This window comes from Nostoc sp. (assembly GCF_036917515.1).
Taxonomy (GTDB): Bacteria; Cyanobacteriota; Cyanobacteriia; order Cyanobacteriales; family Nostocaceae; genus Nostoc.
Map to the genome: position 1 here is coordinate 1 of NZ_JBALDE010000104.1, position 51,130 is coordinate 51,130.

The window sequence follows — 51,130 nt, forward strand, 5'->3', positions numbered from 1 at the left end:
AACGGAGTTCTGAGGTGGATTAACGAGGATCAAAGACTCGTTAACGGAGTTCTGAGGTGGATTAACGAGGATCAAAGACTCGTTAACGGAGTTCTGAGGTGGATTAACGAGGATCAAAGACTCGTTAACGGAGTTCTAAGGTGGATTGACGAGGATCAAAGACTCGTTAACGGAGTTCTAAGGTGGATTGACGAGTATTAAAGACTTGTTAACAGAGTTCTAAGGTGGATTGACGAGTCTTTAATACTTGTTAACGAGTGCTATTTATACTAATTTATTAACTTATACTTACTAACCTCTGCTCCCTCATGCTTTATGCCCAATGCCCCATACCCAATGCCCAATGCCCAATTCCCTATGCCCAATCCTCACTCCCCTTACCATGAAATCAGAATTTTGAGCAATACTGGTACAAGAAGGAATATTTACACAAAATCCCAAAATGACAATTCAACTTAGTGATAAGCCTTTGCTAGAGTGGGCAGGCGATAGTTTGGCAATTGGATTATTTGAAGATGCAGTGGAGTTAACCGGAGAACTAGCTACTTTAGATCAAAAGTTTTCTGGGGTCTTAAAAGAACTGATTGCCGAAGAAGAATTTAAAGGTAAAGCCAATAGCACTATTTTCACGCGCGTGAATGCTGGTAGCCCAGTGCGGAAATTGATTTTGGTAGGTTTAGGCAAACCAGATGCACTAAAACTAGATTCTCTGCGCCGCGCTGCTGCGGCTGTAGCCAGGGTAGGAAAAAAGCAAAAAAGCAAAATTCTGGGATTTAGCTTTCCATTATGGAACAACGATCCAGCTGCGAGTGCCCAAGCGATCGTAGAAGGTGTGGAATTAGCACTTTATCAAGATATTCGTTTTAAATCCGAACCAGAAGAGAATGGTTCACATATAGAAACCGTAGATTTACTAGGTTTCAGTGGACAAGAAGCTGCCATTACCCGCGCCAATCAAATCGTTTCCGGGGTAAATTTAGCACGGCAATTAGTAGCAGCACCAGCTAACGCAGTAACACCGACTACTTTAGCGGAAACTGCTGAAGCGATTGCCAAGGATCATGGTTTACAACTGGAAATTCTGGAACGAGAAGACTGTGAAAAGTTGGGCATGGGTGCATTTTTAGGAGTAGCCCAAGCTTCCGATTTGCCACCGAAATTCATTCACCTAACTTATAAGCCAGAAGGTACACCCAAAAAGAAATTAGCAATTATTGGCAAAGGTGTAACTTTCGACTCCGGCGGACTCAACATTAAAGGTGCTGGTAGCGGCATCGAAACCATGAAGATGGATATGGGGGGTGCAGCTGCTACCTTGGGGGCAGCAAAAGCAGTTGCTCAAATTAAGCCAGATGTTGAAGTTCACTTTATTTCGGCGGCAGCTGAAAACATGATTAGCGGCCACGCCATGCACCCTGGAGACATTCTCACGGCATCAAATGGCAAAACAATTGAAGTGAACAACACCGACGCTGAAGGACGTTTGACCTTAGCAGATGCCTTGGTGTATGCTGACAAATTGGGCTTAGATGCGATCGTTGATTTAGCCACCTTGACTGGTGCCAACATCATTGCCTTGGGTGACGATATTGCTGGTTTGTATACTCCTGATGATGCTGTAGCTTCCCAGCTTGAAAAAGCTGCCCAAACTTCAGGGGAAAAGATTTGGCGGATGCCAATGGAAGAAAAATATTTTGAAGGGTTAAAGTCTGGTATTGCGGACATGAAAAATACAGGGCCGCGTCCAGGTGGTGCAATCACCGCTGCCCTTTTCCTCAAGGAATTCGTCAAACAAACCCCTTGGGCGCACTTAGATATTGCTGGCCCAGTGTGGACAGATAAAGAAAATGGCTACAACAGCTCAGGAGCAACTGGTTACGGCGTTCGGACGTTAGTTGATTGGGTGCTGGAAAGCGGAGAATAGGGAGTAGGGGACAAGGGAGCAGGGGAGAATAATTAATGCCCAATGCCCTACTCCCTACTCCAGAACAATTCGTGCTATCTTGAGCTTGCCAGCAAAAATTGTTGCAATAGTAACAGAATTAATTTGGCGGTCAGAAAATTAAGCTTTTTCGGGCATTGCCATCTGGTAAAATTTGTAAGGTTTCTAGAAGCTGTGAGCAATGGGATCGACTCGTGTACGGATCGCAATTGACGCAATGGGAGGGGATCATGCACCCGGTGAAATCGTTGCTGGCGCATTGCGAGCAAGAGAAGAATTGGGTGTAGATATATTTTTGGTTGGCGATCCCCAACAAATAGAAGCTGCCTTGCCATCAAAAACAAGTTTAGGGCAGGTAGAGATCGTGAATGCTGAGGAAGCGATCGCTATGGATGAGGAGCCTTTAAATGCAGTTAGACGCAAACGCAAGGCTTCTATCAATGTGGCGATGGATTTAGTCAAGCAGCAAAAGGCAGATGCCGTATTTTCTGCGGGTCACTCTGGGGCAGCTATGGCATCAGCTTTGCTCCGCTTAGGACGATTGCCAGGAATCGATCGCCCAGCCATCGGGACAGTTTTTCCGACAATTATTGCTGGTAAGCCAGTGCTAGTACTTGATGTTGGCGCAAATGTAGATTGCCGCCCCAAGTTTTTAGAGCAGTTTGGCGTTATGGGATCGGCTTACAGTAAGTATGTCTTGGGTACAAATGAACCGAAGGTGGGTTTGCTGAATATCGGTGAAGAAGACTCTAAGGGAAATGATGCAGCCGTCCGCGCCCACCAACTGCTACGCGAAAATTCCCAAATTAATTTTATTGGCAATGCTGAAGGGCGTGATGTGCTTTCCGGTCGCTTTGATGTAATTGTCTGCGATGGCTTTGTAGGTAATGTATTGTTAAAATTTGCCGAAGCCGTTGGAGAAGTGATTCTACAAATTCTGCGGGAAGAATTACCCCAAGGATTACACGGTCAAATCGGTTCAGCACTCTTAAAACCCAACTTGAAGCGGATTAAGCAGCGAATGGATCACGCAGAACATGGTGGTGCTTTACTGCTAGGCGTGGCAGGAGTCTGTTTTATCGGTCACGGTAGCTCCCAAGCACCTTCAATTTTTAATGCAATTCGCATGGCAAAAGAAGCTGTTGACAACCAGGTGATACAACGAATTCAGTCCCAATATATCCTAGAGCGCGAGAGCGGTTAGTCATTGGTCATTAGTCACTTGTACTGAGCGTAGTCGTTGGCGCAGCCTCTCGTAGAGAAGTATTGGTTGTTAGTCATTGGTCATTTGTAAAAGGACAACAGACAACAGACAAAAGACAAAGGACAAAGGACAAAAAGCTGATAGCTTGGGAGATTAGGAGTGCAAAACTTAGGCGTAGCAGTTATCGGAAGTGGCTCGGCAGTACCAGCAACTTCCCTACACAACCAGACATTGAGCGAACTAGTTGAAACATCAGATGAGTGGATCGCTACAAGAACGGGGATTCGTCAACGTCGATTAGCTCTGCCATCTGAGTCCTTGAGTGTACTCGCTACTGCCGCCAGCAGTCAGGCGATCGCCGCTTCAGGAATTAAAGCAGAAGACCTAGACCTGATTCTGCTGGCGACTTCCACCCCTGATGATTTATTTGGTAGTGCTTGTCATGTACAGGCGCAATTGGGAGCCACCAACGCAGTAGCCTTTGATTTGACTGCTGCCTGCTCCGGCTTTGTGTTTGGTTTGGTTACAGCAGCCCAATATATTAGAACAGGTATCTACAAAAATATACTTTTGATCGGGGCAGATATCCTGTCTCGCTGGGTAGATTGGGAAGATCGGCGGACTTGTGTGTTGTTTGGTGATGGTGCTGGAGCAGTGGTATTACAGGCTGCCAAAAGCGATCGCTTATTAGGATTTGCACTTAAAAGTGATGGTACTCAAAACCATTGCCTCAACCTTGCTTATACAGGTGCTTCTCAAGAACTGCTGACTGATGTAAATATCACCAAAGGCACTTACCAACCGATTACGATGAACGGCAAAGAAGTCTACCGCTTTGCTGTCCAAAAAGTGCCAGAAATAATTGATAAAGCCTTGTTTCAAGCCAACATCAGCGTCGATCAAATAGATTGGCTGATATTGCATCAAGCCAATCAGCGGATTATCGATGCCGTTGCCCAACGCCTGAATATCCCAGAACATAAAGTTATCAGTAATCTCGCCCAGTATGGCAATACCTCAGCTGCTTCCATCCCCTTAGCTTTAGATGAAGCAGTACAACAAGGTAAAATTAAACCCAATGATATCGTTGCGACATCCGGCTTTGGTGCTGGTCTTACCTGGGGCGCAGCAATCTTTCAATGGGGAAGATGAAGAGTGAGGAGTGAAGAGTTATGAGTTATAAATTTTAACTCCTAACTCCTAATTCCTAACTTCTAACTTCTAACTCCTCACTCCTCACTTTTCTGACTAATGACCAATGACAAAAACTGCATGGGTGTTTCCCGGACAAGGTTCTCAAGCGCTGGGAATGGGAATGGATTTACTCGATATACCATCTGCAAAAGACAAGCTTGCCAAAGCTGAGGAGATTTTGGGTTGGTCTGTAATTGAAATTTGTCGAACTCAAGAAGAGAAGTTATCACAGACGCTGTATACTCAGCCAATTCTTTATGTGGTTGAAAGCATTCTTGCTGACCTGCTTCGAGAACGGGGACACCAGCCAGATTTAGTTGCCGGTCATAGTTTGGGAGAATATACTGCCCTTTATATAGCGGGTGTATTTGAGTGGTCAACTGGTTTATATCTGGTGAAGCGTCGTGCAGAACTTATGGATAGTTCCGTCGATGGCATGATGGCAGCTTTAATGAACTTTGACCGCGAACAGTTAGAAAAAGTCATTTATCAAACTCCTGATGTGGTGATAGCAAATGATAATAGTTCGGCTCAGGTGGTAATTTCAGGCACGACTGAGGCTGTACAAGCGGTGATGACTCAAGTTAAAGCAAAGCGTGCAGTTCCCCTAAAAGTTTCTGGAGCATTTCATTCAGATTTAATAGCACCAGTAGCAGCAAAATTCCAAGACATTCTAGAATCTGTAGAATTTCAGCCTGCTATTGTGCCAGTGCTGTCTAATGTAGAACCAATTCCGTCTATTGATGCCGAGATTTTAAAGCAACGCCTGAATAAACAAATGACTGGTTCTGTAAGATGGCGAGAAATTTGTCTGCAATTACCAGCTAACGGTATCGAGCGAGTAATGGAAATTGGCCCTGGTAAAGTCCTAACTGGCTTGATTAAACGTAATAGCCCTGATTTAATTTTACAAAATATCCAGAGGGCTAGTGATTTACCTATTTAATTATTTTATAAATTAATTTCAATTACAAATTCTGTACCCTTACCCAGAACAGAGTTAAAACTCAATTTACCGTTGTGAGTTTCTTCGACGATTTGACGAGCGATCGCTAATCCTAATCCCGTGCCTTTACCCACACCTTTGGTAGTAAATAAGTGGTCAAAAACCTTTTGCTTCACTGATTCATTCATCCCCTAACCATTATCAGCAATAGCAATTTTCATGCCTTCATTTTCTAAGGAGGTTTTGATTGTAATTCAGTTGAGATTGGACTTAATTTCTTTAAAACTCCGTCCCGTATTTGATTCATCTAGCGCATCGATGGCATTAACCAGAATATTCATAAATACCTGATTCAATTGTCCAGGAAAACATTCAACCTGGGGCAAATATACCATAATCAGTTATCACTTCAATTGCTGGACGTTGTTCGTTTGCTTTGAGACGATGTTTGAGAATTAAAATCGTACTGTCAATACCTTCGTGGATATTAAACTGCACTTTATAATCTTTATCAGCGTGGGAGAATGTTCTTAAACTAGTGCTAATATTGTGAAGGCGATCGCACGCCATCACCATTGAATCAATTATCTTGGGTAAATCTTCTAAGCTATAATCTAAGTCGATTTCTTTGGCATGGTAGATAATTTGATCGCCTGGATTGGGGAGACTTTCTTGATAAAGTTTCAAGTGTTTAACAATATCCATAAGGATGATTAGGGGTGAGTTGAGAGTTTTGGCAATAGTGTACTGATTACGAAACAACAAGAGTTCCTGAAACTAGGATAAGGATTTTTCAGCAGTTTAATCACTACTCTTAATGAGTCAGTTTCTCGATACCCACGATAAACTAGGGTTCTCGAACCATTGTACAGTTCCTCGCTGATTTGATATCCGGGAATGCTCACTTTAGTGCTAACCATACTGCTAAATTTTTAAAACTTACAGATTTAGTGTTCCCGGATATATGCAGTTGTTTATCAACAATAGCAAAAGTTCATAGTGGAATTTCAATAAAAAATTCTGTTCCGAGTGAGGGAACAGAGTTAAAACTCAATTTACCATTGTGGGTTTCTTCAACGATTTGACGAGCGATCGCTAATCCTAATCCCGTACCTTTACCCACATCTTTTGTAGTAAATAAGTGATCAAAAATCTTTTGTTTAACTTCTTCATTGATTCCCTGACCATTATCAGCGATCGCAATTTTTACACATTGGTTTTCTACTGATGTTTTAATTGTAATTCGGTTATGATTATCTTTAATTTTCTCAAAACTCCGTCCTGTATTTGATTCTTCTAGTGCATCAATAGCATTGGCGATAATATTCATAAATACCTGATTTAATTGGCCAGGAAAACATTCTAGCTGAGGTAAATTACCGTAATCAGTTATCACTTCAATTTCTGGACGTTCTTCATTAGGTTTCAGGCGATGTTTAAGAATTAAAATTGTGCTATTGATACCCTCATGGATATTAAAAGGCACTTTGTAATCTTTATCAGCACGGGAGAAAGTGCGGAGACTGGTACTGATGTTGCGGAGGCGATCGCACGCCATCACCATTGAATCAATAATCTTGGGTAAGTCTTCTAAGCTATAATCCAAATCAATATCTTCGGCATGTTTTTTGATTTGATTGTCAGGATTGGGGAGACTTTCTTGATAGAGTTTCAAATGTTCAACAATATCTGCAATAGTGGGTTTAGCTTGTTGAAGACTGGCATAAATAAAGCCCAAAGGATTATTCATTTCATGGGCTACCCCGGCAACTAAGTTACCCAATGCAGACATTTTCTCACTTTGGACAACTTGTAATTGGGCTTGTTGTAAGTCTTCTAATGCTTTCCCAGCTTGTTGATAAAGTTGAGCATTTTCTAGAGATATTGCTGCTTGGGAAGAAAGCAGATTAATAACCCTGAGGCGATCGTTAGTAAACACTCCCGGAGTCAGTTTATTTTCTAAGTAAATAATCCCTACTAAATGCCCTTGATTAATAATCGAGGTACATAATACACTCTGGGGTTTTATTCGGTACATATATTCCCCAATTATACCAGGAATATCTGTTTGCAAGTTATCAATCACAACTGTTTGTTGGGTGTTTTTGACATAATTAATAATTGTTGTGGGAATATCTTGACAAGTATCGAGTGCTTGTGAATGTTGAATAGTTTGTATGTCAATATGAGAATTTAATTCATGATTAATAAAAGTAATTGCCCTAACTTGCCAAGTATCTCCTTGAGGAAGAATGAGTACAGATTTTTTCGCGCCAGAGTTTTCTAGGATAATTTGAGTAAGACTGGTAATGAGTTGATCTATTTCTAAAGAACTGGAGATAGCTTGAGAGGCTTTGAGGACAGAGGTTAAATCTAAAACATCGAAAATACTAGTGCTACCATTACTAAAAGTCTGATTAGATGAGGAAGTGCTACGAAAGCTAATAGTTTCTAAGGGGTTGAAGTTGATTCGTTGGTGTTGCAGAATGGGTTGGAGCAGTTTAGGATAGCGTTTTTCTAAGTCATCAGTTTTGGCTTTTGCTCCCCAGCGAGCATAGCAGTAGTATGCTTCTTGCATATATGCTTGGGCGACTTTTTCTTTACCCCAGTCGAGGTAGAATTTGGCTGCAAGTTCGTTGCTCAGTCCTTCTTCTTGGATGTAGCCGTTTTCTTGAGCCAGAGAAATGGCACGATCGTACAATTCTATTGCTTCAGTTTTTTGTCCTGATATCCGAAAGCTTTCAGCTTCTACCAAGTTGTATTTGTGAGTATAATTCTGTGGTGCACTATCTGCCCATTTTTTGAGTTTTTTGTGAGCTTCTGCTACTCGTTCAAGAATTAATTTTTGCTCAGTTATTGAGTAGTCTTTATATAAAGCTAAATTAGTTAAAGATTCATAAAAATAAAAGGTTGGAATTAGCACTAATCCAGTCACACTAGTTAAATATGTTTCAACAATATCAGAATTTTTTAGTGCTTCTTGATAGTTACCAAAAAGATAACATAAAAGTAGTTTACAAAAATGAAGCTGACAAATAATACTAGTTTGATTGGCAGCTTTATGCAGAGGTAACATTGTGACTTCATCATAAATTTCACCAATTAAAAAACAAGGATTATCTGACATTCCCAACAAATTCAAAACTGATTGATAATAGATGCTATTGAAATTCAAATAGGTGGTTTGCTTAAACTGGTGCATAATTGTGCCATAATTTCCCATAGCTTGGGCTAATTCCTCTAATCCATGACCACTTAAATAGGCATATCTGCCAAAAACATAGGCAGACATCACAGCATATTCAATATCTCCAGTTTCTAAACCACTCGTATAGGCTTGCAAAAGAGGATTTAAAGTTTCTTTAACAGGCGATTTCCAATGTCGAATAAAACAATTTACTGCAAATAGAGTTTTTGACTTTAGTTTGAAAGCATTTAAACGGTCAAGTAATAGTAATGCCATTTCTCCAAATTCATATCCTGTGTCAATTTCTCCTAGAACACTACAAAGTATAAGTCCATAGCTAGCATAAGCATAGGTCGATTCTGGAGCATTACCATAGAGGATTGACAATTGAACTTGTTTAAAGACAATTACTCGAAACAATGCTGGAGCCGCTTGATAAGCAGCTGACATAATACTCGACAAAATTTGCATTGCTGCCAAGATATTCACATTAGTCATTTTTGGCAGTTCTAGTAAATCTATCGCTGGTTTATCTGCCAAAAGACGTTTTGTTTGTTCCAGTTCATACTCGATATCAGTTTGATTAACTTGTTGAGGCAGTTCCACTCTTATTAATTGAAGAATAGTGAGTGCAATTTGCAAAGCGTTCTTGTGTTGTGCCTGCGCCATGTAGGCTTGAATTTTGACATTGTAGATAGGAATTTGTTCGAGGAGGGTTTTTGCTTGTTGTAAAACGACGGTTGCATAGCTTTCCATGTGTTCAAAGTCACCACTCAGATAAAGTATTTCTGTAATTGATTGATATAGTACTAGTGTTAGCTCATACTGACTATCCCAACTTTCATCAGGTAAAAGTTCTAAACCTATTGTTAAATATTCAACTGCTAATGTATAAGCAGTTGCCAATTTTGCTTTTTTAGCTGCATTCAAGTTCAATTTTATAAGTTGTTTTCGTTCAATCGGATCAACAATTAGGATTAATGCAATATTTAAGTGATTAACAATTTCAAAAAGCTTTTCTTCTTTTTCGATATCAGATATGTTTTGAAGTAATAGTTTGCCTATTTGTAGATGGGTAGCTTTTTTTTGCTCTTCAGGGATAAGAGAGTATGCAGCTTCTTGGACGCGATCGTGTAAAAATTTATAGGTAACAATTTCCAAATTTTCTTCAGCAATATCTTGATTTACCTCACCAAGATAAAATTTATACACTTCATTAGTAGGTAAAATTAAACCATCATGCAATGCATACCATAAATTAGCTGCGGTTTCTACTTGCGATTGTTGCGAAACAACTGCCAATGTTTTCAAATCAAACTGATTTCCAATACAAGCCGCTAATTTCAAAATATCTTGAGTTAGTTGTGATAGCTTTTGCAATTGCAATACCATGAATTCAACTACATCATTTGTGACTATTTGCTGATTAATTTGCGTGATATTACATTGCCAGCAACCATCTGTAAAGTTAAATTTAATCAGCCTATCCTGGTATAATGATTTGATAAGTTGAGTACAAAAAAATGGATTACCATGAGTGTTTTTATAGACCATCTGTGAAATTGGTAATGCTAAATTTTCTGGACATCTAAGCGTTGCAGCAATTAATTGATTCACGTCTTCTTGATTCAATGGTGCTAAAGTAATCGTATTAGTTACTGCTATTGTTTGTATCTCACTGACAGTCAACATTAATGGATGTACTGGGTTAACTTCATTATCGCGATAAGCACCAATTAATAAAAAATACTTTGTATCAGCCATTAATAACTGCATTAATTTCAACGATGCCAAATCAGCCCATTGCAAATCATCTAAAAATATTACTAATGGATGATCAACACTAGTAAAAACTTGAGTAAATTTTTGAAATAATAAATTAAATCTATTGTATGATGCAGTTCCTGATAATTCTACTACTGATGTTTGTTTGCCAATAATTCTTTCTAATTCGGGAATTACTTCAATTATTACCTGCCCATTTTCACCTAAAGCTTCTAAAATTTTAGTTTTCCATTGCTGAATTTGAAAAGTACTTTCTGTTAATAATTGCTCCATTAAATTTCGGAATGCTTGTACAAACGCACTGAAGGGAAGATTCCGTTGTAATTGGTCATATTTGCCTTTAATAAAATAACCACGTTGGCGCACAATCGGTTTATGAACTTCGTTAACAACGGCAGTTTTACCAATACCTGAAAAACCAGCTAGCAATATCATTTCAGTTGTATTTTTGCTAACTCTTTCAAATGCTTCGAGTAGGATGGCTATTTCGGCTTCTCGTCCATATAGTTTGTCAGGGATAGTAAAGCGATCGCACACATCTCTTTGAGCAATTTCAAAGTTCTCAATCCTACCAGTTTCTTTTAACTGATGTAAACATTTTTCTAAATCAAATTTCAATCCTAATGCACTCTGATAGCGGTCTTCAGCATTTTTTGCCATTAATTTCATCGTCATATCACAAAGAACTTGGGGAATCTCTTCCCGATTCCCTAAAAGTTGTGGAAGTTTTGCAATATGACTATGTACCAACTCCATCGGATCGCTTGATTGAAACGGTAATTCTCCTGCTAGTAATTCGTAAAAAGTGACACCCAAAGAATAAAAGTCGGTGCGGTAATCAATTCCCCGATTCATTCTGCCAGTTTGTTCTGGAGAAATATAAGCGAGTGTCCCTTCTAACACATTGGGACTGATGAGCGTTTGGGTTTCTCGTGGCAGTAAAGATGCAATACTAAAGTCAATTAATTTAACTTGTTTGGTTTCGGGATTAATTAAAATGTTGGCAGGTTTAATATCTTTATGAATGATGCGCGAGCGGTACAGTATATCTAAAATATTGCATAGTGCGATCGCAATTTCTAAAAATTCTTGCACAGAGGTGATATATCGCTTCTCTACAGAGGTGAAATAATCTTTAAGAGAAATCCCTCCAAAATCTTCCATTACCAACGCATAGCTATTTTGATACGCTTGGATGCTGTAAGTTTGAATTATTAGAGGTGAGTTGAGATTTTTAGCTATAGTGTATTGATTACGAAACGATAAAAGTTCGCTGAAACTCGGATAAGGATTTTTCAGTAATTTAATGACTACAGGTTTTTGATCGGTTTCTCGATAACCCCGATAAACCATCGTTCGAGAACCATTATAGATTTGTTCGTTAACCTTGTATCCAGTAATACTGACTGTAGTGTTAACCATACTGCTAAATCCTCAAGATTTCCAGATTTAGTGTTCCCAGATGAGTGAAGCAATTCATCTCTATAGCTTTTTTGCGTTTGATCTGGGTGTTGCGATCGCTTATGCTAAGTTCAGTTTGATTTGCATTATCTTCTGTGGACAAAAACCGCGAACCGTTGATCAGTCTGGCACTTTACCACGCCTTTAAATGGTCAGTTGTCAGCCCCATGCTTCACGCTTACTTTCGGGGCCAGATTTATGGTGCGGAAAATGTCCCCAACTCAGGACCGCTACTAGTAGTGAGTAATCATGCTAGTTACTTCGACCCGCCAATTGTCTCTAATTGTGTACGTCGTCCAGTGGCGTACATGGCTAAGGAAGAGTTATTTAATATTCCCATCTTGGCGCAAGCGATTAAATTGTATGGTGCTTACCCGGTAAGTCGGGGAAATACTGATCGCAATGCCATCCGTGCCGCTCTACAATATCTCGATAATGGTTGGGCTGTCGGTGTTTTCTTGCAAGGAACTCGTACCCTAGATGGTCGAATTACAGACCCCAAAAGAGGTGCATTGCTGCTGGCGGCGAAAGCAAAAGCCCCAATATTGCCGGTGAGTGTCTGGGGTACTGAGAAGATTTTACACAAAGTAGCGTCCTTACCCCGTGCAGTTCCGATTACAGTGAGAATTGGTAACTTGATTGATGCTCCTAATTCTAGTAATAAAGAGGAATTGGAAAATCTAACACAAAAGTGTGCCACAGTAATAAACAAAATGCATGATTTAGGAAGATGAGTTAGACACGCAACAGATGTATGCTTTAGGAAGGTAGCGATCGCTATTAGGTTGATTTAATCTTAAAATCAATTCACTCTCGGAATCAACTAAAGGACTTCTAACAAATAAATTATCCATCTTCCGGGGTGGATAACTTTATCGTGCTATACAACTAGCTTTTTTATATCTTAATTATGAATTACAAATTACGTAGCTTGCTTCTCGCCTTTGGCGAGTATTACGAATTATTATGAGCGGCTTTGAAGCCAAGAGTTTTTGGGAGCGATTAAATAATCTGGCATTAGTTCGATTTTTGCTTTTAGTTGCTTCTGGCTGGGCAATTGTACAACTTTTAGCTTATTTTGAATCGGTCATTGTCATTTTTACATTTGCGGCAATTTTAGCTTTTTTGCTCAGTTATCCTGTACAAGGGCTGCGGCATTTTTTGCCCCACGGTATAGCTGTTGGTGTCGTTTTCTTGCTCAGTATTGTAATTATAGGCGGTGTGATAATTACTGTGAGCTTAACGGTTTTATCTCAAGGACAACAATTAATTAATAGTATCACTGCATTTTTAAATTCTTTAGTACCTTTAATTGAAGGACTAGAAGGTTTGTTAAAAAACCGTAATTTTCAAATAGATTTAAGTTTTATTGAAGAACAATTGCGGAATCAGGCTATATCAACTCTTGTTAATAGTTTAGCTATTTTACAAGGGTTTATGACGAACTTCGTCACTTTTATTTTGATTGCGGTTGTGGCTTTTTTCATGCTATTAGATGGAGACAAGTTATGGAACTTTATTTTAAAAATAGTTCCAAAACAGCGTCGTAATAGATTTACAAATATAATTAGAAAGTCTTTTTTAGGATTTTTTAGAGGTCAGTTGCTATTAAGCGCATTTTTAACAATTTCAACATTCTTAATATTTGTACTCTTGAAGGTACCTTTTGCTTTGATATTGTCAATAATAATCGGAATTGTTAATATAATTCCTGGCATAGGCGCGACATTAGCAGTAAGCACAGTTACTTTATTTGTATTGTCTCAAAGTATTTGGTTAGCAGTAAAAGTATTAATAGCTTGTATTGTCCTCCAGCAAATACAAGATAACTTGATTGCACCTCGAATTATGCAGGGCGCGCTGAATCTTAATCCTGTAGTAGTGTTTTTTGCTTTACTAGTAGGAGCGAGAGTAGCAGGATTATTAGGTGTTTTTATATCTATTCCCATCGCTGGAGTAATTGTGTCTTTATTTGAAATTGATGAAATGAAATCAGAAGTTTAGTTATTAGTTATTAGTCCTCCCTTACAAAGTTCTAATCGGAGGAAACCTCCGCTCAACGCCAGTTCGTTTAAATCGGGAAACCCTTTCCCTTGCGACTAGCTCGACTTTGCGCTTTGTTATTTGTCAGGAACTGGGAACTAGGGAATAATGTAAAAATAGCCATTTACAAATAATTGGGAAGTAATGTCGGATTTAAGAGCGGAATTAACAGAAATTTTGGATGAGGCAGAGTGGGAGTGGCTAATTCCTCATGTACAACGAGATGCAGTAATTTTGGTGGCCCTTGAGCTAAACTTGGTGGATGTTGGAGTCGCGATCGCTAGTGATAACATTCCATCAGTGGAACAATGGATTGATAAACAATTGATTACCAAACCCACAACAGTACAGGTGGGAGAATGGAATGGCGATCGCACTAAACGATTTAATACTCTCATCGTTCAACCTTACGTTCTAGTTCAAGAAATAGTTGCTGCCTAATTCGTTTCTTTGTTATTTTTGATGACATATTTTCTCAGAAAACATAGTTTAATGTGCCAGTTATTACTTGGCTATTGCCACAGACTAGCTGGCTGATTGAATTGAAGCAAAATTTTTTCCTTTAAAATTTATCCATCTAGGAGCTAGAATTGTTACCATAATTTCAGATTAGATGTTGAAACCTTGATCCAATCTGAAACCTTAGAATTATTAGAATGGCATCGCCTCTGCCAGCATCTTGCTACCTTTGCGGCAACAAAACTGGGGGCGATAGCTGCACGTCATCTGAAAATACCCGATTCTCAGATCCAAAGCGAAGAGTTGTTAGAGCAAACCAAAGAAGTCTACCAACTGGAAACTCGCCTGACCACGGGACTGTCATTTGAAGGAATTCAAGATATTGGTGATTCCTTAGAACGGGCAGAACGTAGTGGAGTTTTGGCAGGAGATGAACTGTTAGCGATCGCCACCACCTTAGCTGGTGCCAGAAATTTGCGCCGTGTGATTGACAATCAGGAAGATTTGCCGATATTGACTGATTTGGTTGCTGATTTGCGGACTTATCCAGAACTAGAACAGGAAATTCACCGCTCTATAGATGAACGGGCCCAGGTAACTGACCGTGCGAGTCAAAAACTGGGCGAAATTCGCACAGACTTGCGGCGATTACGTAGTCAAATTACTCAAAAACTGCAAAATATCTTACAGGCAAAATCTGGAGCAGTTCAAGAACAACTGATTACCCAACGGGGCGATCGCTTTGTTATTCCTGTAAAAGCACCCCAAAAAGATGCCATCCCCGGTATAGTCCACGATACCTCTACCAGCGGGGCCACCTTGTATGTGGAACCGAATTCAGTAGTACCTCTAGGCAACCAACTGCGGCAGATAATTAGAAAAGAGCAAGCCGAAGAAGAAACAATTCGCCGCATTTTGACGGAACAAGTAGCCGCAGTCAAACCAGATTTAGAAAGATTATTAGCGATCGCTACCACTTTGGATCTGGCAACAGCTAGATCGCGATACAGTTATTGGTTAGGAGCGAACCCTCCACGATTTATCCAGCGTGAAGACAGGGAAATCATTACCTTGCGGAACTTACGACATCCTCTGTTAGTATGGCAACAACAGCACGAACAAGGGCAACCAGTAGTTCCTGTAAATTTACTGATTAGTCCGCAAATTCGGGTAGTGACAATTACGGGGCCAAATACTGGCGGTAAAACTGTAACCTTAAAAACATTGGGGTTAACAGCATTAATGGCCAAAGTGGGTTTATTTGTCCCCGCCCGCGAACCAGTAGAAATACCTTGGTTTGATAAAGTGTTGGCAGATATTGGCGATGAACAATCCTTACAGCAGAGTTTATCCACATTCTCTGGACACATCCGCCGGATTAGTCGGATTTTAGAAGCATTGGGAAATGGGGAAGTAGAAGGATATGAGAGAGATTCCAATGCCTCATGCCCTATGCCCAATTCCCTAGTTTTACTTGATGAAGTCGGCGCAGGAACCGATCCAGTGGAAGGTAGCGCCTTAGCGATCGCTTTGTTGCAATATCTCGCCAACCATGCCCAGCTAACTATTGCCACTACTCACTTCGGGGAATTAAAAGCCCTGAAATATGAAGACGATCGGTTTGAAAATGCCTCTGTAGAATTTGATGAAAGTACTCTCTCACCTACTTATCGTCTTTTGTGGGGCATTCCCGGACGTTCTAATGCCCTGACAATTGCCCTGCGCTTGGGATTAAAACCAGAAGTTGTACAACAGGCAAAAACCCAAGTTGGAGAAGCCACAGATGAAGTTAACCAGGTGATTGCTGGTTTAGAAGCGCAGCGCCGCCGCCAAGAGACCAAAGCTGCGGAAGCCCAAGTTTTGTTGCAACAAGCGGAACGTTTATACAAAGAAGTATCCGCAAAAGCCGCAAGTTTGGAGGAAAGGGAAAGCAGTTTACGGGCTTCACAGGAAGTAGCAGTGCAACAAGCGATCGCCCAGGCAAAAGGTGAAATTGCTCAAGTGATCCGCCGTTTGCAGAAAGGTACGCCCACAGCCCAAGAAGCGCAGCAAGCAACCAATGCTTTGAATCAAATTGGCCAGCAATATCAGCCAGTAACGCCAGCAAAACCAAAAGTTGGGTTTATGCCCAAGATAGGCGATCGCATCCGCGTTCCCAAATTGGGACAGATAGCAGAAGTGATCGCCGCCCCTGATGAAGATGGTGAGTTAAGCGTTCGCTTTGGGCTAATGAAGATGACTGTGAAATTGGAGGACGTAGAATCTCTAGATGGTCAAAAAGCCGAACCAGTCGTCAAACCCAAACCAGCCCCAGCAGCAGTAACGCCACCACTGCAAAGTGTTCCAGAAATTCGGACTTCCCAAAACACCATCGATTTACGTGGTAAACGGGTGGCTGATGCCGAATACATTTTAGACAAAGCCATTTCGGAAGCTACAGGCCCAATCTGGATTATTCACGGGTACGGCACTGGTAAGCTAAGACAAGGAGTTCACGCCTTTTTGCAAAAGCATTCCAGAGTGAACAACTACGAACCAGCAGAACAAGCAGACGGCGGCAGTGGTGTTACCGTGGCTCACATAAAATAAGGTGGCTTGAGGGGGTGACAATAAAGCTAAAAAGCCTGTAGTGGTGTAATTTTACTAATTACTTTTTGACCAATATTTGTTTTTTATGCAGGATTAAAGCTACACTTAAAGCCAGTAAAATTCCACTCGCACCTTGATGTTCAGGAACAGAAGTAAAAGGTGAGTTAAATCCATACTTTGCCAAAATTTCTTGCCCTTTTTGTGACAGGATATACTCGGCTAATTTTTTTCCATCAGGATCGGCATTTTTCAGTGTAGTCAATCCATAATCAGCTTTGGTTGCTAAATAGTCAGGTAGTTCTACTATTTGCAGATTGTCACCACCTTCTGTTGCTTGGGCAGTCTTGCCACTGGTATAATAAGCTAAAAATATATCTGCCTGCTTTGTTTCTTGGAGAAAATAGACTAAATTATTTTTGCCATTAGGAACTATAGGAGCATTAGGATTACCACCGACTAATTGCAAAGCTTTATTCTTCAAAATTTGAGAATTACCAGGTGTAACCCGATCGGCCTTGTCAAATATCTCCCACGCATAGTTACCAGATGGATCTGCTATAGGGGTTGAGGTTCCCACCTTGATTTCAGGTTTTAGCAAAAAATCCAACAAATTATCTGATGTGATACCAAGTCCCGATCTGACAACAGCAGTCATGCGGTTGCTAGTAAAGTTCACTACGGGTTCACTTAAACCTTCTTCAAATAATGTCTGAGGGTTCTCAATATCTGCACTGGCAAAAACATCTGCGGATTTTCCAGTTTCAGAGAATTCTTGTTCTATAAATTCTCGTGTTAGACCAGATGGGCCAAAGCGCGTTTCTACTGGAATTCCATATTTTTCGTTAAAAGATTCAGCTACTTCTGTGAGACTATCCCGCAAACTACCAGCACCGTATAACTTAACCGCGAATGCCTGAGTTGGCAGAATCACACTGACAGCACAAGCTATCAGTGAAAAGGCAAAAAAATGCTTTTTCATAGTTGTTATATTATTACGTTGCTATTTCTACTGAGTGAATGATCTACAACCCATGCTTCAGTGTGGATTTTGGTAAATATCTAAAGTATTACCTCTGCCCATTAACTTTATAAATGAGTTCTGATATGTGCGTGGTTTGCGGTTAGAGTTATAGTACCAACTAAGTTGGAATAAATCAATCACCCAACATCTTTAAATGTTGACTTTATCAAATTTTTAAGTTTGTCATCAGTTTTATTCATGGAGGCGTCAATCGTCCTGATGTTGCCCAGCCTATACTGAAATAACAGGCTGCACACAAGTAAAACTAAGTTGGAATAATGTCCAGCAGCGAAAAGTAGCTTGAGCAAACAGGTAAAATATTTGTAAAGTAATTATGTATACATTAAGACAAAGTAATAAATATCAAGAAATTTCAAAATTTAAAACCACAAACAAATTAGGAGGTATTCTACATAATTACTTAGGGGTTGTTAGCGGTTAGCATTTAAAACAATAGTTTATTTATACTCTGATATGCAGCTAACAGCGAAAGTCGGGAAAACCTTAATTAGAATTGATAATTTTTTACTTTGTCGAAAATAAATTTTCATCTAGAGTAAGACAAAGATACTTACTGTTTACCAGATAAAAAAGCTAGCTGAAGCCTCTGGCTCATAGCTTATGGGAAACCAAGCTTAATTCTTAAGAGTCTGGTTTCAAAATGGGTAACAGCAACATCCCTTATCAGCTCGATCACCTATGCTAAAAGTTATGCACTCGGCCGCCAACTCAGCCACTCCAAATTCCCAGTGGGAGGATTTAATCAAGCTTCCAGCCCCAAACACAGTTCAATGGGACAATATCAAAACCCAATTAGATTTGGTGCTGTTGGCGCTAGAAACCTTAACTGGGATTGGTTCAGAGGCAATGCTTTCGGCGGCAACCGATCTGAATTTAGAGTCAAGAGTGCCAGACCGCGTAGCTTTATGGCGATTGCGCCAATCAAATCCTCTACGCAAAGGTCAAGGAGGGCGAAAAAAGCTAGATGTCGAAGAAGCGCGATCGCTTGTTTTGATCATCTGCTACTTAGCCAAACAGCACCAGGAATTGATTCGCCGCGCTGTCGGTCTGTTAGAACAAATGGCAGAAAATAACCGAGAACCTCACCAGGCTGCTTTACTTGGAGACTATATTGATGCTTTTTGCAACACCTACCAAGAGCGGATGGAAGAGGACGAGAAAATCTCAACGGATTTACTAACCAACCTAGCCCTAAAACTGCTTGTAGATTTACTTTTTTACAGCGCTCCTGGTGGGCATCGCCGTCTCTGGCTAGCACTTATAGACCGTTCAACAAAATTTTAAATTTTAGATTTGAAATTCTTCAACCAAAATTTGCTCGTGAAATGCTAGGTCAGGAAACTCTTTTGATGGTCATTAGCTCTTGGCAATGCACTATCAGCAATACTTCCTCCTTACACGCCAGTTTGCATAACCAAAGGAACCTGACAAATTTCTGAGTGCAAAAATCCACCGTTCCAACTTTTCTTTGCAAGCAACTGGCGCAATTTTTGCAAAATCCCAATATAGTTTTCTTTGTAGTTCCCGTCATGCCTCTATCAAATTCTGTTATTCGTTGCTACACACCACCGACTTGCACGCTAGAAGTGTTCGCGCAAAGCTCATCTCTGTCTCGTTGGATGGGGAAAACTGTCCTTAAACATCTCAGTTTTGAGCTACGTTTTGACGATCCCCGACTACCAGAAGAACAAAGAGTTCCAATTCGGGGCGATCGCGAGCAACTCGAAGCTTTATGTGATGCTGTCACCAACTATGTACAGCAATTCCTCCAACAGCCTCCAGAAAGCTTTTGGGTTAGTTTCTCTAGTACCCAAGAGTCAAGCACAGCACTGGATGAGCCAGAATTAAAATCTTCAACAAAAACATTAAATGCCTTTAGTAACCAGATTCCAGGGGCAAATATCCACCTAGAACCAAGCAGCTATTTAACTCATAACCTATTTCTTGGTTCTCTTGCCAACCATTCATCTGGCCCAGTAATTCAACTCAGTTTGCTGCAACTATTCGATTTGGCAAGTGCTTTAGATGAATACTCAACTGATGTCATGGCACTTCCAACTCTCAACAGCACAGGTTCGACTCTAAGGTTCCCTGCTTGGGCACCTGTTGCCGCAGTATTAGTATTAGGGATAGGTTTTTTACCAGTTACTTGGCAGTATGCTAACAATATTAGAGAAAAGCAACAGCAGACAGCCAAAACATCAGATTCAGCAGTAAAGACTGCTCTAGAACCTTCATCCTCATTAAACTTTCCCACGCCTGAACCTGGGCTAACCTCTCCATCAAATAATTTGCTAGGTTCTACTCCTCCACTTTCCACATCCACTTTACCCCAAGCACCTCTAAGTGCCCCTAGTTCTAGTAGTTTCTCTGCACCGCCACCAAATACATTGACAATACCTCAAGGGACGACTGCAACCGTTCCTAATAATCGAGCGATTGCACCATCCAGCAAAATCCCAGGTCAGGAAATTGCCATATTACCAAATCTGGGACAGAATCCAACTGGGTCAAGTCCCCAAGCCGGTGCTAGTGCTATCCCTCAGCTGCGGAATTTGCCACCTAGACTATCTTCTAACACAAGCAGCTTACCAACTAATATTTCACCAGTCCTCCCTCCATCTCTTGACACCATACCCAATAATAATCGTGTCAATACCCCAACCCAACCCTCTCCACTAACCTCACAACAGCTAGACGAAAGAATCCGTTCCTTACAGCAATCTTCTGCTGCACAAAAACCTGCTTCACAACTTCCCTCCTCTAGGACTGCGGAGAATAATCCCTTTATCGATCAATTAGGGAACGCAGGTAAAAACCCCACATCCAGAGAAGTAGCTACTGGCACATTATTTGACACACCTCAAGTAGCAGAAGCTAGAGAATACCTAACAAAGCGTTGGCAACCACCTACTGGACTGGGACAAACATTAGAGTACAGTTTGATAGTTGGTGTTGACGGCACAATTGAACGAATTTTCCCCCTTAATAAGGCAGCAAGAGAATTCGTTGATAACGCTGGAATGCCTGAAGTTGGCAAACCTTTTGTTTCTGCCAATAAAAATGGACAAAATGTCAGAATTCGAGTTGTTCTCAGTCCTGATGGGAAGGTACAGACTTTTCCAGATCAATAAGTAAACTCATCCTTTTAATGCCACTTGTAAAACTGGTACAAATCTTGTGCCAGTTTCTACTGACTACATTGCTTTTAGGCTCACCTTGTTAAAGTCCAGTTATGAAACTGGTCTTACTATTAATATCAGTAAACCTACCAATAAATATAATTACTGTTAACATCAATTCTCCAAAACTAAACTATAGATACAAGTTTGGAAACTGATATTAATAAGTCATATCAAAGGTAGAAAATATGCAAACAATTGGTAGCCAAAAAGACAGTGCAGCTTGGGTTATTCAAACTTGGGCAGCTTTTGTGATTTCTATTTCTATGACCACCTTCGGCATTGTAAACTTACCTGTAAATGGCTGGGTGAAAGGCTTTATGGGTATGGGTATGGCTTTCTCTGTTGGCTCAACTTTTACTTTGGCAAAAACTACTAGAGACTTGCATGAAACTAGAAGATTAACTGCTAGGTTAGACGAGGCAAAAGTAGAAAAATTACTTTCACAACACGATCCTCTAAATTTCAAATGAAGGAAGTTAGCCCTTACAGGAATTCTAAATTCCAAATTATCCCTGCATCAGAAATTAACTACATAATGAAAAACAAAAAGACTGGATATACCAGTCCTTTATTATATTGATTTAACGTTTTTATCTTAATAACGGGATTTTTTGGTTTTTGACTTTTGCTTTTTACGCCGACGTTGGCTAGCAACAACTGCCTCTTCTACAGGATAACCTATTAAAGGAATTACCTGATATTTGCGTTCTTCTTCTAACTTTTTCAGTTCAGTGTAATCTACCCAGTGAATGCAATCAACCGGACAAGTGTCAATTGCTTCTTGGATAATTTCCTCAGCGTCCCCATCTTGACGAACCACGCGCGATCGCCCATAATCTGGTTCAATATAAAAGGTGTTACGCGCAACATGAGCGCAATGCTTGCAACCAATACAGGTGATTTCGTCAACATAAACACCATTTTGGCGAAATACACCACCCAATTCCGGTTCTAAACCAGAACGCTCTGGGGCATCCCGTAAAAAACCCCCTAATTCTGGTTCCAAACCGGAACGGTTCTCTTCTTGTTCTTCCGGCGACGGCAGAAAATCAGCCATTACGCACTCCAGCGTTGTACTACCAAGCGAATTGAACCATCTTCATTTTTTTGTTGTTCAGAGACCTGAAAACCAACACGAGTGGTTTCTTTGACAACTGTTTGATAAGCATAGCGCTGTGTTACCTGGCGCAAAAATCCATCTACAGACAGGTTTTGCTGCCAATATTGTAAGTCAGCCACCAGTTCATATTCTTTGCCATTCCATCTAAAACCGATGTCATAGCCATTTTCCTGCTCAATACTAATTTCCGCAGGATGGGTTTGACCGCGATAGCCACGGACTTCGCGTGGGCCGGGTTTCCAGTCTACGCCCAATTCAGTTAAAGCATCTTTCAAAGAATCAAGGTTACGGATTTGAGTCTTAATTTGGCTAAAGTGTGACATGGTGGTTATGAATTAATAACACTAAACTACTGTGAAAACTTACCAATCGCTGTAAGTGGTGTGTGTATTCGCCATATTAGATTGCTGCACCTTAGCGGCGAAATATTCTGAGGTTGGCTCATGATTAAGTACTTGCCCCAGCTGCGCCTCAATTGCTGCTGTAACCTCAGCGCAAGAAGCCCCCACAATGCCAGTGACTTTCTCTTGTACCCGACCGTCTGGATAAATTATGAACTCTAATGTCTCCATTCTTTTGGCCAACCAGGATAAGTACGCTTAAATTCTACTGCCTTAGCAGAAGGCTACAAATATAGCCGTAGGAACATTTTTATTTAGATACGAACTTGCCATTTGTTAACTAATGTTCCATCTTTCAACATATATATCTCAGAATCTTTACAAAACTTATTAATATTATAAGCATACACATCAGTATTTAGTTAGTTTCTCTTAGCCTCATTGATTAGTCAAGGTAACTACTGAAGCTTGCTAAGTAAGCTGCAAAAGTCCTAAAAATAAGCATTAGAGGTAGTATGACCAGCAAAATAATCCACAAAAACCTAAAATTTCTTGAAAAACTTTATTTTATCCATTCCATTTAGCTTATTATATTAGGATTTTACAGAGCGTAGTGTCAGCCCTACAGCAAGCTCGTGGGGTATACTTACGTAGCCTATTACTGACTTTAGCTAGCATTGGGTATAGAGAGATTTTTAAACTGCGTTCGCCCAAAGCGTTGGCGTAGCCATTGCCATTTTCTGCCATTGGTGAGATTGACTAACATCGACCTAGATAGTTAAAACATGTACAAGTTTGCCCCAGCTTGGGAGAAAGAGCAAATAGTCTTTGGTGCTGCGCGGCCTGGATACACTGACAAGAATGTTCAGGATTGGATAGAATTCATGAAGCGTCAAGATATCATGCGTATTTGCTGTCTTCTTGATGAACAACAGCTAGCTTCTTACTCCGATCTTCTAAACATATACAAACAGGAATTTGGGAATCAGCTAGTTTGTTGGACACCAATTGCAGATTTCCATTTATCTGATTTAGAAACCCTCACACAGAAAATACTTACTTTCTTAATAGAAGCTGATAAACACAATGAGAAAGTTGTTGTACATTGTTCTGGTGGAATTGGACGTACTGGACATGTGTTAGCGGCATGGCTAGTTAGTGTCCGAGGATTATCAAATCAAGCTGCAATAAATGCTGTCAAGAGAACAGGTAGAAATCCTTATGAAGCCGCGATCGCTGCTGTGTTTAGAGGTAGAAATCCTTTGACAATTGTAAAAGAACTTGACGTACTTCTGAATGATTGCCGTCTTGCAGTGAATAAAACATTTTGATGCTATCATCCTATTTAATCAGTCTATTTGCAAGGTAAATTTTATGGCAATGGTTCTAGATAAAGTAGTTCCTTTTGGGAGGTCACTAAATGAATATATAAAAATATTTAATTTAACAAATGCGGACTTAAATAAAAAAATCATTGGGATTGGGGATGGGCCAGCAAGCTTTAATGCAGAAATGACGCGTCATGGTAAAAGTGTTGTTTCTATTGATCCACTGTACCAATTTTCCAGTGATGAAATATTGAAAAGATTTAATGAAGTGGTAGATAACATCATTCATCAAGTCAAGGCTACATCAAATGATTGGGTATGGAGCTATCACAAATCTCCGGATGATTTGCGGCACAATCGAGTCAAAGTTATTCGAGAATTTTTGTCTGATTATGAGACTGGCAAAAAGAGCAACAGATACAGAGTCGGTAAATTACCAAAATTGGCTTACGATAATCAAGAGTTTGATATAGCTCTTTGTTCGCATTTATTATTTTTATATTCAGATCATCTCGATTACGATTTTCACTTAAATTCAGTAGGTGAAATGTTGCGTATTGCTAAAGAAGTTAGAATATTTCCCCTTATCACTTTAATGTGGAAACATTCACAACATTTAGATGAAATAGTTAAATATTACACTTTAAAGGGTTACAACATAGATATTCAAAAGGTTGAATACGAACTACAGCCTGGTGGAAACCAGATGTTGAAGATAACTAGAGATATTATATAAAAGTAGTGCCAGCAATAATTACATCACCTAATGGCTCAAAATGTAACACTATAATTTGCTCTGGGTGTAAACCGACAGATTCATAAGTGCGTCCATTACGATCGCTAAATTCAACTTCAAATGCAGCGCCACCAGCTAGTAATTCTACTACTGTGCCAACTTACCACGGTACAGGTTGTATTCAAGCAGATTAACTGTCACTGCTACTACATCCAGCAACTTGATTGTACTTTTATTCATCTTGTATCACTTCCAAATACTTATAGAGGATTAAATCACTCAGGATTGCTATAGAGCCTTCCATATTCTCAAAAATCTCATGCAAACAAAAGATTGTATAGTAAGCAATCTCATTGCCTCAAATTATAAATTTTACGGATTTATTTCTTTATATGTTTTCAAAATCCGAGCAGCAAGTTGTTTAAATTGTTCTTCAGTACCTATATTAATAGGAAACAACTTGAGACGGAGACGTTCTATTATATCAGGCGCATTCCCTATCAAAGCTAATTTGATATAAGAAAGACGTATTAATGCTACTTCACAAGTAATAAAGCCAAAGTTATTTCTACCGCTTTCATTAATCCATAACACTGTAAATTTTATGATTTGGTCTCTATATTGTTCTAAATCTCTTTTAATTTCTCCAATAGTAGAATAACCTGAATACAATAGGTACTCGATTGTATCCGATTCAACCTTTTGGTTTTCCAAGAGAGGTAATTTTATTTTGTTAGATATAGCTTGACTTATTTGTTTAACTAAAGGTTCTCTTTGTATAAACTCTTTAATTGACTCTATATCAATTATTACATTGTTCAAATTATTTTGATTCATACTATCTTCTACCTGAATTTTATACTCCTCAATTGCATTGCGAAGATGTTTAAATTCCTCATCAGCCACTTCGAGAAGTGCAGCAAGACGGGAAAATCTCCGCTGAATTGGTTGGGGAGGTGAATTTTTGCTTTTGTATCCAAGGTCATGCTCTATCTCAGCCCAAGTATGCTGAAGAATTGAACGAATTTGTATTTCAAAACGGAAATCTGAAACTAAGGTATTTTCAGGTAACTGACCTCGAATTTCAGACAAAGAAGCTACATAATGAAGTGAAAGATAGCCAAATCTATTGGGTTCTAGAGCTTTTCTTTTATCATTAGAATTTTGCTCATCTATCTTAAATTCAGATTCAATAATTTTTGCAACTTCATCAACAGTATCATAATAAAGGGTGATGACTCGAAAACCAACAATATCAGTTATATCTCTTAAATAAGAGTACTTGTTTTTACGCTCTATTTTCTTGCTAAGGCTATCCTTTGATTTTATTCTTGAACTTATAGTATGAATATTTGCTTTATTTGGTTCTAAAAAATCCTTTAAAAGTTCTTTTATCTTTATTTCAAGTTTATCGAGTATTATCAGGCTATTATCATACTCATTGAGAATGTTGTTTTGCACGTTATTAGTCATGGTTATCCCGTTTAGTGTAGCGTTATATCTCTGAACAGCATACTTTCAGAAAATATTAGGACTTACGCAAAACTACATGCTGTAGGGGCAATTTATGAATTGCCCTTACCTGAGAATCAGGGTTTCGGCTATTGTTTGCGTAATTACTGAATCTGTTGGTAAGGAAAATTTCCTTTCTTAATGTAAGTGTCAAGATAGTTACCGTGAGAATCCGCACTCATCAATCCAGTGTACAAGGACTCCGATATACCAGAGTACTGATAAACAGAACCTTTCAGGAACTTAACCTCCAAAATTTGTTGTTTTGTGTCGTAACCGATAGAAGCAATGTTTGATGATGAAACAGAAGTTCTTTGCATTATTTTTTATCCTGGCTATATTAACTTTGTTTATAAAGATACTAGCAATATTACCTTACAGGTATTAGTAATATCACTGATCTAGTAGCCACTTACTCTGATTCAAACTTCCGCCAAAAGTCTATTGACTTCAAACAAATATATTGAGAAACTAATAGTTAGTTTAACTAATTAACAGTGCATCAAACTTGTGACAATACTGACGGGAAAAATAAATCGATCGCAACCTCCTAGCGAACCAAAACTGTTGATTTTGGAAACTCAGGGACTCACACGCCGTTTTGGGAAGTTAACCGCAGTTAATAACCTGAGCATATCTGTGGAACAGGGCGAAGTATTTGGATTGCTTGGCCCCAATGGTGCAGGGAAAAGTACAGTTATTAAAATGTTGACAACCTTACTGCCTATCAGTGCAGGGAAAGCAACCTTAGCTGGCTATGATGTGACTCGTCAACCTAATCCTGTAAGACGGGCTATCGGCTATGTCCCCCAGGCGCTGTCTGCTGATGGTAGTCTCACGGGTTACGAAAATCTTTTAATCTTCGCCAAGCTTTATGGAATACCTGCCAAAGGACGCGATCGCCGCATCTATGAAATTCTAGAATACATGGGTTTGCAAGATGCCGCCAAGCGCTTGGTACGAAACTACTCTGGTGGGATGATTCGCAAGCTGGAAATTGGCATATCAGTTTTACATCAACCCCAAATTCTGTTTCTTGATGAGCCGACTGTCGGACTAGATCCCATCGCTCGAACTCAAGTATGGCAGCTTGTACTACAACTCTGTGCTGATTACGGCACAACTATATTTTTAACAACCCACTTTTTAGAAGAAGCAGATAGCTTATGTAATCGAGTGGCGATTATGCAGCACGGTGAGGTCGTTACTACAGGTATACCAAGCGACTTAAAAGCCTCACTAGGTAAGCTTGACGCAACTTTGGATGATGTCTTTATTCACTATACAGGCAACCAGTTAACATCAGGAATCAACTACCGTGACACAGCAAGAACCAGACGTACTGCTCAACGGTTGGGTTAAAGCACCACCCAGCGTCCGAGTAAATTTAATCTCTGCAATTAAAGAGCTAGTTACAAAAACCCTGGCGATCGCTGAGTTGGAAGTGCGTAAACTCCGCCACGATCCTACTGATTTAGTAGTTAGATCAGTGCAACCGTCATTATGGTTGCTGATTTTTGGGCAAGTGTTCTCCAAACTTCGGGAAATTCCGACAGGGAACTTACCATATTTAGACTTCATGGCTGCTGGCATTCTCGCTCAAAGTGTGTTGTATGTAGCTATTTTCACCGGTGGAATGACACTAATTTGGGAGCGGGATTTAGGGATTGTGCATAAATTCCTTGCTAGTCCTACACCCCGTATAGCAATGGTCTTGGGCAAAGCTCTAGCATGTGGGGTACGATGCTTATCACAGGTAGCAGTAATTTATGTATTGGCTTTAATCTTACATGTAAAATTAAATCTCCATCCTCTAGCTTTTCTACAAGTGCTATTGATAGTAATGCTGGGGGCGGCTTGCTTTTGTCTTTTTTCATTAATTATTGGCTGTTTGGCAAAAACCAGAGAGCGAATGACAGGAGTTGGACAAATGTTAACTATGCCGTTATTTTTTGCCAGCAATGCTATTTATCCGATCTCAATGATGCCCGACTGGTTAAAGTTTCTTTCCCACTTGAATCCCTTAACTTATCAGGTTGACGCCTTACGCAGCAAAATGCTAGTGGATGGAATCAGCGTCTATGGCTTTGGTTGGGATTTGGCAATTCTCTTATTAACATTAACAGTCTTGGCGATTATCGGTGGACGACTTTATCCACGGGTAGCAATGTAATCCAAGGAACTAGCATCTATGCCTTTGGTCTGGATTGTACAATTCTCTTATTAACACTAATAATCTTAGCCATCATTGGTGGAAAATTTTATCCACGGGTGGCCATGTAACTAGGAGAACAACAAGCCCATGACCTTGGATAAACCTACTCAAGGTGCAACTTCCGAAGAATGTGCCGCTAGAGTAATGGAGACAGTTCCATTAGTGATGCGGTTTATCCGAGCGGATATGCGTGCCCATAGTGCCGCCTTTTTATCTATACCTCAGTTGCGATCGCTTGCATTTATCAATCGTAATCCTGGTGCTTCATTATCTGACTTAGCAGAGCATTTAGGTGTCACCTCTGCCACGGCATCAGCAACCATAGAACGTTTGGTACAACGCGACTTTGTGCAGCGCATCGCTCATCCTCAAGAGCGGCGGCGGGTGCTGCTCAATTTAACTGAAGATGGAAAACATCATCTCAAGCAATCCCAAGATCAAACTCGCGCTCATATTAGCGACTTGCTAAAAGGTCTTACAGAAGACCAAATTTCCAATATTGAAGAAGGCTTAACTCTACTAAAAAATGTCTTCGAGAAAACAGAACTCAAAGCCCCATAACTCTGAGGTTGCACAGCACGATCCCTTTGCAGCCTTTAAGTTTCGAGACTATCGGCTATTTACCATTGGACGGCTAGTGCTGTTCGTGGGATCGCAAATGCAAACTGTAGCCATAGGCTGGGAACTCTATGAGCGGACTAACTCAGCGATAATTCTAGGTGGTGTAGGACTGGCGCAAGTCTTGCCGATGATTGTTCTCACCTTAATTGCCGGAGATGTTGCTGATCGCCGCGATCGCAAACTCACTATGTTACTGTCAGTCATGTTGCTAGCTCTCTGCTCGCTAGCTTTAGCAGTGCTTTCCTATACTCATGGTGCAGTTTTTTTAATTTACGCCTGTTTGGTATTAACAGGTGTCGCTAGAGCATTCCTCAAACCAGCGAGTGATGCTCTAATGTGGCAATTAATACCTGTTAGCGCTTTTACCAATGCAGCCACCTGGAATAGTAGTAGCTTTCAGTTAGCGGCAGTCATAGGCCCAGCCTTCGGAGGATTTGGGATTGCGCTATTGGGAAGTGCTACAGGAGTGTATATAGCAGCAGCGTTCGCAGCCTTGCTGTGTTTTATTTTAACACTGGCAATCAAAGAGCAAAAAAGTATTCGCTCAACCGAACCAATTTCATTTAAAGCACTTGCAGCTGGTGCTAAATTTGTTTGGCAGAATCAGTTAATTTTAGCAGCGATCACATTAGATATGTTTGCTGTATTGTTGGGTGGTGCGATCGCCTTGCTACCCATCTTTGCCAAAGATATTTTACATGTGGGGCCAGTGGAATTAGGATACCTACAAGCAGCTCATTCCATCGGTGCTTTGACTATGGCGATTACCCTGGCATATTTACCACCACTACGCAAAGCAGGCCCAGCCTTATTGTGGTCAGTGGTTGGCTTTGGGGTTGTCACAATTATCTTTGGACTTTCTCGTTCTTTTTGGCTGTCTATGTTGATGCTGACGCTTGGTGGCGCACTAGATAGTATTAGCGTTGTGATTCGTCATACATTAGTTCAAATCAGAACACCAGATCATTTACGTGGTCGGGTTGCTGCTATTAATAGCGTGTTTATTAGTGCCTCGAATGAATTAGGAGGCTTTGAATCAGGCTTAACTGCTGCGTTATTTGGCCCGGTGATTTCTGTTGTGGGTGGTGGAATTGGCACAATTGTAGTAGTGATTGCTACAGCTATTATTTGGCCGGGAATTCGGAAGCTAGGGGCTTTGCAAGAGTATAAATAGAATTGCTTGTATATTAGACATCATAATAATGCCCGGTAAATAACTTATAATCCTCTCCTAAGAAACAAGGCAGGAGGCAGGAGAGTTTTTACCTTCTCACTCTCCAGAATTACAGCCTGCCGAGCCTTTATGGACACTCACGAATGAACCGATTGCATGCTCGGAGTTTTGAAAGTCAAGGGCGTGGTTGAGGAGATATTATTTCAACGCTGTCGTCAAATTATTCATCAGCCTGATTTTGTACATCGCTTAACCAATTTTCACTAGTGGCCGGAACTAGCGGCTTAATTATGGGCTATTTGCTGGACATCATATTATACCAACATTTAAAGTTCCTTTGTAGTCTACCAACCCCACACAACCGCTTTGCATTCGGGAGAAGTTTTGTGGCGGCCCTTCTTTCGTGCGGTAGAGTTTAGCGAGGCGATTCCAGTCATGACGGCATAGAAAAATCATGACTATCGTGGAAAATGTAAAAAAAACGATGTATATCCACTGAGGGGTATGTGGCATTTGTTTTTAAATCATTGATGATTGACGCTTCAACTCTAAGCAATGTTTAACGACAAGTCTCTTTGCGCCTACGTATTCATCAATCAACCACATTCCCTTGAATTTTTTCAAATTATGGGAGCATCCCAGTTAAGAATTGCTCAATAGAAACTCTATTCATTCAAAAAACTGGCCTTAATTAAAGCCAGTTTTTTGATTTTATTGCAAACTTCTAGCGGACTTAAGGCCGAGTATTAACGGAACACACTTGAGAAGATATTATTAAGCTTTCTCATTAAAATGTCAAGATTTTATGAATTATTTCCCCAAAGTTTGCGATTATATATCGCAATTTCCCTTAAATTCTCAGGCTGTGCTGATAAATTTTTGTCGCCAAAATGCTGATTCATCAAGGCGGGAACTTGTGTAGCTTGAATTCGACTATGGCGTGTTTTATCTGGCATAACTAAATTCGGCCCAGCTTTACAGTTCTTCATACAACCAGTGCCCTTGATTGTAACTTGGTCTTCTAAACCGCGATCGCTTAAAGCCGCCTCCAACGCCTGACAAACTGCTTTACCACCACGTTTCATACAATCAGACTTTTGACACACTAAAATCGTGGCCTTAGTCTTAGCTGGTTTCACCTTGACATTATCAATAGATGGGGGTTTATGTGGTGCAGCGATGGTTTGAACTGCCGCTATTTCAGAACGCGCCACCATCACACGTTCAGCTTTCAATGTAACTTTGTCTTTTTTTATATCGTATTCTTTATAACCAACAACTTGTAACCAAGTACCTGCTGGTAGCCGCAAGTCAAAAGCAGCCCGTAAATGTTTAGCAAGTTTAACGTAACATTCACCCTCATGAGTAGCCAGCAGTAAACCTTTGAGCTTATAGCCATCTTTAATAACAAAATCTATAAATCTGCCCTCAAGGCGAAATTCTGAGACTTCCATCTTGTGAGATCCACCCATTTTTATAACCTCCTTTTAATTAATACAAGCTATCAAGCGAGATATTCTCAGATGCTAAAGATTAGAACTCTTAGTAGCGACTTTTCCAGCAACACTCAAGAGTCCAAATCTGGTCTTGACGAGAGGCTGTAAATCGCCGTACTACACTCCAAAGTTGAACAGCCGCAGTCAGATTGCTAATTTCAACTTTTAATGGCTGGTTAGCCGCACAACTACAGGGAATGTCTAACTCCTCTAGACGTTGATAGACTTGCCAGCGGTCTACCCAATTCACCTCTACAAGCTGGTTTATTTGTATTTCTGAACTATACGATTTCAAGAGAATTGCCCTCAAAGTGCAACAAACTTGCAGTAACTACTGCCATTTAACCCCTGCTTTTTGAAAGTCTTAGTAGTCTAGTTTCTTTAAACCAGCATACCTTAAGTGCAAACAATTCTCATTAATTTTGGAAAAAAAATAAAATTTTTGCAATCATCCCATGAGGGAGATGAGGATGACCTGGACAATCAGGGCAAGGAGGTATTTACTTCCCCATCTCCCCTTACTCCCTTGGGGATGATTGCACACTTAAATACTCATGTCAATAGTAATGAAAAATATACACAACTAGATGAGCGTGCCATAATCCAGCAAACGAGAAACTTAAGACTTTTAGTAAACAAAAATACAAAATCTTGCGATAACAAATTGGCTTGCTCTTGTTGTGAAAATGTTAATATGTAAACAATGAGCAGTTAAAATCTATAATTGCTAAATAGCGAGGAGAACAATGTCTGAAACGCAAACTTTGTTACGGAATTTTGGTCATGTATATGACAATCCTGTGTTACTGGATCACAGTGTAACTGCTCCAGTTACAGAAGGATTTAACGTTATATTAGCTAGTTTCCAGGCACTGTACTTGCAGTACCAAAAGCATCATTTTGTAGTTGAAGGCTCAGAATTTTACTCTCTGCATGAGTTTTTTAACGAAAGCTACAACCAAGTACAAGATCACGTTCATGAAATTGGCGAACGTTTGGATGGACTGGGTGGTGTGCCAGTAGCTACCTTCAGCAAATTAGCAGAATTAACCTGTTTTGAGCAAGAATCTGAAGGCGTATATTCCTCTCGCCAAATGGTGGAAAACGACCTAGCTGCCGAACAAGCAATCATTGGCGTAATTCGTCGGCAAGCTGCTCAGGCAGAGAGTTTAGGCGATCGAGGCACACGCTATCTGTACGAAAAGATTTTGTTGAAAACTGAGGAACGTGCATATCATTTATCTCACTTCCTCGCCAAAGACAGCTTAACTTTAGGGTTTGTCCAAGCAGCTCAAAGCTAAAATTTTCATAATCTAGATTTGTCTACCTAGACTCAAAGAAAAAGTTGGTAGTCCAACTATTAAAATATTATAAAAAATGGCAGAGAATGGTATACCTATTTCTCTGCCGTTTTTCATCTAAGTAAACATATTTATATAATCTTTAACGTTGAAAATATTTAGCAATTAGCTAGTTAAGATAAATTTTTATCTAAGTAATCTATTTGTGTATAAATAAGTAGACAAATAGATACCAAAATAAATCATCATTTATCACCAGGTTCATCAGATTAAATAATAAAGATTCGCAAAAGCTTTATAAATTTGAGGATTGTAATTAAATAAAATTAGAAATACAAAATAATCATTGGGCATAGGCATTGGTTATTAATTATTCTCCCCTGCTCCCCCACTGCCCACTCCTTCCTATCATCAAACTTAGAAAACTTAATAATAAAAAGCACGATAGGGGGTAAAGACCCTTAAAATGATCAGGATTTCTATTTTCGTATTCCAAGGCAACGACTATGCCCCGCCGTGACGACCTCCGGAAGATTCTACTGTTAGGTTCTGGTCCAATTGTGATTGGACAAGCCTGTGAGTTTGACTACTCTGGCACTCAAGCCTGTAAAGCACTCCGAGAAGAAGGCTATGAAGTGGTTTTGGTCAACTCCAACCCTGCGACGATTATGACCGACCCAGAAACGGCCGATCGCACTTACATTGAGCCGCTGACGCCGGAATTGGTCGAAAAAGTCATCGAAAAAGAACGCCCCGATGCTCTACTACCAACGATGGGAGGACAAACTGCCCTCAATCTCGCCGTTGCTTTAGCCAAAAAAGGGGTGTTGGAGAAGTACGGCGTTGAGTTAATTGGCGCTAAACTCCCAGCGATTGAAAAAGCCGAAGATCGAAAGCTGTTTGGTGAAGCAATGGCAAGGATTGGGGTAGCTGTTTGTCCTAGCGATACAGCCGAATCTTTAGAAGAAGCCAAAGCTGTTGCCCGCCAAATTGGTAGTTATCCCCTAATTATTCGTCCAGCTTTCACAATGGGTGGAAGTGGCGGTGGTATTGCCTACAACCAAGAAGAATTTGAAGAAATGGCACAAGTAGGTATAGATGCCAGTCCTGTTTCGCAAATTCTCATTGACCAGTCTTTACTAGGCTGGAAAGAATATGAACTCGAAGTGATGCGTGACTTGGCAGATAACGTGGTGATTATCTGTTCCATCGAAAACCTTGATCCGATGGGCATTCACACCGGGGACTCTATTACCGTCGCTCCCGCGCAAACCCTTACTGATAAAGAATATCAAAGGCTGCGGGATATGGCAATTAAAATCATCCGTGAGATAGGTGTGGAAACTGGTGGTTCTAATATCCAGTTTGCCGTCAATCCGCTGAATGGTGATGTGGTTGTAATTGAGATGAACCCCCGCGTTTCCCGCAGTTCAGCCTTATCTTCCAAAGCTACAGGTTTCCCCATTGCTAAAATGGCCGCAAAATTGGCTGTGGGCTACACCTTGGATGAAATTAAAAATGACATCACCAAGAAAACTCCCGCGTCCTTTGAGCCGACAATTGACTATGTGGTGACAAAAATCCCCCGCTTCGCCTTTGAAAAATTCCCCGGTTCCGACCCAGTGCTGACAACCCAAATGAAATCAGTCGGGGAAGCAATGGCAATTGGGCGGACGTTCAACGAATCCTTCCAAAAGGCACTGCGATCACTCGAAACCGGACGCGCTGGTTGGGGTTGCGATCAAGCCGAAAAATTACCCAGTGGCGAACAAATTCGCGCCCAACTGCGGACACCTAACCCCGATCGCATTTTCTCTGTGCGCCATGCTTTGCAACTAGGGATTAGTGCTGAGGAAATCTACGAACTGACTGGTATTGATCCGTGGTTTCTAGATAAATTTCAACAACTGCTAGATGTCGAGAAATTTCTCAAGCGAACACCTTTACAGCAGTTGACAAAAGAGCAATTTTATGGAGCGAAGCGGGATGGATATAGCGATCGTCAGATTGCTTACGCCACCAAAACCACTGAAGATGAAGTTCGTGCCTACCGCAAACAATTAGGAATCATCCCAGTTTACAAAACCGTAGATACCTGCGCCGCTGAGTTTGAAGCCTTTACCCCCTATTATTATTCTACCTACGAAGAAGAAACAGAGGTTTTGCCTGTAACCAAGCCAAAAGTGTTGATTTTGGGTGGTGGTCCCAACCGCATTGGACAAGGAATTGAGTTTGACTATTGTTGTTGTCATGCCGCTTATGCCTTGAAGGATGCGGGGTATGAGACAATTATGGTCAACTCTAACCCAGAGACAGTCTCGACAGACTACGATACCAGCGATCGCCTTTACTTTGAGCCGTTAACAAAAGAAGATGTCCTTAATATTATCGAAACTGAAAATCCAGTTGGGGTGATAATCCAGTTTGGCGGGCAAACACCATTGAAATTAGCATTACCGTTACAGGAGTATTTGCAGAGACTGGGGACTGGGGAGTGGGGACTGGGGAGTGGGGAGATTTCCCAATCCCCATTACCCTTTATTCCCAGAGGGGGTCCCACCTTCCCCAAGATTTGGGGTACGTCACCCGATTCCATCGACATGGCAGAAAACCGGGAACGGTTTGAAAAGATTCTCCAACAATTGAATATTTCCCAACCGCCTAATGGTATTGCCCGGAGTTATGAAGATGCGTTGATTGTCGCTAAACGTATTGGCTATCCGGTGGTGGTACGTCCTAGCTATGTGTTGGGAGGACGGGCGATGGAAATCGTTTATTCCGATGCTGAGTTGGAACGCTACATGACCTTTGCGGTACTAGTGGAACCAGAACATCCGATTTTGATTGATAAGTTTTTGGAAAACGCGATTGAAGTAGATGTTGATGCGATCGCTGATCGTACAGGACGGGTAGTAATTGGTGGTATTATGGAACACATTGAACAGGCAGGTATTCACTCAGGAGATTCCGCTTGTTCCTTACCTTCCATTTCCCTATCGCCAGCAGTTCTCAATCAGATTCGCACTTGGACGATACAGCTAGCACAAGCATTGTCAGTCGTAGGATTGATGAATATTCAGTTTGCTGTTGTCGGCGCAAGCAGCTATTCTCCCCAAGTTTACATTCTAGAAGCTAATCCTCGCGCTTCCCGCACAGTGCCCTTCGTATCTAAAGCTACGGGCGTACAGTTAGCAAAACTAGCATCCTTAATTATGTCAGGGAAAACCTTAGAGGAGCTACATTTTACAGAGGAAGTCATTCCCACACATATTGCTGTAAAAGAAGCAGTATTACCCTTTAATAAATTCCCAGGAACTGATACAATATTAGGCCCAGAAATGAGATCCACTGGTGAGGTGATGGGGATTGATAGCGACTTTGGCCGTGCCTTTGCCAAAGCGGAAATGGGTGCTGGGGAGCGTTTACCGTTAACGGGAACTGTATTTGTATCAATGAGCGATCGCGATAAAGCTGCTGCAAGTGCTGTGGTGAAGGAATTAATCGATTTGGGCTTTACAGTGATGGCTACCCTTGGTACACGGCGAGTTCTTCTCGAACAGGGGTTAAAAATTGAACTAGTATTAAAACTCCATGAAGGTCGTCCCCACGTCCTAGATGCGATCAAAAACCAGAAAATCCAACTTATTATCAACACACCATCAGGGGAAGAAGCCCAGACTGATGCTAGGTTAATCCGCCGCACAGCCTTAGGTTACAAAATTCCCATCATTACTACCATTGCTGGTGCAAAAGCTACCGTAGCCGCCATCCGTTCCTTACAAAATACGACTTTGGACGTGAAAGCCATCCAAGATTACTGTGCCAAGGAGTAGGGAGTAGGGGGGTAGGGGAGCAGGGAGACAAGGGGGATAAATCAATTCAAAATTCAAAATTCAAAATTCAAAATTAAAGAACTTCTGTCTCCTGCCTCTTCTTCGTCTACCTTGTCTCTTCTTCATGCCCAATTCCCAGAAAAAATTAAACAATTGTTAGAAGAGAATGAATATAGTTCTCATTGAGATACTTTAACAGATATGAGGAAAATTATTTGAACCAGATAATTTCTTAAATTGACTTTTAGTCAGCCTTAAGATAGAGGGCAACGTTGCATGAACTGGAAAAACCAGAAAATTTCATGTCGCTATCTAGCCAAAATATTCTCATAAATGTTACAATTGTTAATATGAATTCCATCAAACATGTTTAAAAAGCAACCTTTTATCTAACTGTAGATACTTGTGAAAAGTAGGAAATAACTGTAGTTTTAGCAGTTAAGAAGCCTAAATTTGATTATTATGAGCAGCCGAGTTTCTCAGGCGCGTAAGTTGCAAACCGTAGTATAAATTCCCAGTTGGACTGGCTAAAACCCTAATAAATAAAGAAAGCATCTATCCTTTAATGACCCTACCGCCAAACCCATCATTACCAAAGAGTAGCGCCATGAAGACCGCTCAGACAGCCACAGACCTCGTGCGGACTTACCTGCGTGAGATTGGCCGAGTGCCACTTTTAACTCACGAGGAAGAGATTTTCTATGGTAAACAGGTGCAACGTTCCTGCGCTTTGCACGAATCAAGGGAATCTCTTGCCACCCAGCTAGGTCGCCAACCGACTATAGAAGAGTGGGCCAAAGCGACAAACCTAGAACCAGCAGAGTTGAACGAAGCGATCGCAGATGCTGAAATTGCCAAGCGCAAGATGGTAGAAGCCAATTTGCGGCTAGTAGTATCCGTTGCCAAAAAATACATCAAGCGCAACGTCGATTTACTGGACTTGATCCAAGAAGGTAGTATCGGTATGCAACGGGGCGTAGAAAAGTTTGACCCCACCAAAGGGTACAGATTTTCTACTTATGCCTATTGGTGGATTCGGCAAGCGATTACTCGTGCTATTGCCGAAAAAGCTCGTACCATTCGGCTGCCGATACATATTACTGAAAAATTAAATAAGATTAAAAAGGCACAGCGCCAATTATCTCAAAAGTTGGGACGCGCTCCGACGGCTGGGGAGCTAGCTCAAGAATTAGAATTAACCCCCAAACAAGTACGAGAGTATTTAGAAAAGGCGCGTTTGCCCCTTTCCTTGGATTTGCGGCTGGGTGATAACTACGACACCGAACTCGGAGAAATGTTGGAAGATCCAGGCGCTTCTCCCGAAGAGTTTGTTATGCAATCTTCCCTATCTTATGACTTAGATCGCCTGATGGGCGATCTAACACCACAACAAAGGGAAGTAATTACGCTGCGCTTTGGCTTAACTGATGGGCAAGCTCTGACTCTGGCTAGAATTGGTGAAATACTGAACATTAGCCGAGAACGAGTTCGACAAATTGAGCGGGAAGCCTTAAGCAAACTTCGCAAGTCTAAAGCCAATATGGATGAGTATTTGGCAAGTTAGGAGTAAGGAGTGATGAGTTTTTAATTAACTCCCCACTCCTTACTTATTTATTGGGGTGAGAAAATACGCTGACTTTGGTACGGTTACACCTACTTCCACTCTGACGCTAGGCTGTTACATTAGTTGACAGGAAGACAGAATAATTAAGTCAAATCCAAAACGGACATTTAATATTCAAATCACAAGTACCGCAGCTAATAGTGGTAGTTAAGGAGCTAAAAAATGAGTAACTCATCCAATCGTGTCTCAGAATTTTTTAATAGCGAATCAGAAACTAACGATTTATTATGGCAGTACGTTAAATCCTTGAGTCCAGAAACAGTTACCCAGCTATCCAAACCCACGTCTGCCGAAGTCTTTCAAGTGATGGAACGGAATATTACAGGACTATTGGGTAATCTACCTTCAGAACACTTTGGTGTTACTGTAACCACAAATCGCGAAAATCTGGGTAGGCTTCTTGCTTCTGCCATGATTAGTGGTTATTTCTTGCGTAACGCTGAACAGAGAATGAATTTTGAAATGGCCTTACAAGGCTCTGAATTCAACAATAGCGAAGTTGACTAGAAATGTAAGATTTGGAAAATTCAATATTGTTGGGCTGATAGCTAGTAACAGTTACAGCGATATGAATTGAAAATAAATCTCTACAAAATCTTTGCTGCTAATTCCCAAGTATGTATCAGCTAAGTTTTTTAAAATATCCAAATAGTGACGAATTGAGGTTGGAATTCAAACGCAGAGGAACGCGGAGGTTGGCGCAGAGTAGCGCCAAGTTTTTGGATTTTATTTATCTGTGAACCTCTTATAATTTTGTAATTAGTTCAACTAGAGGTGTATTGCTAAATGATTAATACACATTTGTGGATAAAGTAATAGCGGTAGAAGACCTTTGCAATAAATCTCAACTCGGCAGAGTTACAACTATTCTGCCGAGTTTTATTATTAGTCAACATTCAAGAGTCAAAATTCAGGAATTTTTCCCCTACCTCGTACTCCCCATTGAAATATGAGTGAAACCAGTTCTTTACCGCCCCATAAAATCATTGGTGTTGCAGTTATTTGGAATAACCAAAAGCAAATTTTAATTGACCGCCGTCGTCCAGAAGGAGCGATGGGTGGTTTGTGGGAATTTCCTGGTGGTAAAATAGAGCCTGGTGAAACCATCCAAGAGTGTATTCAACGGGAAATTTCCGAAGAACTGGGAATAGTAATTGAAGTGGGAGAGCATCTGATTACTATTGACTACAGCTATACAAACTTGCGCGTTACCCTCACAGTACATCACTGCCGCCATCTTACAGGTGTCCCTCAACCGTTGGAATCCGATGAAATTCGCTGGGTAACTTTGGGAGAACTAGAGCAGTTTACTTTTCCTAAAGCAAATACTCAAATTATTGCTGCATTAAAAGGGACTGGGAACTAGGAAACAAGCAGAGGGAGCAGGGGAGCATACTTCTCTACGAGAGGCTGCGCCAACGACTATGCTCAGTAATCGGGGGAGCAGAGGAGAATAATCAATACCCAATGCCCAATTTCCAATGACTAATCCCGTAACAATCTATTAATTGCATCAGGTTAAGTCCCGCAATTTTCTACAATAGGCGGAGGGACTTTGATTTAAGGTGTCAGCAAATAAATGCCTAAAACCGTTGCCGATGTGATGAGCCGCGATCCTATTGTTGTCCGAGAGGAAACTCTACTCAATGAAGCTATCCAAATTCTCGCAGAACGCCATATCAGCGGACTACCTGTTGTGGACGATCTCGGTAAATTGGTGGGCATTATCTCGGAAACCGATTTGATGTGGCAAGAAACTGGTGTTACCCCACCTGCGTACATTATGTTTCTTGATAGTGTCATCTATTTAAAAAATCCTGCTACATATGAACGTGATTTGCACAAGGCTCTAGGGCAAACAGTCGGGGAGGTGATGAGTAAAAACCCGATCACTATTTCCCCTGATAAAACTTTAAAAGAAGCAGCTACAATCATGCACGATCGCAGCGTTCACCGCTTGCCAATAATTGATAGCACAGATCGAGTAATTGGTATTCTCACTCGTGGTGATATTATTCGGGCAATGGCTGCTAGTCAAGATTAGTCAAATATAGAGACGCGATTAATGGCGTCTGTCTTTTTTATACATTTGAGAATCAAGGATAACTAAATGAGTATTACTCCGGAGTCTGTTAAGCAATTGCTCAGTTCTGAGGATTTGGGCGATCGCTTACGTGCTGTAAATCAAATCCGCGAACTGGAACCTGCGATCGGCTTTGAATTAATTCAAAGTGCGATTGGCGATAGCAATTCCCGTGTCCGTTACACGGCGGTAAGTCAAATGGATACACTCGGAACACAAGATTTACAGTTATCTTTGGATATCTTGCGCGATCGCTTACTTAATGACTCCGAAGTAGATGTACAAGCAGCAGCAGCAGACTGTTTGGGTGCTTTAAAGTTAAGCGAAGCTTTTGAAGATTTACAGCAGCTTTATCATACAACCAGTGAATGGCTAATACAATTCAGTATTATTGCTACGTTGGGAGAGTTGGGCGATCCGCGAGCCTTTGAACTACTTAAAGAGGCACTTTCATCAGAAAACGAATTAGTCCAAACTGCTGCTATTAGTTCTTTGGGTGACTTGGGAGATGTACAAGCTGTTTCTCTCTTGGCTCCCTATGCTACCAATCCAGATTGGCAAATTCGTTATAGACTTGTACAAGCTTTGGCTCGTTTGAGTAATCCAGAAGCCAAATCTATATTAGAAACTCTGGCTAATGATGAAGTAGATGCGATCGCAAGCGAAGCCAAAAATTCTTTGCAGTCAGTTTAAATCTATTTTAGGTTAAGAAAATTCACCTTTAATAATAGATTTGTCTGGCAATATAAAAAATCGACCTAGTTGAGAAATTTTTGCATTCCAGCCAGATCGAATAGATAAATTAGAGTTACTTTTAGTTACTAAAAGTAACTTGTTTATATTTGAGGATAAATCTATTGAGCGAAACTCTTACGGCGACGAGACATAGCCATTACTGCACCTACTGCACCCAAGCCCAGTAATGCAGCTGGTTCGGGAACAGATGATACTGCCACACCTTTAAAGCTTGCCTTCAATATTCCATTTTTATTGTATGCATTCTCTGCTTGTGTTGCATTAATTTTTAAAGCAGTGAAATCAATGTTTCCTATTGCCTTACTTCCATCGTCAAACAATCCATAGAAATCAAAGCTGATATCTGTTCCTCCGAGGATTGATTTAAAAGTTGGTGTAAAAAGATTAGTTATACTAAGTAGCTTAACGCCATCTTTAGCACCAACATCTATAAATTTAGAAGGTAAATTGGCATTTAAGAAGCTGTAAATAGTCCCATTTGTATCGTTAAGAAAATCTCCATCTTTGTTCCCTAAAGTAATTGATCCTGGTGCAGGATTGAAGGTTATACCAGTTTTGGTGATGTTGGCTGTAGTGCCAGAACCATCAAATGTAAAGCCACCAGTGTATGCTTGAGCAGACCCAGCTGAGGTAAACATCCCAGCAGTAGCCAAGGGGATTGCAAAAGTAGCAGCCAGAGTAGTGTTTACTAATTTAGATTTTAAATTAATCATGATCGTTTGAGAGTGTTAATAATAACTTGGAACAGAGAAATTGATTGCTTAACCTTTACTATCAGCAATCTATTTAAAATACTGTCAGTGAAAGCGAAACTTACGTGATGTATTTCTTATCTCCATGAAATCACATAGATTTAGAACCTGCAATATTTACTGAGTGGTCTTCATCACATCTTCAACTAATGAATCGTCTTCATAAAATTTTAATTTCTTACATATCTGCGCTTCGTATATCTCTTACTCTCTGGAGTTCAAATTATTGGCAATATCTCTGACTTTAAAAAAACCTATTTACGTAACAGTTATAGAAGTAAAATTTTATACTCATAATTGTTTAACCATATTTTAGATAAATGGAGTATGCAGTGTATCTATAATCTTTATAGTTACCGATATTTAGTGAAATGGTTCCTCTCATAGAATGAATGGGAGGAACCGCTGTATTTGTTTACTATAGATAGTCTTTTTGAATGTTTGTAACAAACAGCTAGTTGCTAGCTATTACCTCTGTTCTCAAATCTGTCAGATTTTTAAAATGCTAAGAGCCATATACCTGTGGCCAGGTTGTCACAACAAAAACTATAACTGCGGCGATCGCTAACAACCCTTGAATCAAATTTCCCACTAAAGAGCCGACTACAATTCCTATACCTGCTTTAATCGCCAACCCAAATTCACGTCGGTAAACGTACTCACCAATAATTGCTCCCAAAAGCGGGCCTAGTAAAATTCCTAACAGTGGGCCTCCAAAAGGTAAAGTTGGCAATAATCCCAAAAATCCTACCACCAAACCAACAATTGCGCCAATTTGCCCCCATTTGCTAGCTCCAGCTTGTTTTGCTCCTACATAGCTAGCTAAAAAATCTACTCCGACACTGAGCAGTAAAACTATAATTGTTACAATTAGTGGAATCTTGATAGCTGCAAAAGAACTACTGACGATTCCCCAAACGATAATTGCAATTAAAATTAAGCTGCTACCGGGAATGGCTGGAACTACAGCACCAATAATACCCACAACCATTACAGCAACTAATAGCCAATAAATAATTTGCATAGATCAATTGTAAACTTCCAAATTTTCTCATCGGAACGCACATCTGCGCGCCCCTACTGTTTATTCTATCTGGGTAAGATAGCGAAAAATGCCTAGTACACTGTGGTGCAAGTTTGCCTAATTCTTCTAAACTGCTATTTAAAAGTTCAAAACCCATGACGAGAAAAATATTAACTGGACTAAGTTCTGAAGCCTACGAGCACCCCTTTGATCGCAAAGCCTTGGCTTCTTTGCAAAATATGCCCGGTGTCTCCCTACTACTCAAAAAAATTAACGAATATGGTATTGATCGCCTACTTAGACTGCAAAGCCTTGGTAGTGAAATCAGAATTTCGCCGCGTAATTTTCCCGAATTACATCAAACATTTGTAGAAACCTGCCAAATTCTTGATGTTGCTCCACTTCCTGAATTGTATCTATTTCGAGGCACAGGTCACATTCAAACCTACATTGTTGGCGTAGAAAAACCCCTTGTCGGTATCAATTTAGATGCAATGGAGTGGCTTGGTGTAGATGAGTTGCTTTACGTTTTCGGACACGAAATCGCTCGCATCAAGAGTAAGCATATGATTTATCACCAAATGGCAATTATTATGCCAACGTTGAAAAATTTGTTAAGCAGTACCACATTGGGAGTCGGTGGCTTAGTAGCTGGTGGAATGGAATTAGGTTTGTATAATTGGCGGATGATGGCTAGGTTTACTGCCGATCGGGCTGCAATGCTTGCTTGTCAGGATATTGACGTAGCAACTACTACACTGATGAAACTTGCGGGTTTACCAGATGAGTACTTGACTGCTGCTGTAATTGAAGATTTCCTCGTCCAAGCCCGTGAGTTTGCATCCAATAACTTTGATAGCGTGGATAAAGTCACTAAAATATTAAGCTATACAGAGCCTGGGCTTTCTTGGATAGTTATGCGAGCTGGCGAATTATTAAAATGGGTTGATTCAGGAGCTTATGATAATTTAATTCAACAGACAAATTTAAAGACAGCGGAAGAACTAGAAGAAAAAGAAGCAAAGACACTAGAAGAAAAGGAAGGTTGGAATTTTTTGACTTCTTGGTGAGTTAATAATTCGTAATTCGTAATTAACTTATAAAGGCTAAACAAATAACCTTACCCCATACCACTAACTACAATTTCACCAATTGCCTTTAAAATGCCTTACAACGCGTGATAACCCTCTAACCATAACAAATCATGTAAGAGAATATGATAATTGGTAAAAAGCTGCTTTACGTACTAATTTTTTGTGGGATGGGAGTTAACGGTTTTTTGTATCTGAGTTGGTTTTTATCACCTCCTAACCCTGATAGAGTAGGCTACTGGTTTTGGATATATTTATTTGTATTTCCTTATCTTGGCTTTTTGGGAATAGCTGCTTTAGTGCTAAGAAATTTACTTAGTATTCCTTCGAGTATTGGCATTATCTTGTTACTATATGTCGGAATTCTAACAATTCTTGCAAACTCGTTCCAGTTAGGCTTAGACTGGATGCTAGGTTGGTTACCTTATTTAGGCTATGAGTTTGTTCATTTGATTTTATTTGCCTTAACATTGTTGTGCCTAATTGTGTTTGTGCAACGGCGATATTAGCTTTAAGCATCTTTGGAGCCTAACGATATCTGATAGGAGCAATCGCACTCTTACACTCCCTGTCCCAAGGCACTTCCAGAAAATAAAATGCTCAGCTGTATCAATAATATTTTTGGCACAATCGAGATATCTAGGCGTTTTCGTCCTCAAGGTGAAAGCGACGGCTGGGCTATCGGGACTTAAACATTTTTGAGGGAGAAACAAGCCTCAAACCTATGCAGAGTAAAGGAAATACACCAAATGCTCAAAAATAGCCCAAACCCAGATATATCAAGGAACCAAGCAAAACGATGTCAAAGTATTTCTGTATATGGATTTGAGGCTATTTTCTGGGTGTTTTTTGTCTAAGTCCCACTATTTTATTTGTTGGATCTCCCCAAAACAACTCACGCTCCCACTGCTTAAAACTGCCCTGGTTCTGCAAGATGGGCAGTTTTTTCTTGCACTAGTCTTGTATATTTTTACAAAATTGGGATGCTTCCTATAAATACGAGCAAGTCAATTTGAGGTAGTAATTACAAATTAGAGTTATTCTCACAGATGACAAACCTAAATTTAGGTTAAGTTGTTTGCTTGGATAAATTCGAGCCAAGAGTAACGGCTAATTTATCAGCAATTCCTGCAATCCAGTTTTCATCTTGTTTGGTGTAACTTCGAGGAGCATTTGCTCCCAAAATTAATGCACCTTGGTTGCCAATAGGTTGACAAATTACACCTTGAGTATTTTCTGGTAAATAATCAAATTCAAACCTACCTGGATATATTTTTAGAGCAACTAGATAAATCGGTTTTTGTTTTTCGAGTACCTGTTTTAAGATTACTCCTGGCACAACTTCAGATTTAGTACCCAGAATGCCGCGACGCAACAAAACTTTACCTTGATAAAAAACCACAAGCGATCGCGTTACTGTATTGGTCAACAATAAATGAGATGCCCAGGCTAGCTCTGTTTTCACGGCTTCGGGTAAATCTGCTGCAAGTATAAAACCTTCTTCTCCAATTAGTTCTACAGTATCAGGCGATCGCGGCTGAACTTGCTGCCAAATTAAACCCGTCAAAATTAACACTGCACTCAAAATCACGCCCACGACATCACCACGCGATTGAGACTGGGTTAATTCTGGTGTTAATAAACGGTTAATCAGTAAAAGCACAGCGCCTAGCCCACCTACGACAATGGGTAGACGCCGCAAAACTCGATTAGGATCAGGTTTAGTCATTAGAAATTGGGAATTGGGAATTGGGCATTGGTTATTAATTATTCTCCCCTGCTCCCATGGTTACTGAGCGTAGTCGTTGGCGCAGCCTCTCGTAGAGAAGTATGCTCCCCTGCTCCCTGATCCTCACTCCTCCCCTGGTTCAATAATCCGCTGGAAAAGATAACCAGTACCCCGCGCAGTGAGAATCAATTCTGGGTTGCTAGGATCATCTTCTAATTTTGCCCGCAAACGTGATATATGCACATCTACTACGCGGGTATCCACATGACGTTCTGGTGTATAACCCCATACTTCCTGCAAAATTTCCGAACGAGAAAAAGCTTCTCCAGAGCGACTGACTAACAACTCTAACAAGCTGAACTCCATACCCGTCAATCGAATGCGCTCATCGCCTTTATAGACTTGTCGCTTATTTGTATCGATTTTAATATTAGCGACATGGATTACCCCAGAACTGGGAATTCCAGAAGCACCGTTTTTATCTACTCGCCGTAGCACAGAGCGAATCCGGGCTTCTAACTCCTTGGGGGAAAATGGTTTAACTACGTAGTCATCAGCACCTAATTCTAATCCAGTGATGCGATCGGCTACATCACCCAAAGCTGTTAGCATAATAATGGGGACATCTGATTCTTTTCGTAATTCTTGACATACACCATAGCCGTCTAGCTTTGGCATCATTACATCTAAAACTACCAGGTCAGGCTCTGCTTTGCGAAAAGTATCCAAAGCTTCTTCCCCGTCGCCAGCCGTCACTACATCGTAGCCAATCATGGAAAGGCGTGTTTCCAAAATCCGGCGAATGCTGGCTTCGTCGTCTACCACCAAGATTTTTTCTTTATGGCTTTCCAAGTTTCTCTACGCTCCTTAACTAAAAATTTACATGATTAATTTTTAATACCATAATATTAAGATATCATTCCATGAATTGATTTGGAAAAAGCTCTAAATACCACTATTATTGGTTTTTAGTTTTTTTCAATAATTAAGTAAATATTAAGATTATTTAATAAGATTTAAGAATGGCAAAGCCAAAAACATTTTATATTTGTAACGAATGTGGAGCAGAATCGCCCCAGTGGTTTGGTAAGTGTCCAGCTTGCGGCACTTATAATTCTCTAGAAGAACAAATTTCTATTCAATCTTCAGTAGATGTGCCCAGTCGAGGGGGAGTAAGTGGTTGGCAATCAGCCCAAGGCAATGGCAAATCTCACGGTAAACCAGCTAAAGCGCGAGCCTCTTTAACATTCGATCAAATTACCGATCGCCAAATTGCTCGTTGGGAGTCTGGTTATGAAGAATTAGATAGAGTGCTTGGAGGTGGGGTTGTCCCTGGTTCTATGGTGCTGATTGGTGGCGATCCAGGTATTGGTAAATCGACCTTATTGTTGCAAGTATCTAATCAATTAGCACAGAAATACCGCATTCTTTATGTAACTGGTGAAGAATCGGGACAGCAGGTAAAATTACGAGCTTCCCGTTTGGGAGTATCAAAAACCCTAAATGTGGTAAACAAGGATCAGATAACAGTAGTAGGAGATACTACACTTCGTATAAACCCTGACAGTATCGGTGCAGATTTATATGTACTGCCAGAAACAGATTTAGAAGAAATTTTACGGGAAATAGACTCTCTCAAACCAAATGTAGCGGTGATTGATAGTATCCAAACAGTGTTTTTTCCGGCGCTGACTTCTGCACCAGGTTCGGTAGCTCAGGTACGGGAATGCACCGCAGCACTGATGAAAGTGGCGAAGCACGAAGATATTACCATGCTGATTGTGGGACACGTCACCAAAGAAGGAGCGATCGCCGGGCCAAAAGTTTTAGAACATTTAGTCGATACAGTGTTGTATTTTGAAGGCGATCGCTTTGCCTCGCATCGGTTATTACGCACAGTCAAAAACCGCTTCGGTGCAACTCATGAAATCGGCATCTTTGAAATGGTGACAGATGGATTGCGAGAAGTTGCCAATCCCTCAGAGTTATTTTTAGGCAACCGTGATGATCCGGCTCCGGGTACGGCTATTGTGGTGGCTTGCGAAGGTACTCGCCCGATAGTTGTGGAATTGCAAGCTTTGGTGAGTCCCACAAGTTATCCATCCCCTCGTCGTGCAGCAACTGGTATAGATTACAACCGCTTAGTGCAAATTCTTGCCGTTTTAGAAAAACGAGTAGGAATTCCCATGTCCAAGTTAGATTCTTACGTTGCTTCGGCGGGTGGGTTGAATGTGGAAGAACCAGCGGTAGATTTAGGAATTGCGATCGCAATTGTAGCTAGTTTTCGCGATCGCATTGTTGATCCCGGCACAGTATTAATCGGTGAAGTTGGGTTAGGTGGACAAGTGCGATCGGTTTCCCAAATGGAACTAAGGTTGAAAGAAGCAGCTAAATTGGGATTTAAACGAGCGATCGTCCCTAAAGGACAAAAATTCCCCGATCTTGATATCGAGATTTTACCCGTTGCCAAAGTAATAGATGCGATTATTGCCGCCATCCCGCATCAAGAATTGACAGCCGACGATTTAGAACCCGATGAAGATGAGTAGACCTATTGTAAAAATCCTTGAATCACCCCTCGTTGTAGCAAGTGGGGTGGGATTAAGGGGGGTCTATTCGACTTATGCAAGAGGTCTAGTAATTATAGCCCCCCTTCTTCAGGCAGGGGAGTTGGGGGGATCTAAAATAGTCAAACACCAGCGTAAAATCCGCGATAACACCACCTCAAAGGACAATCCACCATGACAGCCCTCACCCAAGACTACCAAATCACTTGGGAAAAACTACCCGATGATTACAAGCTGCCAGATGATCCAGTGGATAACATCAACCAACCAGCATTAGCTGCTGCACTTACAGAAAGCCTACAATTAGCCGGAAAAATTTTAGCTAACGCCCTAACAACAACTAATTACGGCATTTGTGCCACTCTAAACAACAAAATGGTCATTAAAGCTCCTGATTGGGCTTTCATTGCCAAAATTAATGTTAGTAGAGAAGAAGTAATACGCAGTTACACACCTCAATTACAAGGTGACATTCCCGTAATTGTGATGGAATTTGTTTCCGATACACAAGAAACAGAATATTCTATCAAAGCAACATATCCCCCAGGAAAATGGTTTTTCTACGAGCGCATCTTAAAAGTGCCAAACTACATTATTTTTGAGCCAGATAGCGGCAGTTTCGAGATGTATCGCTTGGACAACACCGAACAATACATTTTGCAAGAGCCTGATGAAAATCAACGCTACTGGATAGCAGAAATGAATCTTTACCTTGGGGTGTGGCAAGGTACTCGTGAAAATCGCCCAGGAAAGTGGTTACGATGGTTGGACGAACAAGGAAACCTTCTACCTTGGGGTACAGAATTAGCCGAACAAGAACGCCAACGCACTGAACAAGAACGCCAACGTGCCCAACGACTAGCAGCACAATTGCGAGATGCAGGAATTGAACCTGAAGATTAGACTTTTTGTAAATAATTTAGGATTGCTAGGTTTAGTTAAAAATTTGCTAAATCTAGCATTTTTTTATAGCAATAAAATTTTAAATAACTCGAATTTGGCTTAATTTATTAACATTAAAATTTCGGAATTATTGATAGAAATTTTTTGATTTATAGTTGGCAAGTATAAATTTATACATTAAAATGAAAACATGATAAAGGCGATCGCCCAATCCCGCAAAAGATGAATGCGATCGCCCTTATCTGGCCCCCTTATCAGGAGATAAATACAATCATGGCACAAGAAGAAGATTCCGCCCAGTCAAAATTAGAACAGTTCTTAGGTGAGTATTTAGATACACCTACTGTCATACAATCAACTGAACAGCCATTTCCCAAGAGAGAACCGATTAAGCATATATTGATTGGTTCAACCAAAGCTGTTACCAGTACAATTCACTATTTGCAGGTAATTGGCTACGCCAGTGTAGGGGATTGGAGTCCACTGGTACCAACTGGCAGCCCAGATGAGGTAATGAGTATTTTAATCCGGCAAATTCTGATGCAATAAACCCTAATTAGATCCCCGATTTTTTTAAAAAGTCGGGAATCTGGACAGTGCAAATTTTCACAAATCAGATAGGATTATTGGATTAATTTCTGTCTATTCCCATGTCCCTGTTTTCTGTCTCGTTGGATTCTCGCGCTTCATTAGCAATCATCCCATTGATGTAGGTAACAATTATTACTAACTCCCCAATTGCTTCGAGTTCAGCCGCTTCTTCTAATGTCTGAGAATCAACTGTTTTTTTATCAACAAGTTCTTGCATCCGATCTGACAATTCATCTGTAATTTTAAATAGATTAATATTACTGACTTTTTCAAGTTGAATACCTTTCTCTAGCCAGGATGAGGGTTTAATAGGTGCGATCGCCATAATTTTATTACGATTAGAATATACTGCTTATTGTAGGCTGCATCAGAATCGCCTAAAGTTTAGGCTTAGGAAAAGAAGTAGTTGCAAGTTAGGAACATGGTATAGGATTCCTATTTGATTTTTGAACAAGACTCAGTACGTATCTATCCCTTTTTTTCTGTACCCTGTACCCTGTTCTCTGTTCCTTCTCCACGCAAGTAAATTTAGGAATCAAACCGGATTCCTATATTTGATTGGGACGAAGCAAAAGCCAAAAGCAATCTTGTCAAGCATAATGTTTCTTTTGATGAAGCTACTTCTGTTTTTGACGAGCTGCTGTTTTTAACCTTTGCCGATCCAGAACACTCCCTTCAAGAGCAACGTTTCATTATTATGGGAGAATCAGCCAAAGGGCGATTACTAGTTGTCGCTTATACTGACCGTGCAGGCACCACGCGCTTAATCAGTGCCCGTCCAGCTACCCGTAAGGAACGCAAAGCTTATGAGTCAGACCTCTGAAATGGATGATGACTTACGTCCTGAATACGCCTTTACTCAACTCCCAGTTATAGCGCGGGGTCAAGGGCGTAAACGATCCACCCTAACTGTTCAGTTAGATCCCGATGTAGCAGCAATTTTTCCAGATTCTGCGGCAGTTAATGAAGGACTGCGCCTATTAATAAGATTGATTCAACAAACATCATCCCAAGCAGGTGTACAGTCTGTAGCTGCATCAAAAGAGGCATAGCTATTAATCTCAACTGCTTCAAAACACCGCATAACAACCTTCATCACATTGTCGAGCAAAAACGATGTCTACGACGGGCTACGCCTACGCCCGATTTAATCTAAAAATGCGATCGCCATAAATTTATTACGATTGAATACACTGCTTATTGTAACCTGAGTTCGGGATAAGGAAAGGAGCAGGTAGTAAGCTGAAAATAGCGTTAAATCCAGCACCTGCCCTATGTTTAGTTTAGAAGCATTAT

Annotated in this window: 47 protein-coding genes and 2 pseudogenes; 32 read left to right on the forward strand and 17 right to left on the reverse strand. The window is 40.6% G+C overall.

Features of this window, described 5'->3' with window-relative positions; genetic code table 11:
- From V7K89_RS13110 to fabD, 5 genes are all read left to right on the forward strand, one after another.
- On the forward strand, positions 1 to 201 hold a 201-nt coding region (locus V7K89_RS13110), incomplete at its 5' end, for a hypothetical protein (protein WP_335187697.1).
- A 241-nt stretch (positions 202 to 442) separates the two neighbouring features.
- The gene (locus V7K89_RS13115) at positions 443 to 1,924 is read left to right on the forward strand and encodes a leucyl aminopeptidase (RefSeq protein WP_335187698.1); all 1,482 of its coding nucleotides are present in this window, start codon (positions 443 to 445) and stop codon (positions 1,922 to 1,924) included.
- Between the two features lie 199 nt (positions 1,925 to 2,123).
- The gene (plsX, locus tag V7K89_RS13120) at positions 2,124 to 3,146 is read left to right on the forward strand and encodes a phosphate acyltransferase PlsX (RefSeq protein ID WP_335187700.1); all 1,023 of its coding nucleotides are present in this window, start codon (positions 2,124 to 2,126) and stop codon (positions 3,144 to 3,146) included.
- A gap of 159 nt (positions 3,147 to 3,305) precedes the next feature.
- Positions 3,306 to 4,298: a beta-ketoacyl-ACP synthase 3 gene (locus tag V7K89_RS13125; RefSeq protein ID WP_335187702.1), complete on the forward strand. Its 993-nt coding sequence runs from the start codon at positions 3,306 to 3,308 to the stop codon at positions 4,296 to 4,298.
- Positions 4,299 to 4,404: 106 nt separating this feature from the next.
- Positions 4,405 to 5,286 carry an ACP S-malonyltransferase gene (fabD, locus tag V7K89_RS13130; RefSeq protein WP_335187704.1) on the forward strand — a complete coding sequence of 294 codons (882 nt, stop codon included), beginning with the start codon at positions 4,405 to 4,407 and terminating at the stop codon, positions 5,284 to 5,286.
- Between the two features lie 5 nt (positions 5,287 to 5,291).
- On the opposite strand, the pseudogene V7K89_RS13135 reads toward fabD, so the two are convergent.
- Positions 5,292 to 5,994 (reverse strand): annotated as a pseudogene (locus tag V7K89_RS13135) (sensor histidine kinase); the annotation flags it as partial.
- 286 nt (positions 5,995 to 6,280) lie between these two features.
- Positions 6,281 to 11,680 carry an ATP-binding sensor histidine kinase gene (locus V7K89_RS13140; RefSeq protein WP_335187706.1) on the reverse strand — a complete coding sequence of 1,800 codons (5,400 nt, stop codon included), beginning with the start codon at positions 11,678 to 11,680 and terminating at the stop codon, positions 6,281 to 6,283.
- A gap of 134 nt (positions 11,681 to 11,814) precedes the next feature.
- On the opposite strand from V7K89_RS13140, the gene V7K89_RS13145 reads away from it, so the two are divergent.
- From V7K89_RS13145 to V7K89_RS13160, 4 genes are all read left to right on the forward strand, one after another.
- Positions 11,815 to 12,453, forward strand: a complete 639-nt coding sequence (locus tag V7K89_RS13145) for a lysophospholipid acyltransferase family protein (protein WP_335187708.1) — start codon at positions 11,815 to 11,817, stop codon at positions 12,451 to 12,453.
- A 232-nt stretch (positions 12,454 to 12,685) separates the two neighbouring features.
- Positions 12,686 to 13,723 (forward strand): AI-2E family transporter, encoded by a 1,038-nt coding sequence (locus V7K89_RS13150; RefSeq protein ID WP_335187710.1) that lies wholly within the window; start codon positions 12,686 to 12,688, stop codon positions 13,721 to 13,723.
- A 183-nt stretch (positions 13,724 to 13,906) separates the two neighbouring features.
- On the forward strand, positions 13,907 to 14,203 hold the full coding sequence (locus V7K89_RS13155; RefSeq protein ID WP_335187712.1) for a DUF2288 domain-containing protein: 297 nt from the start codon (positions 13,907 to 13,909) through the stop codon (positions 14,201 to 14,203).
- A gap of 183 nt (positions 14,204 to 14,386) precedes the next feature.
- The gene (locus V7K89_RS13160) at positions 14,387 to 16,810 is read left to right on the forward strand and encodes an endonuclease MutS2 (protein WP_335187713.1); all 2,424 of its coding nucleotides are present in this window, start codon (positions 14,387 to 14,389) and stop codon (positions 16,808 to 16,810) included.
- A gap of 58 nt (positions 16,811 to 16,868) precedes the next feature.
- On the opposite strand, the gene V7K89_RS13165 is transcribed toward V7K89_RS13160, so the two are convergent.
- A complete protein-coding gene (locus V7K89_RS13165) occupies positions 16,869 to 17,789 on the reverse strand; it encodes a molybdate ABC transporter substrate-binding protein (protein WP_335187715.1) in 921 nt (306 codons plus the stop codon).
- A gap of 741 nt (positions 17,790 to 18,530) precedes the next feature.
- Here V7K89_RS13165 and V7K89_RS13170 point away from each other — a divergent pair.
- The 3 genes from V7K89_RS13170 to V7K89_RS13180 all read left to right on the forward strand — a co-directional run bounded on the left by V7K89_RS13170 (position 18,531) and on the right by V7K89_RS13180 (position 21,507).
- Positions 18,531 to 19,136, forward strand: coding sequence for a DUF3038 domain-containing protein (locus V7K89_RS13170; RefSeq protein ID WP_012406938.1), 606 nt, complete (start codon positions 18,531 to 18,533; stop codon positions 19,134 to 19,136).
- A gap of 245 nt (positions 19,137 to 19,381) precedes the next feature.
- A complete protein-coding gene (locus tag V7K89_RS13175) occupies positions 19,382 to 20,986 on the forward strand; it encodes a DUF4335 domain-containing protein (RefSeq protein WP_335187778.1) in 1,605 nt (534 codons plus the stop codon).
- A 236-nt stretch (positions 20,987 to 21,222) separates the two neighbouring features.
- The gene (locus V7K89_RS13180; RefSeq protein ID WP_335187717.1) at positions 21,223 to 21,507 is read left to right on the forward strand and encodes a YiaA/YiaB family inner membrane protein; all 285 of its coding nucleotides are present in this window, start codon (positions 21,223 to 21,225) and stop codon (positions 21,505 to 21,507) included.
- Positions 21,508 to 21,632: 125 nt separating this feature from the next.
- Here V7K89_RS13180 and V7K89_RS13185 read toward each other — a convergent pair whose 3' ends face one another.
- Genes V7K89_RS13185 through V7K89_RS13195 form a run of 3 tightly spaced genes read right to left on the reverse strand, consistent with a single transcriptional unit; the run spans position 21,633 to position 22,729 of the window.
- Positions 21,633 to 22,094, reverse strand: a complete 462-nt coding sequence (locus V7K89_RS13185; RefSeq protein WP_335187719.1) for a ferredoxin — start codon at positions 22,092 to 22,094, stop codon at positions 21,633 to 21,635.
- The gene (locus V7K89_RS13190; protein ID WP_335187721.1) at positions 22,094 to 22,480 is read right to left on the reverse strand and encodes a DUF1257 domain-containing protein; all 387 of its coding nucleotides are present in this window, start codon (positions 22,478 to 22,480) and stop codon (positions 22,094 to 22,096) included. The genes V7K89_RS13185 and V7K89_RS13190 overlap by 1 nt, the downstream gene beginning before the upstream one ends.
- 39 nt (positions 22,481 to 22,519) lie before the next feature.
- On the reverse strand, positions 22,520 to 22,729 hold the full coding sequence (locus V7K89_RS13195; RefSeq protein WP_273766383.1) for a DUF2997 domain-containing protein: 210 nt from the start codon (positions 22,727 to 22,729) through the stop codon (positions 22,520 to 22,522).
- A 554-nt stretch (positions 22,730 to 23,283) separates the two neighbouring features.
- Here V7K89_RS13195 and V7K89_RS13200 point away from each other — a divergent pair.
- A complete protein-coding gene (locus tag V7K89_RS13200; protein WP_335187723.1) occupies positions 23,284 to 23,829 on the forward strand; it encodes a protein-tyrosine phosphatase family protein in 546 nt (181 codons plus the stop codon).
- A gap of 43 nt (positions 23,830 to 23,872) precedes the next feature.
- Positions 23,873 to 24,562, forward strand: coding sequence for an SAM-dependent methyltransferase (locus V7K89_RS13205; RefSeq protein WP_335187725.1), 690 nt, complete (start codon positions 23,873 to 23,875; stop codon positions 24,560 to 24,562).
- Here V7K89_RS13205 and V7K89_RS13210 read toward each other — a convergent pair.
- From V7K89_RS13210 to V7K89_RS13220, 3 genes and pseudogenes are all read right to left on the reverse strand, one after another.
- Positions 24,555 to 24,802 (reverse strand): annotated as a pseudogene (locus tag V7K89_RS13210) (DUF4926 domain-containing protein). The gene V7K89_RS13205 and the pseudogene V7K89_RS13210 overlap by 8 nt on opposite strands.
- Before the next feature lie 132 nt (positions 24,803 to 24,934).
- Positions 24,935 to 26,035: a GTP pyrophosphokinase gene (locus V7K89_RS13215; RefSeq protein ID WP_335187727.1), complete on the reverse strand. Its 1,101-nt coding sequence runs from the start codon at positions 26,033 to 26,035 to the stop codon at positions 24,935 to 24,937.
- Positions 26,036 to 26,178: 143 nt separating this feature from the next.
- The gene (locus V7K89_RS13220; RefSeq protein ID WP_335187729.1) at positions 26,179 to 26,394 is read right to left on the reverse strand and encodes a KTSC domain-containing protein; all 216 of its coding nucleotides are present in this window, start codon (positions 26,392 to 26,394) and stop codon (positions 26,179 to 26,181) included.
- Positions 26,395 to 26,584: 190 nt separating this feature from the next.
- On the opposite strand from V7K89_RS13220, the gene V7K89_RS13225 reads away from it, so the two are divergent.
- From V7K89_RS13225 to V7K89_RS13240, 4 genes are all read left to right on the forward strand, one after another.
- Positions 26,585 to 27,436, forward strand: a complete 852-nt coding sequence (locus V7K89_RS13225) for an ABC transporter ATP-binding protein (protein WP_335187731.1) — start codon at positions 26,585 to 26,587, stop codon at positions 27,434 to 27,436.
- Positions 27,393 to 28,247: an ABC transporter permease gene (locus V7K89_RS13230; protein ID WP_335187733.1), complete on the forward strand. Its 855-nt coding sequence runs from the start codon at positions 27,393 to 27,395 to the stop codon at positions 28,245 to 28,247. The genes V7K89_RS13225 and V7K89_RS13230 overlap by 44 nt, the downstream gene beginning before the upstream one ends.
- Before the next feature lie 129 nt (positions 28,248 to 28,376).
- Entirely contained in the window at positions 28,377 to 28,850 is a 474-nt protein-coding gene (locus V7K89_RS13235) for a MarR family winged helix-turn-helix transcriptional regulator (protein WP_335187735.1), read from the forward strand.
- Positions 28,816 to 30,084: an MFS transporter gene (locus V7K89_RS13240; RefSeq protein WP_335187737.1), complete on the forward strand. Its 1,269-nt coding sequence runs from the start codon at positions 28,816 to 28,818 to the stop codon at positions 30,082 to 30,084. Before V7K89_RS13235 ends, V7K89_RS13240 begins: the two co-directional genes overlap by 35 nt.
- 309 nt (positions 30,085 to 30,393) lie before the next feature.
- Here V7K89_RS13240 and V7K89_RS13245 read toward each other — a convergent pair whose 3' ends face one another.
- The 3 genes from V7K89_RS13245 to V7K89_RS13255 form a co-directional block, all read right to left on the reverse strand.
- The gene (locus V7K89_RS13245) at positions 30,394 to 30,540 is read right to left on the reverse strand and encodes a hypothetical protein (RefSeq protein ID WP_335187739.1); all 147 of its coding nucleotides are present in this window, start codon (positions 30,538 to 30,540) and stop codon (positions 30,394 to 30,396) included.
- A gap of 347 nt (positions 30,541 to 30,887) precedes the next feature.
- Positions 30,888 to 31,556, reverse strand: coding sequence for a (2Fe-2S) ferredoxin domain-containing protein (locus tag V7K89_RS13250; protein WP_335187741.1), 669 nt, complete (start codon positions 31,554 to 31,556; stop codon positions 30,888 to 30,890).
- A gap of 70 nt (positions 31,557 to 31,626) precedes the next feature.
- A complete protein-coding gene (locus tag V7K89_RS13255) occupies positions 31,627 to 31,875 on the reverse strand; it encodes an Asr1405/Asl0597 family protein (protein ID WP_335187743.1) in 249 nt (82 codons plus the stop codon).
- A 451-nt stretch (positions 31,876 to 32,326) separates the two neighbouring features.
- Between V7K89_RS13255 and V7K89_RS13260 the strand changes: the two genes are divergently transcribed.
- The 7 genes from V7K89_RS13260 to nblB all read left to right on the forward strand — a co-directional run bounded on the left by V7K89_RS13260 (position 32,327) and on the right by nblB (position 41,114).
- Positions 32,327 to 32,881, forward strand: a complete 555-nt coding sequence (locus V7K89_RS13260) for a Dps family protein (protein WP_292866553.1) — start codon at positions 32,327 to 32,329, stop codon at positions 32,879 to 32,881.
- A 506-nt stretch (positions 32,882 to 33,387) separates the two neighbouring features.
- On the forward strand, positions 33,388 to 36,714 hold the full coding sequence (carB, locus tag V7K89_RS13265) for a carbamoyl-phosphate synthase large subunit (RefSeq protein ID WP_335187745.1): 3,327 nt from the start codon (positions 33,388 to 33,390) through the stop codon (positions 36,712 to 36,714).
- A gap of 607 nt (positions 36,715 to 37,321) precedes the next feature.
- A complete protein-coding gene (locus V7K89_RS13270; protein ID WP_335187747.1) occupies positions 37,322 to 38,278 on the forward strand; it encodes an RNA polymerase sigma factor, RpoD/SigA family in 957 nt (318 codons plus the stop codon).
- Between the two features lie 222 nt (positions 38,279 to 38,500).
- The gene (locus V7K89_RS13275; RefSeq protein ID WP_335187749.1) at positions 38,501 to 38,845 is read left to right on the forward strand and encodes a DUF760 domain-containing protein; all 345 of its coding nucleotides are present in this window, start codon (positions 38,501 to 38,503) and stop codon (positions 38,843 to 38,845) included.
- A 442-nt stretch (positions 38,846 to 39,287) separates the two neighbouring features.
- Positions 39,288 to 39,704 (forward strand): 8-oxo-dGTP diphosphatase MutT, encoded by a 417-nt coding sequence (gene mutT, locus V7K89_RS13280; protein ID WP_335187751.1) that lies wholly within the window; start codon positions 39,288 to 39,290, stop codon positions 39,702 to 39,704.
- A gap of 213 nt (positions 39,705 to 39,917) precedes the next feature.
- Positions 39,918 to 40,382, forward strand: coding sequence for a CBS domain-containing protein (locus tag V7K89_RS13285; RefSeq protein WP_335187752.1), 465 nt, complete (start codon positions 39,918 to 39,920; stop codon positions 40,380 to 40,382).
- Between the two features lie 66 nt (positions 40,383 to 40,448).
- A complete protein-coding gene (gene nblB / locus V7K89_RS13290) occupies positions 40,449 to 41,114 on the forward strand; it encodes a phycobilisome degradation protein NblB (protein WP_335187754.1) in 666 nt (221 codons plus the stop codon).
- 161 nt (positions 41,115 to 41,275) lie between these two features.
- Here nblB and V7K89_RS13295 read toward each other — a convergent pair whose 3' ends face one another.
- Together V7K89_RS13295 and V7K89_RS13300 are read right to left on the reverse strand one after the other, a co-directional pair.
- Positions 41,276 to 41,890 carry a PEP-CTERM sorting domain-containing protein gene (locus V7K89_RS13295; protein WP_335187756.1) on the reverse strand — a complete coding sequence of 205 codons (615 nt, stop codon included), beginning with the start codon at positions 41,888 to 41,890 and terminating at the stop codon, positions 41,276 to 41,278.
- 544 nt (positions 41,891 to 42,434) lie between these two features.
- The gene (locus V7K89_RS13300; RefSeq protein WP_335187758.1) at positions 42,435 to 42,953 is read right to left on the reverse strand and encodes a DUF456 domain-containing protein; all 519 of its coding nucleotides are present in this window, start codon (positions 42,951 to 42,953) and stop codon (positions 42,435 to 42,437) included.
- 155 nt (positions 42,954 to 43,108) lie between these two features.
- On the opposite strand from V7K89_RS13300, the gene V7K89_RS13305 reads away from it, so the two are divergent.
- Positions 43,109 to 44,023 (forward strand): M48 family metallopeptidase, encoded by a 915-nt coding sequence (locus tag V7K89_RS13305; RefSeq protein WP_335187760.1) that lies wholly within the window; start codon positions 43,109 to 43,111, stop codon positions 44,021 to 44,023.
- A gap of 146 nt (positions 44,024 to 44,169) precedes the next feature.
- Complete coding sequence (locus tag V7K89_RS13310; protein ID WP_335187762.1) at positions 44,170 to 44,553, forward strand: hypothetical protein; 384 nt, start codon at positions 44,170 to 44,172, stop codon at positions 44,551 to 44,553.
- A 560-nt stretch (positions 44,554 to 45,113) separates the two neighbouring features.
- Here V7K89_RS13310 and V7K89_RS13315 read toward each other — a convergent pair.
- Both V7K89_RS13315 and rpaB read right to left on the reverse strand, forming a co-directional pair.
- Positions 45,114 to 45,773 carry a cofactor assembly of complex C subunit B gene (locus V7K89_RS13315; RefSeq protein WP_335187764.1) on the reverse strand — a complete coding sequence of 220 codons (660 nt, stop codon included), beginning with the start codon at positions 45,771 to 45,773 and terminating at the stop codon, positions 45,114 to 45,116.
- 123 nt (positions 45,774 to 45,896) lie between these two features.
- The gene (rpaB, locus tag V7K89_RS13320) at positions 45,897 to 46,625 is read right to left on the reverse strand and encodes a response regulator transcription factor RpaB (protein WP_335187766.1); all 729 of its coding nucleotides are present in this window, start codon (positions 46,623 to 46,625) and stop codon (positions 45,897 to 45,899) included.
- A gap of 170 nt (positions 46,626 to 46,795) precedes the next feature.
- On the opposite strand from rpaB, the gene radA reads away from it, so the two are divergent.
- The 3 genes from radA (at position 46,796) to V7K89_RS13335 (ending at position 49,792) form a co-directional block, all read left to right on the forward strand.
- Entirely contained in the window at positions 46,796 to 48,322 is a 1,527-nt protein-coding gene (gene radA / locus V7K89_RS13325) for a DNA repair protein RadA (RefSeq protein ID WP_335187768.1), read from the forward strand.
- Positions 48,323 to 48,514: 192 nt separating this feature from the next.
- The gene (locus tag V7K89_RS13330) at positions 48,515 to 49,243 is read left to right on the forward strand and encodes a Uma2 family endonuclease (RefSeq protein ID WP_335187770.1); all 729 of its coding nucleotides are present in this window, start codon (positions 48,515 to 48,517) and stop codon (positions 49,241 to 49,243) included.
- A gap of 273 nt (positions 49,244 to 49,516) precedes the next feature.
- On the forward strand, positions 49,517 to 49,792 hold the full coding sequence (locus V7K89_RS13335) for a hypothetical protein (RefSeq protein ID WP_335187772.1): 276 nt from the start codon (positions 49,517 to 49,519) through the stop codon (positions 49,790 to 49,792).
- Between the two features lie 82 nt (positions 49,793 to 49,874).
- Here the strand turns inward: V7K89_RS13335 and V7K89_RS13340 are convergent, their stop codons facing one another.
- On the reverse strand, positions 49,875 to 50,159 hold the full coding sequence (locus tag V7K89_RS13340) for a hypothetical protein (protein WP_335187774.1): 285 nt from the start codon (positions 50,157 to 50,159) through the stop codon (positions 49,875 to 49,877).
- A gap of 225 nt (positions 50,160 to 50,384) precedes the next feature.
- On the opposite strand from V7K89_RS13340, the gene V7K89_RS13345 reads away from it, so the two are divergent.
- Both V7K89_RS13345 and V7K89_RS13350 read left to right on the forward strand, forming a co-directional pair.
- The gene (locus tag V7K89_RS13345; RefSeq protein WP_335187780.1) at positions 50,385 to 50,657 is read left to right on the forward strand and encodes a BrnT family toxin; all 273 of its coding nucleotides are present in this window, start codon (positions 50,385 to 50,387) and stop codon (positions 50,655 to 50,657) included.
- Positions 50,641 to 50,886 carry a hypothetical protein gene (locus V7K89_RS13350; RefSeq protein ID WP_335187776.1) on the forward strand — a complete coding sequence of 82 codons (246 nt, stop codon included), beginning with the start codon at positions 50,641 to 50,643 and terminating at the stop codon, positions 50,884 to 50,886. The genes V7K89_RS13345 and V7K89_RS13350 overlap by 17 nt, the downstream gene beginning before the upstream one ends.
- The last annotated feature ends 244 nt before the right edge of the window (positions 50,887 to 51,130 follow it).

Coding starts and splice junctions, on each gene's coding strand:
- V7K89_RS13300 (WP_335187758.1), bottom strand. CDS start 42,953: ATGCAAATTATTTATTGGCTATTAGTTGCTGTAATGGTTGTGGGTATT.
- V7K89_RS13335 (WP_335187772.1), top strand. CDS start 49,517: ATGGCACAAGAAGAAGATTCCGCCCAGTCAAAATTAGAACAGTTCTTA.
- V7K89_RS13275 (WP_335187749.1), top strand. CDS start 38,501: ATGAGTAACTCATCCAATCGTGTCTCAGAATTTTTTAATAGCGAATCA.
- V7K89_RS13295 (WP_335187756.1), bottom strand. CDS start 41,890: ATGATTAATTTAAAATCTAAATTAGTAAACACTACTCTGGCTGCTACT.
- V7K89_RS13330 (WP_335187770.1), top strand. CDS start 48,515: ATGACAGCCCTCACCCAAGACTACCAAATCACTTGGGAAAAACTACCC.
- V7K89_RS13195 (WP_273766383.1), bottom strand. CDS start 22,729: ATGGAGACATTAGAGTTCATAATTTATCCAGACGGTCGGGTACAAGAG.
- V7K89_RS13170 (WP_012406938.1), top strand. CDS start 18,531: ATGCTAAAAGTTATGCACTCGGCCGCCAACTCAGCCACTCCAAATTCC.
- V7K89_RS13250 (WP_335187741.1), bottom strand. CDS start 31,556: ATGGGTGGATCTCACAAGATGGAAGTCTCAGAATTTCGCCTTGAGGGC.
- V7K89_RS13215 (WP_335187727.1), bottom strand. CDS start 26,035: ATGACTAATAACGTGCAAAACAACATTCTCAATGAGTATGATAATAGC.
- V7K89_RS13175 (WP_335187778.1), top strand. CDS start 19,382: ATGCCTCTATCAAATTCTGTTATTCGTTGCTACACACCACCGACTTGC.
- V7K89_RS13140 (WP_335187706.1), bottom strand. CDS start 11,680: ATGGTTAACACTACAGTCAGTATTACTGGATACAAGGTTAACGAACAA.
- radA (WP_335187768.1), top strand. CDS start 46,796: ATGGCAAAGCCAAAAACATTTTATATTTGTAACGAATGTGGAGCAGAA.
- V7K89_RS13115 (WP_335187698.1), top strand. CDS start 443: ATGACAATTCAACTTAGTGATAAGCCTTTGCTAGAGTGGGCAGGCGAT.
- V7K89_RS13260 (WP_292866553.1), top strand. CDS start 32,327: ATGTCTGAAACGCAAACTTTGTTACGGAATTTTGGTCATGTATATGAC.
- V7K89_RS13310 (WP_335187762.1), top strand. CDS start 44,170: ATGATAATTGGTAAAAAGCTGCTTTACGTACTAATTTTTTGTGGGATG.
- V7K89_RS13205 (WP_335187725.1), top strand. CDS start 23,873: ATGGCAATGGTTCTAGATAAAGTAGTTCCTTTTGGGAGGTCACTAAAT.
- mutT (WP_335187751.1), top strand. CDS start 39,288: ATGAGTGAAACCAGTTCTTTACCGCCCCATAAAATCATTGGTGTTGCA.
- V7K89_RS13285 (WP_335187752.1), top strand. CDS start 39,918: ATGCCTAAAACCGTTGCCGATGTGATGAGCCGCGATCCTATTGTTGTC.
- V7K89_RS13235 (WP_335187735.1), top strand. CDS start 28,377: ATGACCTTGGATAAACCTACTCAAGGTGCAACTTCCGAAGAATGTGCC.
- V7K89_RS13245 (WP_335187739.1), bottom strand. CDS start 30,540: ATGATTTTTCTATGCCGTCATGACTGGAATCGCCTCGCTAAACTCTAC.
- fabD (WP_335187704.1), top strand. CDS start 4,405: ATGACAAAAACTGCATGGGTGTTTCCCGGACAAGGTTCTCAAGCGCTG.
- V7K89_RS13165 (WP_335187715.1), bottom strand. CDS start 17,789: ATGAAAAAGCATTTTTTTGCCTTTTCACTGATAGCTTGTGCTGTCAGT.
- V7K89_RS13315 (WP_335187764.1), bottom strand. CDS start 45,773: ATGACTAAACCTGATCCTAATCGAGTTTTGCGGCGTCTACCCATTGTC.
- plsX (WP_335187700.1), top strand. CDS start 2,124: ATGGGATCGACTCGTGTACGGATCGCAATTGACGCAATGGGAGGGGAT.
- V7K89_RS13305 (WP_335187760.1), top strand. CDS start 43,109: ATGACGAGAAAAATATTAACTGGACTAAGTTCTGAAGCCTACGAGCAC.
- V7K89_RS13180 (WP_335187717.1), top strand. CDS start 21,223: ATGCAAACAATTGGTAGCCAAAAAGACAGTGCAGCTTGGGTTATTCAA.
- carB (WP_335187745.1), top strand. CDS start 33,388: ATGCCCCGCCGTGACGACCTCCGGAAGATTCTACTGTTAGGTTCTGGT.
- V7K89_RS13220 (WP_335187729.1), bottom strand. CDS start 26,394: ATGCAAAGAACTTCTGTTTCATCATCAAACATTGCTTCTATCGGTTAC.
- V7K89_RS13240 (WP_335187737.1), top strand. CDS start 28,816: ATGTCTTCGAGAAAACAGAACTCAAAGCCCCATAACTCTGAGGTTGCA.
- V7K89_RS13150 (WP_335187710.1), top strand. CDS start 12,686: ATGAGCGGCTTTGAAGCCAAGAGTTTTTGGGAGCGATTAAATAATCTG.
- nblB (WP_335187754.1), top strand. CDS start 40,449: ATGAGTATTACTCCGGAGTCTGTTAAGCAATTGCTCAGTTCTGAGGAT.
- V7K89_RS13185 (WP_335187719.1), bottom strand. CDS start 22,094: ATGGCTGATTTTCTGCCGTCGCCGGAAGAACAAGAAGAGAACCGTTCC.
- V7K89_RS13190 (WP_335187721.1), bottom strand. CDS start 22,480: ATGTCACACTTTAGCCAAATTAAGACTCAAATCCGTAACCTTGATTCT.
- V7K89_RS13155 (WP_335187712.1), top strand. CDS start 13,907: ATGTCGGATTTAAGAGCGGAATTAACAGAAATTTTGGATGAGGCAGAG.
- V7K89_RS13200 (WP_335187723.1), top strand. CDS start 23,284: ATGTACAAGTTTGCCCCAGCTTGGGAGAAAGAGCAAATAGTCTTTGGT.
- V7K89_RS13350 (WP_335187776.1), top strand. CDS start 50,641: ATGAGTCAGACCTCTGAAATGGATGATGACTTACGTCCTGAATACGCC.
- V7K89_RS13270 (WP_335187747.1), top strand. CDS start 37,322: ATGAAGACCGCTCAGACAGCCACAGACCTCGTGCGGACTTACCTGCGT.
- V7K89_RS13340 (WP_335187774.1), bottom strand. CDS start 50,159: ATGGCGATCGCACCTATTAAACCCTCATCCTGGCTAGAGAAAGGTATT.